Source organism: Photorhabdus sp. RM323S (genome assembly GCF_042879375.1).
Classification (GTDB): Bacteria; Pseudomonadota; Gammaproteobacteria; order Enterobacterales; family Enterobacteriaceae; genus Photorhabdus; species Photorhabdus tasmaniensis.
In genome coordinates this window covers 1-57,671 of sequence record NZ_JBHFKZ010000030.1, presented here as the reverse complement: position 1 = coordinate 57,671, position 57,671 = coordinate 1, and the positions used below count along the sequence as shown (strand labels likewise).

Annotated in this window: 56 protein-coding genes, 1 tRNA gene and 2 pseudogenes (1 of these 59 running past the window's edge); 34 read left to right on the top strand and 25 right to left on the bottom strand. The window is 44.6% G+C overall.

The window, feature by feature from the left end; genetic code table 11:
• The 3 genes from glnG to glnA form a co-directional block, all read right to left on the bottom strand.
• On the bottom strand, positions 1–957 hold the 5' portion of the coding sequence (glnG, locus tag ACGF7G_RS13545; protein WP_133814477.1) for a nitrogen regulation protein NR(I). 468 nt of this gene lie to the left of the window's left edge; the window shows 957 of its 1,425 coding nt (coding positions 1–957); it begins with the start codon at positions 955–957; its stop codon lies beyond the left edge, outside the window.
• Positions 958–966: 9 nt separating this feature from the next.
• Positions 967–2,016, bottom strand: coding sequence for a nitrogen regulation protein NR(II) (gene glnL / locus ACGF7G_RS13540; RefSeq protein ID WP_387466140.1), 1,050 nt, complete (start codon positions 2,014–2,016; stop codon positions 967–969).
• A 163-nt stretch (positions 2,017–2,179) separates the two neighbouring features.
• Positions 2,180–3,589, bottom strand: a complete 1,410-nt coding sequence (glnA, locus tag ACGF7G_RS13535) for a glutamate--ammonia ligase (protein WP_387466138.1) — start codon at positions 3,587–3,589, stop codon at positions 2,180–2,182.
• 426 nt (positions 3,590–4,015) lie between these two features.
• Here glnA and typA point away from each other — a divergent pair, with 426 nt between their 5' ends.
• Positions 4,016–5,854, top strand: coding sequence for a ribosome-dependent GTPase TypA (typA, locus tag ACGF7G_RS13530; protein WP_387466136.1), 1,839 nt, complete (start codon positions 4,016–4,018; stop codon positions 5,852–5,854).
• A gap of 84 nt (positions 5,855–5,938) precedes the next feature.
• Here typA and ACGF7G_RS13525 read toward each other — a convergent pair whose 3' ends face one another.
• The 5 genes from ACGF7G_RS13525 to ACGF7G_RS13505 form a co-directional block, all read right to left on the bottom strand.
• Entirely contained in the window at positions 5,939–6,508 is a 570-nt protein-coding gene (locus ACGF7G_RS13525) for a disulfide bond formation protein B (protein ID WP_387466134.1), read from the bottom strand.
• 14 nt (positions 6,509–6,522) lie between these two features.
• The gene (locus tag ACGF7G_RS13520) at positions 6,523–6,675 is read right to left on the bottom strand and encodes a DUF5993 family protein (protein ID WP_036833676.1); all 153 of its coding nucleotides are present in this window, start codon (positions 6,673–6,675) and stop codon (positions 6,523–6,525) included.
• Positions 6,676–7,090: 415 nt separating this feature from the next.
• Complete coding sequence (gene vapC, locus ACGF7G_RS13515; RefSeq protein WP_387466132.1) at positions 7,091–7,492, bottom strand: tRNA(fMet)-specific endonuclease VapC; 402 nt, start codon at positions 7,490–7,492, stop codon at positions 7,091–7,093.
• The gene (vapB, locus tag ACGF7G_RS13510) at positions 7,492–7,725 is read right to left on the bottom strand and encodes a type II toxin-antitoxin system VapB family antitoxin (RefSeq protein WP_387466130.1); all 234 of its coding nucleotides are present in this window, start codon (positions 7,723–7,725) and stop codon (positions 7,492–7,494) included. Before vapB ends, vapC begins: the two co-directional genes overlap by 1 nt.
• Before the next feature lie 311 nt (positions 7,726–8,036).
• The gene (locus tag ACGF7G_RS13505; RefSeq protein ID WP_387466128.1) at positions 8,037–9,491 is read right to left on the bottom strand and encodes a carbon starvation protein A; all 1,455 of its coding nucleotides are present in this window, start codon (positions 9,489–9,491) and stop codon (positions 8,037–8,039) included.
• A gap of 155 nt (positions 9,492–9,646) precedes the next feature.
• On the opposite strand from ACGF7G_RS13505, the gene yihX reads away from it, so the two are divergent.
• The 4 genes from yihX (at position 9,647) to ACGF7G_RS13485 (ending at position 11,980) form a co-directional block, all read left to right on the top strand.
• Positions 9,647–10,252, top strand: a complete 606-nt coding sequence (yihX, locus tag ACGF7G_RS13500) for a glucose-1-phosphatase (RefSeq protein ID WP_387466127.1) — start codon at positions 9,647–9,649, stop codon at positions 10,250–10,252.
• Between the two features lie 63 nt (positions 10,253–10,315).
• Positions 10,316–10,753 (top strand): D-aminoacyl-tRNA deacylase, encoded by a 438-nt coding sequence (gene dtd, locus ACGF7G_RS13495; RefSeq protein WP_133814468.1) that lies wholly within the window; start codon positions 10,316–10,318, stop codon positions 10,751–10,753.
• A gap of 73 nt (positions 10,754–10,826) precedes the next feature.
• Positions 10,827–11,744: a fatty acid biosynthesis protein FabY gene (fabY, locus tag ACGF7G_RS13490; RefSeq protein ID WP_133814467.1), complete on the top strand. Its 918-nt coding sequence runs from the start codon at positions 10,827–10,829 to the stop codon at positions 11,742–11,744.
• Positions 11,741–11,980, top strand: a complete 240-nt coding sequence (locus ACGF7G_RS13485; protein WP_387466125.1) for a hypothetical protein — start codon at positions 11,741–11,743, stop codon at positions 11,978–11,980. Before fabY ends, ACGF7G_RS13485 begins: the two co-directional genes overlap by 4 nt.
• A gap of 85 nt (positions 11,981–12,065) precedes the next feature.
• Here ACGF7G_RS13485 and ACGF7G_RS13480 read toward each other — a convergent pair whose 3' ends face one another.
• Complete coding sequence (locus ACGF7G_RS13480) at positions 12,066–13,775, bottom strand: AsmA family protein (protein WP_387466123.1); 1,710 nt, start codon at positions 13,773–13,775, stop codon at positions 12,066–12,068.
• A gap of 545 nt (positions 13,776–14,320) precedes the next feature.
• On the opposite strand from ACGF7G_RS13480, the gene ACGF7G_RS13475 reads away from it, so the two are divergent.
• The 4 genes from ACGF7G_RS13475 (at position 14,321) to ACGF7G_RS13460 (ending at position 17,834) form a co-directional block, all read left to right on the top strand.
• Positions 14,321–15,826, top strand: coding sequence for a 4-hydroxyphenylacetate 3-hydroxylase family protein (locus ACGF7G_RS13475; protein ID WP_387466146.1), 1,506 nt, complete (start codon positions 14,321–14,323; stop codon positions 15,824–15,826).
• Positions 15,827–16,056: 230 nt separating this feature from the next.
• Positions 16,057–17,271: a sodium/glutamate symporter gene (gltS, locus tag ACGF7G_RS13470; RefSeq protein ID WP_387466121.1), complete on the top strand. Its 1,215-nt coding sequence runs from the start codon at positions 16,057–16,059 to the stop codon at positions 17,269–17,271.
• Positions 17,272–17,280: 9 nt separating this feature from the next.
• On the top strand, positions 17,281–17,535 hold the full coding sequence (locus ACGF7G_RS13465; RefSeq protein WP_387466144.1) for a type II toxin-antitoxin system RelE/ParE family toxin: 255 nt from the start codon (positions 17,281–17,283) through the stop codon (positions 17,533–17,535).
• Positions 17,535–17,834: a HigA family addiction module antitoxin gene (locus ACGF7G_RS13460; RefSeq protein ID WP_133814462.1), complete on the top strand. Its 300-nt coding sequence runs from the start codon at positions 17,535–17,537 to the stop codon at positions 17,832–17,834. Before ACGF7G_RS13465 ends, ACGF7G_RS13460 begins: the two co-directional genes overlap by 1 nt.
• 240 nt (positions 17,835–18,074) lie before the next feature.
• Here ACGF7G_RS13460 and ACGF7G_RS13455 read toward each other — a convergent pair.
• Positions 18,075–18,242: pseudogene (locus ACGF7G_RS13455) on the bottom strand (DUF4277 domain-containing protein); the annotation flags it as partial.
• A 202-nt stretch (positions 18,243–18,444) separates the two neighbouring features.
• Between ACGF7G_RS13455 and ACGF7G_RS13450 the strand changes: the two are divergent.
• The 5 genes from ACGF7G_RS13450 to ACGF7G_RS13430 all read left to right on the top strand — a co-directional run bounded on the left by ACGF7G_RS13450 (position 18,445) and on the right by ACGF7G_RS13430 (position 21,374).
• Entirely contained in the window at positions 18,445–19,182 is a 738-nt protein-coding gene (locus ACGF7G_RS13450) for a class I SAM-dependent DNA methyltransferase (protein WP_387466120.1), read from the top strand.
• A 191-nt stretch (positions 19,183–19,373) separates the two neighbouring features.
• Positions 19,374–20,147 (top strand): Fic family protein, encoded by a 774-nt coding sequence (locus ACGF7G_RS13445; RefSeq protein ID WP_387466118.1) that lies wholly within the window; start codon positions 19,374–19,376, stop codon positions 20,145–20,147.
• A 342-nt stretch (positions 20,148–20,489) separates the two neighbouring features.
• Positions 20,490–20,744, top strand: coding sequence for a type II toxin-antitoxin system RelB/DinJ family antitoxin (locus tag ACGF7G_RS13440; protein ID WP_133814459.1), 255 nt, complete (start codon positions 20,490–20,492; stop codon positions 20,742–20,744).
• A complete protein-coding gene (locus ACGF7G_RS13435; RefSeq protein WP_133814458.1) occupies positions 20,734–21,024 on the top strand; it encodes a type II toxin-antitoxin system RelE/ParE family toxin in 291 nt (96 codons plus the stop codon). Before ACGF7G_RS13440 ends, ACGF7G_RS13435 begins: the two co-directional genes overlap by 11 nt.
• A gap of 80 nt (positions 21,025–21,104) precedes the next feature.
• Positions 21,105–21,374, top strand: coding sequence for a hypothetical protein (locus tag ACGF7G_RS13430; protein WP_387466115.1), 270 nt, complete (start codon positions 21,105–21,107; stop codon positions 21,372–21,374).
• On the opposite strand, the gene ACGF7G_RS13425 is transcribed toward ACGF7G_RS13430, so the two are convergent.
• The 5 genes from ACGF7G_RS13425 to recG form a co-directional block, all read right to left on the bottom strand.
• Positions 21,371–21,661, bottom strand: coding sequence for a CcdB family protein (locus tag ACGF7G_RS13425; protein WP_387466142.1), 291 nt, complete (start codon positions 21,659–21,661; stop codon positions 21,371–21,373). The genes ACGF7G_RS13430 and ACGF7G_RS13425 overlap by 4 nt on opposite strands.
• Positions 21,662–21,689: 28 nt before the next feature.
• Positions 21,690–21,878 carry a type II toxin-antitoxin system CcdA family antitoxin gene (locus tag ACGF7G_RS13420; RefSeq protein ID WP_133814456.1) on the bottom strand — a complete coding sequence of 63 codons (189 nt, stop codon included), beginning with the start codon at positions 21,876–21,878 and terminating at the stop codon, positions 21,690–21,692.
• Between the two features lie 552 nt (positions 21,879–22,430).
• On the bottom strand, positions 22,431–22,691 hold the full coding sequence (locus ACGF7G_RS13415) for a hypothetical protein (RefSeq protein WP_387466113.1): 261 nt from the start codon (positions 22,689–22,691) through the stop codon (positions 22,431–22,433).
• A 232-nt stretch (positions 22,692–22,923) separates the two neighbouring features.
• Positions 22,924–23,184, bottom strand: a complete 261-nt coding sequence (locus tag ACGF7G_RS13410) for a hypothetical protein (RefSeq protein ID WP_172908782.1) — start codon at positions 23,182–23,184, stop codon at positions 22,924–22,926.
• Between the two features lie 641 nt (positions 23,185–23,825).
• Positions 23,826–25,907, bottom strand: coding sequence for an ATP-dependent DNA helicase RecG (recG, locus tag ACGF7G_RS13405; RefSeq protein WP_387466111.1), 2,082 nt, complete (start codon positions 25,905–25,907; stop codon positions 23,826–23,828).
• 441 nt (positions 25,908–26,348) lie between these two features.
• Here recG and ACGF7G_RS13400 point away from each other — a divergent pair, with 441 nt between their 5' ends.
• From ACGF7G_RS13400 to ACGF7G_RS13360, 9 genes are all read left to right on the top strand, one after another.
• The gene (locus ACGF7G_RS13400; RefSeq protein WP_133814453.1) at positions 26,349–26,915 is read left to right on the top strand and encodes a tyrosine-type DNA invertase; all 567 of its coding nucleotides are present in this window, start codon (positions 26,349–26,351) and stop codon (positions 26,913–26,915) included.
• Between the two features lie 427 nt (positions 26,916–27,342).
• Positions 27,343–27,936 (top strand): fimbrial protein, encoded by a 594-nt coding sequence (locus ACGF7G_RS13395; RefSeq protein ID WP_133814452.1) that lies wholly within the window; start codon positions 27,343–27,345, stop codon positions 27,934–27,936.
• Between the two features lie 121 nt (positions 27,937–28,057).
• Complete coding sequence (locus ACGF7G_RS13390) at positions 28,058–28,798, top strand: molecular chaperone (RefSeq protein WP_133814451.1); 741 nt, start codon at positions 28,058–28,060, stop codon at positions 28,796–28,798.
• Positions 28,782–29,396, top strand: a complete 615-nt coding sequence (locus ACGF7G_RS13385) for a fimbrial protein (RefSeq protein WP_254361185.1) — start codon at positions 28,782–28,784, stop codon at positions 29,394–29,396. The genes ACGF7G_RS13390 and ACGF7G_RS13385 overlap by 17 nt, the downstream gene beginning before the upstream one ends.
• 239 nt (positions 29,397–29,635) lie before the next feature.
• Positions 29,636–30,145 (top strand): fimbrial protein, encoded by a 510-nt coding sequence (locus ACGF7G_RS13380; protein ID WP_387466107.1) that lies wholly within the window; start codon positions 29,636–29,638, stop codon positions 30,143–30,145.
• 54 nt (positions 30,146–30,199) lie between these two features.
• Positions 30,200–30,880, top strand: coding sequence for a hypothetical protein (locus tag ACGF7G_RS13375; protein WP_387466105.1), 681 nt, complete (start codon positions 30,200–30,202; stop codon positions 30,878–30,880).
• Between the two features lie 52 nt (positions 30,881–30,932).
• Positions 30,933–31,676, top strand: a complete 744-nt coding sequence (locus tag ACGF7G_RS13370; protein ID WP_387466103.1) for a molecular chaperone — start codon at positions 30,933–30,935, stop codon at positions 31,674–31,676.
• A gap of 68 nt (positions 31,677–31,744) precedes the next feature.
• Entirely contained in the window at positions 31,745–32,506 is a 762-nt protein-coding gene (locus ACGF7G_RS13365) for a molecular chaperone (protein ID WP_387466101.1), read from the top strand.
• Between the two features lie 84 nt (positions 32,507–32,590).
• Complete coding sequence (locus ACGF7G_RS13360) at positions 32,591–35,326, top strand: fimbria/pilus outer membrane usher protein (RefSeq protein WP_387466099.1); 2,736 nt, start codon at positions 32,591–32,593, stop codon at positions 35,324–35,326.
• Positions 35,327–35,555: 229 nt separating this feature from the next.
• Here ACGF7G_RS13360 and ACGF7G_RS13355 read toward each other — a convergent pair whose 3' ends face one another.
• A complete protein-coding gene (locus tag ACGF7G_RS13355; protein ID WP_387466097.1) occupies positions 35,556–35,717 on the bottom strand; it encodes a hypothetical protein in 162 nt (53 codons plus the stop codon).
• Between the two features lie 88 nt (positions 35,718–35,805).
• Here ACGF7G_RS13355 and ACGF7G_RS13350 point away from each other — a divergent pair, with 88 nt between their 5' ends.
• The 3 genes from ACGF7G_RS13350 (at position 35,806) to ACGF7G_RS13340 (ending at position 37,951) form a co-directional block, all read left to right on the top strand.
• Entirely contained in the window at positions 35,806–36,912 is a 1,107-nt protein-coding gene (locus tag ACGF7G_RS13350; RefSeq protein ID WP_387466095.1) for a hypothetical protein, read from the top strand.
• Positions 36,913–37,055: 143 nt separating this feature from the next.
• Complete coding sequence (locus tag ACGF7G_RS13345; protein WP_387466094.1) at positions 37,056–37,541, top strand: CaiF/GrlA family transcriptional regulator; 486 nt, start codon at positions 37,056–37,058, stop codon at positions 37,539–37,541.
• A 35-nt stretch (positions 37,542–37,576) separates the two neighbouring features.
• The gene (locus ACGF7G_RS13340; RefSeq protein WP_387466093.1) at positions 37,577–37,951 is read left to right on the top strand and encodes a hypothetical protein; all 375 of its coding nucleotides are present in this window, start codon (positions 37,577–37,579) and stop codon (positions 37,949–37,951) included.
• A 19-nt stretch (positions 37,952–37,970) separates the two neighbouring features.
• Here the strand turns inward: ACGF7G_RS13340 and spoT are convergent, their stop codons facing one another.
• From spoT to ACGF7G_RS13315, 5 genes are all read right to left on the bottom strand, one after another.
• A complete protein-coding gene (gene spoT / locus ACGF7G_RS13335; protein ID WP_133814444.1) occupies positions 37,971–40,094 on the bottom strand; it encodes a bifunctional GTP diphosphokinase/guanosine-3',5'-bis pyrophosphate 3'-pyrophosphohydrolase in 2,124 nt (707 codons plus the stop codon).
• Positions 40,095–40,111: 17 nt separating this feature from the next.
• Positions 40,112–40,387: a DNA-directed RNA polymerase subunit omega gene (gene rpoZ / locus ACGF7G_RS13330; RefSeq protein WP_133814443.1), complete on the bottom strand. Its 276-nt coding sequence runs from the start codon at positions 40,385–40,387 to the stop codon at positions 40,112–40,114.
• Positions 40,388–40,441: 54 nt separating this feature from the next.
• The gene (gmk, locus tag ACGF7G_RS13325; RefSeq protein ID WP_133814442.1) at positions 40,442–41,065 is read right to left on the bottom strand and encodes a guanylate kinase; all 624 of its coding nucleotides are present in this window, start codon (positions 41,063–41,065) and stop codon (positions 40,442–40,444) included.
• A gap of 362 nt (positions 41,066–41,427) precedes the next feature.
• Positions 41,428–42,222 (bottom strand): hypothetical protein, encoded by a 795-nt coding sequence (locus ACGF7G_RS13320; protein ID WP_387466090.1) that lies wholly within the window; start codon positions 42,220–42,222, stop codon positions 41,428–41,430.
• 1,575 nt (positions 42,223–43,797) lie between these two features.
• On the bottom strand, positions 43,798–44,595 hold the full coding sequence (locus tag ACGF7G_RS13315; protein ID WP_387466088.1) for a hypothetical protein: 798 nt from the start codon (positions 44,593–44,595) through the stop codon (positions 43,798–43,800).
• A gap of 1,168 nt (positions 44,596–45,763) precedes the next feature.
• Here ACGF7G_RS13315 and ligB point away from each other — a divergent pair.
• Positions 45,764–47,500, top strand: a complete 1,737-nt coding sequence (gene ligB / locus ACGF7G_RS13310) for an NAD-dependent DNA ligase LigB (protein WP_387466086.1) — start codon at positions 45,764–45,766, stop codon at positions 47,498–47,500.
• Here ligB and ACGF7G_RS13305 read toward each other — a convergent pair.
• Positions 47,494–48,111, bottom strand: coding sequence for a trimeric intracellular cation channel family protein (locus tag ACGF7G_RS13305; protein ID WP_133814438.1), 618 nt, complete (start codon positions 48,109–48,111; stop codon positions 47,494–47,496). The two genes, ligB and ACGF7G_RS13305, sit on opposite strands and share 7 nt — an antisense overlap.
• A gap of 134 nt (positions 48,112–48,245) precedes the next feature.
• Between ACGF7G_RS13305 and ACGF7G_RS13300 the strand changes: the two genes are divergently transcribed.
• Positions 48,246–49,535 (top strand): DUF3748 domain-containing protein, encoded by a 1,290-nt coding sequence (locus tag ACGF7G_RS13300; protein ID WP_387466083.1) that lies wholly within the window; start codon positions 48,246–48,248, stop codon positions 49,533–49,535.
• A 58-nt stretch (positions 49,536–49,593) separates the two neighbouring features.
• Here ACGF7G_RS13300 and ACGF7G_RS13295 read toward each other — a convergent pair whose 3' ends face one another.
• The 3 genes from ACGF7G_RS13295 to ACGF7G_RS13285 form a co-directional block, all read right to left on the bottom strand.
• Positions 49,594–49,914, bottom strand: a complete 321-nt coding sequence (locus ACGF7G_RS13295) for a YceK/YidQ family lipoprotein (RefSeq protein ID WP_133814436.1) — start codon at positions 49,912–49,914, stop codon at positions 49,594–49,596.
• A gap of 671 nt (positions 49,915–50,585) precedes the next feature.
• Positions 50,586–51,839 (bottom strand): valine--pyruvate transaminase, encoded by a 1,254-nt coding sequence (locus ACGF7G_RS13290; protein ID WP_387466081.1) that lies wholly within the window; start codon positions 51,837–51,839, stop codon positions 50,586–50,588.
• Positions 51,840–52,044: 205 nt separating this feature from the next.
• The gene (locus ACGF7G_RS13285) at positions 52,045–52,602 is read right to left on the bottom strand and encodes a DNA-3-methyladenine glycosylase I (protein WP_387466079.1); all 558 of its coding nucleotides are present in this window, start codon (positions 52,600–52,602) and stop codon (positions 52,045–52,047) included.
• A gap of 195 nt (positions 52,603–52,797) precedes the next feature.
• Here ACGF7G_RS13285 and glyQ point away from each other — a divergent pair, with 195 nt between their 5' ends.
• The 6 genes and pseudogenes from glyQ (at position 52,798) to ACGF7G_RS13255 (ending at position 57,655) form a co-directional block, all read left to right on the top strand.
• Positions 52,798–53,712: a glycine--tRNA ligase subunit alpha gene (glyQ, locus tag ACGF7G_RS13280; protein ID WP_133814433.1), complete on the top strand. Its 915-nt coding sequence runs from the start codon at positions 52,798–52,800 to the stop codon at positions 53,710–53,712.
• A gap of 9 nt (positions 53,713–53,721) precedes the next feature.
• Complete coding sequence (glyS, locus tag ACGF7G_RS13275; RefSeq protein ID WP_387466076.1) at positions 53,722–55,791, top strand: glycine--tRNA ligase subunit beta; 2,070 nt, start codon at positions 53,722–53,724, stop codon at positions 55,789–55,791.
• Between the two features lie 199 nt (positions 55,792–55,990).
• Positions 55,991–56,067, top strand: a tRNA-Pro gene (locus ACGF7G_RS13270).
• Positions 56,068–56,187: 120 nt separating this feature from the next.
• Positions 56,188–56,671, top strand: a pseudogene (locus tag ACGF7G_RS13265) (transposase); the annotation flags it as partial.
• Positions 56,672–56,996: 325 nt separating this feature from the next.
• Positions 56,997–57,347 carry a type II toxin-antitoxin system RelE/ParE family toxin gene (locus tag ACGF7G_RS13260; protein ID WP_387466074.1) on the top strand — a complete coding sequence of 117 codons (351 nt, stop codon included), beginning with the start codon at positions 56,997–56,999 and terminating at the stop codon, positions 57,345–57,347.
• A 5-nt stretch (positions 57,348–57,352) separates the two neighbouring features.
• Complete coding sequence (locus ACGF7G_RS13255) at positions 57,353–57,655, top strand: helix-turn-helix domain-containing protein (protein WP_133814429.1); 303 nt, start codon at positions 57,353–57,355, stop codon at positions 57,653–57,655.
• The last annotated feature ends 16 nt before the right edge of the window (positions 57,656–57,671 follow it).

The following is a 57,671-nucleotide window of genomic DNA, read 5'->3' as shown; positions in this document are numbered from 1 at the left end:
GATATCCTCCACTCTGTCACGCAGGGGGGGTAATTGCATACGAATAACATTCAGGCGGTGATACAGATCTTCACGGAATTGGCCTTTTTCTACCAGGCGTTCTATATCCTGGTGGGTTGCAGCAATAATCCGTACATCCACTTTCACGGGGGCATAGCCACCAACCCGGTAAAACTGGCCTTCGGCCAATACCCGTAACAGGCGGGTCTGAATGTCTAATGGCATATCGCCAATTTCATCAAGAAATAGCGAACCGCGATTGGCCTGTTCAAATCGGCCATGACGTACTTGATTGGCACCGGTAAAAGCCCCTTTCTCATGACCAAACAGCTCTGATTCAATCAGATCTTTGGGAATCGCTGCCATATTAAGTGCAATAAATGGTTCATTGGCTCTTGGACTGTGGCGGTGTAGGGCATGGGCTACCAATTCTTTCCCTGTACCGGATTCGCCATTAATCAGCACACTGATCGAGGAACGGGAAAGGCGGCCAATAATGCGGTAAACATCTTGCATAGCAGGCGCTTCACCTATCATGTCGGAAACCGGTGTAACGACCTGTGGATTTTTAGCGGGTTGATTCTGTTCGCGGGAGTGGCTAAGTGCCCGTTCCAGCAGTGCGACGGCTTCATCAATATCAAAGGGTTTTGGTAAGTAATCAAAAGCACCTTGTTGATAGGCACTGACTGCGGCATCCAGATCAGAATGGGCTGTCATAATAATGACCGGCAGCAACGGGTGACTTTGTTTGATATTGTTCAGCAGGTGCAAGCCGTTCATTCCCGGCATACGGATGTCAGAAATCAGGACATCCGGTGTGTTTTGGGCCAACGCGGTCAGTACACTGTCAGCGTCTGCGAAACTGATGCATTCCATCCCCGCGCTACTTAGCGCCCGTTCAAGTACCCAGCGGATTGAGTTGTCATCATCCACGATCCAGATTTTTCCTCGTTGCATAGTTATCCTCTATTTCTTGATCGGTAAGTAGATAGAAAATTCTGTGTGCCCCGGCCAGCTGGTAAATTCTATTTTACCGGAGTGCTGATCTATTAAATTGCGGGCAATGGATAGACCAAGACCGGTTCCGCCTTCATGAGCACTGACCATCGGGTAGAACAGTGTGTCCTGAATCTGTGGCGGGATACCTGGCCCGTTGTCTTCCACATCTATTCTGGCAGCCAGACGATAGCGCTTACCATGCAGGGTGATTTGGAAAGCGGTCCGGGTGCGCAGGGTAATGGTGCCACCCTGTGTGCCCAGAGCTTGCAAGGCGTTACGGGTGATGTTCAGCAGCACCTGCTCAATCTGATCCGGGTAGTGAGCCAGTTCTGGCAGACTCGGATCGTAATCTTTTATCAGTGTGACGTTATCCGGCATCTCCAGCGAGACTAATTGATAGACTCGTTCAGCAACATAATGAATGCTTTGTTTAATTTGTTCGCCCGGATGTTGTGGGCCAAGTAATCTGTCTACCAGATGACGTAACCGGTCCGCCTGTTCAATAATCACCTGGGTGTATTCCTGCAAAGCAGGATCAGGCAGTGCTCTTGAAAGTAATTGTGCGGCTCCCCTTAGCCCGCCGAGGGGATTTTTGATTTCATGTGCCAGCCCCCGAACCAATTCCCGTGCCGCTATCTGCTGGGCTTGTTGTACCTGCTCTTGGCTTAACCGGCGTTGACTATCCATAGGTGCCAGTTCCAGCAAAATAAACTGCCCGGAAATGGGTTGGGCACTGAGCGACATAATATGAGAGCGGTTATTAACCACTAACGTCACTTCGTTGTCAGTAAAACTCTGACCACTGACTAAACTGGATCGCATTAGTTCTGTATCCAGTGAAAAGTAACTGAACAGCACCGGAAGAGGTGTACCTAATAGTTTACGGGCACTCTGAGCTAATAGTTGCAGCGCTGCATGGTTGGCATAGCGGATCACGAGATCGGTATCCAGCACCAGTACGCTGTTAATCAGTGAGTTTAATATTTGCCCGGTATCGGGTAGATTTTCCGTTTTCATTTACACTCCCGCCACATCCCCGCACCTTTTTGGTGCACTGTATCATATTCGAACGTAAAACCCAGTCAAAGTCTGAGCTCAGGGAGCAGGAAAAAGGCCCATCCGAAGGTGGGCTAAAGGTTTCACGGCAACAAAAAATGATCAGCAGGAACGGCGCTGGTAATTACACACTGTAATACAGTTCAAACTCCAGTGGATGTGGTGTCAGGCGGACACGTTCCATTTCACTGTTTTTCAATTCAATATAAGCATCAATGGCGTCATCAGTGAAGACACTACCACGGGTCAGGAACTCACGGTCGGTATCTAATGCTGCCAGTGCTTCATCCAGAGAAGAAGCGACGGTTGGGATCTCTTTGGCTTCTTCCGGTGGCAGGTCATACAGGTTTTTATCCATCGCATCACCCGGATGGATTTTATTGATGATACCGTCAAGGCCAGCCATCAACTGAGCGGCAAAGGCCAAATAAGGGTTAGCTGCCGGGTCAGGGAAACGTACTTCAATACGGCGGGCCTTGGTGCTGGCGACAACCGGAATACGGATGGATGCAGAACGGTTACGGGCAGAGTAGGCCAGCATAACCGGTGCTTCATAGCCGGGAACCAGACGTTTATAGGAGTTGGTTGTCGGGTTGGTAAATGCGTTCAATGCACGGGCATGTTTGATAATACCGCCGATGTAGAACAACGCCAGTTCGGACAGACCACCGTATTTGTCACCGGCAAACAGGTTGGTGCCGTTTTTGGACAGGGACATATGACAGTGCATGCCGGAGCCGTTATCACCAACCAGTGGTTTTGGCATGAAGGTGGCGGTTTTGCCAAAATTGTGCGCCACATTATGTACGACGTATTTGTAAATCTGGGTTTCGTCAGCCTTTTTGGTCATGGTGTTGAAGCGAGTAGCAATTTCATTTTGACCAGCAGTGCCAACTTCATGATGGTGAGCTTCCACAACCAGTCCCATCGCTTCCATCGTCAGGCACATGGCTGAACGTAAATCCTGAGAAGAATCAACCGGAGGCAGCGGGGCGTAACCGCCTTTTACCGCAGGTCGGTGGCCTTTGTTACCGCCTTCGTATCGAGTTCCAGAGTTCCATGCTGCTTCAATATCATCAATATGGTAGTAGGAACCGGACATAGAACTGCCGAAGCGTATGTCGTCAAACAGGAAAAATTCAGGTTCGGGCCCACACAGGACGGTATCTGCAATGCCGCTTGAGCGCAAAAAATCTTCAGCGCGTTTGCAGATGGAGCGTGGATCGCGTTCATAGCCTTGCATGGTGCCGGGTTCCAGAATGTCACAACGGAGGATCAGAGTGGCATCATCAAAGAACGGATCAAGCATCGCTGTACTTGAGTCTGGCATCAGCACCATGTCGGATTCGTTAATACCTTTCCAACCGTGAATTGAAGAGCCATCGAACATTTTGCCATCTTCAAAGAAGTCCGCATTAACCTGATGAGCCGGAATGGTCATATGTTGTTCTTTGCCTTTGGTATCAGTGAAACGCAAATCGATAAACTTCACCTGATGCTCTTCAATCATGGTTAAAACATGTTCAGCGGACATACTCGGTTTCTCCTGGTTTGTGTCGGTCTTGGTAAAATGGTTTTAGATTAAGACTTAAAGAAAACACAATTACATTGTTTTACCTTAACAAGGCTATTTACGCGTTTGCAAACTTATAGTTGTGAAAAACAATCTTATTAGATGAGAAAAACAATTGCGAAAAGCGTGCCAACTTTCTGACACCTTGCAATATACTGTGTTATGGGTATCCCTATGATGAGATGCCTTAATATTCAGGAAGATTGCACTATATTGGTGCGATTATGTTACTATCCTGCACCCTGTCGGTGCATTTTTATCAATAGTGCATCTTTTATAGGCGTGAAAGGGATCACAATTCCATTGGTATCAAGTTGTTAAGAACAGATTCTTGTGATCCTGTTTAGTCCCTCGACCAATGTGTGTACAATAGCGCGCTATTTCTAAATGCCTGAGGCAAAGTTTGTGATCGAAAAATTGCGTAATATCGCCATTATCGCGCATGTTGACCATGGTAAAACTACCTTGGTTGACAAGCTGCTGCAACAATCCGGTACTTTCGGTGACCGTGCGACAGCAACAGAACGTGTGATGGACTCCAATGATCTGGAGAAAGAGCGTGGAATTACTATCCTCGCAAAAAATACCGCCATTAAATGGAATGACTACCGTATTAATATCGTAGACACTCCGGGACATGCTGATTTCGGCGGTGAAGTAGAACGTGTTATGTCTATGGTTGACAGCGTACTGTTGCTAGTCGATGCCATGGATGGGCCTATGCCTCAGACCCGTTTTGTAACGCAGAAAGCGTTTGCTCATGGTTTAAAACCTATTGTCGTTATCAACAAAGTTGACCGTCCTGGCGCACGTCCTGATTGGGTTGTCGATCAGGTGTTTGACCTGTTTGTAAACCTGGGTGCGACTGACGAGCAACTGGACTTCCCAATTATCTATGCATCTGCACTGATGGGCATTGCCGGTACTGAGCATACTGATATGGCTGAAGATATGACTCCGTTATATCAGGCGATTGTCGATCATGTAGAGCCACCGAAAGTTGACCTTAATGGTTCATTCCAGATGCAGATTTCTCAGCTGGATTACAACAACTATGTTGGTGTTATCGGTATTGGTCGTATCAAGCGTGGTACGGTTAAACCAAACCAGAACGTCACGATTATTGATAGTGAAGGTAAAACCCGGAACGGCAAAATTGGTAAAGTTCTGGGCCATTTGGGCCTGGAGCGTATTGAGAGTGAGCAAGCGGAAGCGGGTGACATCGTTGCGATTACCGGTTTGGGCGAGCTGAATATCTCCGATACCCTGTGTGACATCAATGCAGTTGAAGCACTGCCGCCACTGGCTGTTGATGAGCCGACGGTAAGCATGTTCTTCTGTGTTAACACCTCTCCTTTCTGTGGTCGTGAAGGTAAATATGTCACTTCACGTCAGATCCTTGAGCGCCTGAAGAAAGAGCTGGTTCACAACGTCGCACTGCGTGTCGAAGAAACCGAAGATCCAGATGCGTTCCGTGTTTCTGGCCGTGGTGAACTGCATTTATCTGTGCTGATTGAGAACATGCGTCGTGAAGGTTTTGAACTGGCGGTATCCCGTCCGAAAGTTATCTTCCGTGAGATCGATGGCCGCAAACAAGAGCCATTCGAGCAGGTGACTCTGGATATTGAAGAGCAGCATCAGGGTAATGTGATGCAGGCGCTAGGTGAGCGTAAAGCTGATCTGCGTGATATGTTGCCAGACGGTAAAGGCCGTGTGCGCCTTGATTACATCATTCCAAGCCGTGGTTTGATTGGCTTTCGGACTGAGTTCCTGACCATGACCTCGGGTACTGGCCTGTTGTATGCAACATTCAGCCACTATGATGATATTCGTGTGGGTGAAATTGGTCGCCGTCAGAACGGTGTCATGATTTCCAATGGTCAGGGTAAAGCGGTTGCTTATGCGCTTTACAGCTTGCAGGATCGTGGTAAGTTGTTCCTCGGTCATGGGGCGGAAGTGTATGAAGGCCAGGTGATCGGCATTCACTCCCGTTCCAATGACCTGACAGTTAACTGCCTGACAGGTAAGAAACTGACAAACGTCCGTGCATCTGGTACTGACGAAGCGACAACCTTGTCTCCACATATTAAGAAAACCCTGGAACAGGCTCTGGAGTTTATTGATGATGACGAGCTGGTAGAAGTGACTCCTGTGTCGATTCGCCTGCGTAAACGCCATCTGACAGAAAACGACCGTCGTCGTGCGCATCGCAGTAAAGAGGCGTAATCTTTCCTGCCATGCAAATGCTTAGGGCGCCAATGGCGCCCTGAGTTTTTTGGGATTTATTTATTCAGTTAAATATATCTGAGATTATTTACCCAGCAATTGATAATACGTTGGGTTGTCATCACATTGCCCGCCGCCACACTCCAAAATGGTAGAGATCAAATTTGCTGTAATTAATACGACAAATATGCCAATAATAATCTGACCGAAAACAGACTTGTTTTCCTTTTCTTCGGTCTTTTTTTCCAGGCTTTTCAATATCAGCATGACTGATATGGCAATAATGACCATAATGGAGCAAAGGAGGGCCCAAGTATAGAAATGGAGACCAAAAAGGGCAGAACCATAACCGATATCGCCAGGTGTGATATGTAAAAACACTTGTCGGATTGCAATAATTCCGGTCACGAGACTGCCGAGAAGCGCGATGCCGTAGTGCGCGCTTTTTATACCAAAACGGAGATTAAACAGGAAACCAAATCCTATCATGATCATGCCTGTCCGCTGTAGCAGACATAATGGGCAAGGGAGTTCGGAAAGGACTAGTTGATAATAGAAAGCAACGGTAAGCGCGGCACTGATGCCAAATAACCCAATGATGTTGAATATCATGCCGTAGTTGATCGTCTGTTTTGCTGTTAATACCTGATTCATCAAATTGTCTCCTGTTAAAAAGATAGATTTAGCGAATCAGTCGCATGATGAATAAACCAGGCTATGGTTGTCACCAAGAGAAGACCCCATAGAGCATAGCTAGTTTTATTCTTTCCAACCAAGGTGGTTATGACCGCAAATAATGCGATCAAAAACGGTAAAAACATGTACATGGTTCACTCTCCTATGATGTTAAAAACATTCAAAACCTTCACCTGAGTAGATAGTCTTCTTCAGGGGAGGAATTCATAATACCAAGCTTGATATTGCTTGCTTCGATATAAGCGATCAATCATCCAAAGACCGGTTGACCATAAAGAAACATTTTGGTGCCATTAATCAGGTCAACTATCTGTTGGTCTATTCGTACCGTGCTGCGAATAATAATTGTAGTCAATTTTTATTGTATTTGCCATAACTTGGGATAATGAGTGTAATTCCATTTGAAGGGGTTGTTTATGCTTTAATGAGCTGTTTTTTATTTAATAGTTAAGCAGGCAATGATTATGGGAGGTGAATTACATCCCTGCTTTAAGGTTTTCCCATTTATTATCATTATTGATGATGTTGTATTTAAACGGCTCAATCTATCCAATTTTCTACAATTAACCCATCTACGTGGTTGAATTCCTTTTCATTGTTAGTGACTACAATGAGTCCTGAACTTCTGGCGTGGCTTGCAATATGTAAGTCATTAATACCTATTGGATTGCCTTTCTTCTCAAGGCTTGCACGAATAGCGCCGTAGTGATAAGCCGCCTTTTCATCGTAAGTGACTACTGTGAGGCGGGATATAAAATCTTCAACAGTTTTTAAATTTTTTTCAGGAAAAACGCTTTTTTCTGCTCCGTGGATCAGTTCGGCTAGTGTAATACTTGACACAACCATACGTCCTGCATTGATATTAAATTTTTCTAATACCTCAACAGGGCGACGTTTAATTACATAGATAGCGATATTAGTGTCTAACATATACTTAAACATTAAAACGCCTCACGTTCTGACTGGTGTTGAGATGCCCTTTCAGGTAGGAAATCATCGGTTGGGCATTCATCACTCATGAAGAAGCTATCCCAGACATTTTCTATCGGGGAAATGATTCTTTCTTTACCGATTGCTCTGACCGTAACGTTTTTAACATTATCAGGGAATCTAACATCAGCGGGTATCCTGACATTTTGTGTGCGGTTGCTTATGAAAACTTTACTTGAGTGCATATTTATTACCTCAGTCATATTGAATTAAAATAATTATAATCTGATTTATGTATATAGCAATGCTATATTGCATAAAATGGTGGTAAATTCTTCTTGGTAAAAAATTCCTTTAGCATCAATTCTCTGCGAGAGCTATGAGTAGCTGATAGATAGTATTTTTCTCTTGAGAAGGCTGAAATACGAGTGGTGGTTGGCTTTTAATAGACTTGGGCCATTTATACCTTGTGGCGAATACTTGATAACGGGAATAAAAACCCCTCGATGTTTTACCGTGAGGGGCTGTTATTGATATTTAATGTTTTCTTTAGTTTTTACTCATTTAATGCTTCGGCTTCTGTATTATCAGAAGCTGATTGAGAGCGGACTTTCGCAAAGAAGACAATCGTTACAATCACCATTGCCGCCAGGCCGATAATGACAGAGATATTCCAATCCAGGGCAAAACCTTCTGGCGCGAATGCCAGATAGGTGAAGCATACTGCGGTCATAAACATGGCCGGCAGGGTGGTGATCCAGTGGAATTTATCGCGGCGCAGCAGCCATGCTGATGCAGCCCACAACATAACCATTGCTGTAGTTTGGTTCGCCCAACCGAAGTAGCGCCAGATGATATTAAAATCGGTTTTGGTAATCAGATAACCGACAATAAACATGGGCACACTTAATAGCAGACGCTTGGTCATTTCTTGCTGAGAAATATTCAGGAATTCAGCAATAATAAGGCGGGCAGAACGGAATGCCGTATCGCCGGAAGTAATTGGTAGGATCACTACACCCAGGATAGCCAGAATACCGCCGACCGTACCCAGCAGCGAAGTGGAAACTTCATGAACCACCAGAGAGGCAGTACCCTGATCAATCACCGCCTGTAGTGCGTTAGTGTCTTCATAGAAGCTCAGACCCAGCGTACACCAGATCAGCGCGATAATACCTTCACCAATCATTGCACCATAGAACACAAAGCGGCCATTTTTCTCATTCTGCATACAACGTGCCATCAGCGGGGACTGAGTCGCGTGGAAACCAGAAATCGCGCCACAGGCAATCGTGACGAACAACAGCGGCCAAACAGGCAGGTCTTTCGGGTGAAAATTAGTGGTGAAATCCAATCCTTGTGAGTAGAAAGGTTTATCGCTCATAGCCAAACCAACCATTAGCGCAACAGACATAAACAGCAACAACGCACCAAATAGTGGATAGAGACGACCGATGATTTTATCAATCGGAACCAGTGTCGCGAGAATATAGTAAGCAAAGATAACGCCAACCCAGATAGCAATGTTATCCCAGCCTATAGCCTCTTTTAGTAAGTTGTTCAGTAAGCCTGCCGGACTCAGCACAAATACCACACCAACCAGCATCAGCAGAATGACAGCAAAGATATTCATGAAATGTTTCATGGCCTTGCCCAGCTCATTACCGACGATGACGGGTACTGACGCTCCCCGTGCACGAACACTGAGCATACCCGAGAAATAATCGTGTACTGCGCCGGCAAAAATACAGCCGAATACGATCCACAGCATGGCAAGTGGACCATAGAGGGCACCAAGAATCGGGCCAAAAATAGGGCCAACACCGGCAATATTAAGTAACTGAATTAACCAAACTTTTGGTGTGGACATCGCAACATAGTCAACACCATCTGCCATCGAAATCGCGGGGGTTTTTCTTTCCGGTCGAATGGTGAATATCTTTTCGACAATTTTGCCGTATATGAAATATCCAGCCAGAAGAAGCCCAATACAAAGGAGAAACCACAACATAAAATAACACCTTACTCTATTTTTTTGATCTGGAGGCTACTTTATCGTTTCATAAGAAAAATACCGTGAAGTAATTCGCTTTTTACTTTTTCGTACTGTTTTCTAATTAAAAATACGATTAAAGTAAAAAGTTATTAATTAACCAGGAGGTGGTCATGCTATATATCTTCGATATGGGTAATGTGATTATTGATATTGATTTTAAAAGAGTTTTAGCTGTCTGGAGTAATTTGAGCGGCACACCTCTTGCGACATTGACTAAAAGTTTCTCGATGGGAGAAACGTTTGAAAAACATGAGCGTGGTCAAATTACTGATCTGGAATTCGCTGATACTTTATGCCAGGAAATGAATATTTCACTCAGTTTTGAGCAGTTTGCTGTCGGATGGCACGCTATTTTTATTGATATTCGGCCTGAAATCATTCAGATAATGAATAAATTACGTGAAGCAGGGCATCGGGTTGTGGTGCTATCCAACACAAACCGTCTGCACCTGGATTACTGGCCGCATCATTACCCAGAAATTGCGGCATCGGCTGATTACCTCTATCTGTCCCAGGATTTGGCAATGCGTAAGCCTGAACCTGATATTTTCAAATATGTTCTTGAGGCAGAAGGTTTTTCACCGGATCAGGCGGTATTTTTTGATGATGTGCTGGAAAATGTGGAGGCGGCCAGTGCGTCAGGAATCAATAGTATTCATGTCATTGACCGGCAGACAGTGCCGGATTATTTCAAAACAATCGGTTTTTCTGAATAGAATTAGTCATTGAATGGAGAATCGGAGATAGTGCGTTGATGCTCATCTCCGGTAAGGAAAAATATGATTGCGTTAATCCAGCGGGTAACACAGGCAAATGTTGTTGTTGAGAACGAAATGGTCGGGGCAATTGGTCTTGGTCTGCTGGTATTGTTGGGCGTTGAAAAAGAAGATGATCAACAAAAGGCAAAACGGTTATGTGAGAAAGTGATAGGGTATCGGATATTCAGTGATGAGCAGGATAAAATGAATCTGAATGTCCAACAGGTTGGTGGCAGTTTATTGGTTGTTTCCCAGTTTACGTTGGCTGCTGATACTCAAAAGGGAATGCGCCCTGGTTTTTCTGGTGGCGCAAGTCCGGATAAGGCTGATGAGTTATATCGCTATTTTGTTGAACGATGTCGCCAAAGTGGTGTAAAAACAGAAATCGGGCGGTTTGCTGCCGATATGAAAGTCAGTCTGACAAACGATGGGCCAGTCACTTTCTGGTTGCAGGTATAGCCACGAAAAGCAGCCAGTTAAAGCACAATTACCCCCGATTACACATCATTATCAAAAGAAAGGGGCAGTTTCTATGTATCATCTGCGAGTACCTGAAACAGAACAAGAACTGGAAGCATATTATCGATTTCGTTGGGAGATGTTGCGTAAGCCACTGCATCAGCCTGTAGGCTCTGAGAAAGATGGTTATGACACCATGGCTCATCACCAGATGGTGGTGGATGAGAAAGGTAACCCGGTGGCGGTAGGGCGTTTGTATATCAACGCAGATAGCGAAGGGGCCATCCGCTTTCTGGCAGTACATCCTCATGTGCAAGGCAAAGGGCTGGGAAAACTGATCGCAATGGCTCTGGAGTCCGTTGCTCGTCAGGAAGGGGTTAAACGGGTAGTATGCAGTGCCCGTGAATACGCGGTAGATTTTTTCAGTAAACTGGGGTTCGAAAATCGCGGGCCAATTACCAGCCCGCAGACAACCCCGATTCGCCATTTTTTGATGATCAAACCTGTTGCGACACTTGATGATATTCTTCACCGGCCGGATTGGTGCAATGAACTGCAAAAAGCCTGGTACAGACATATTCCCCTCAGTGAAAAAATGGGGGTACGGATCTCTCAATATACCGGCCAGAGTTTTATTACCACGATGCCGGAAGCAGGGAATCAAAATCCTCACCAAACTCTCTTTGCGGGTAGCCTGTTCTCACTGGCAACGCTGACCGGTTGGGGGTTGATTTGGTTGTTGTTACAAGAACGCCAATTGGGGGGTGATATTATTCTGGCTGATGCTGATATCCGTTACAAAAAGCCTGTTATTGGCAGGCCAAAATCTGTTGCGGATCTTAAAAATATGAGCGGCGATTTGGCTCGCCTTGCTCAGGGCAGTAAAGCGAGAGTGAAGTTGGAAGTGACTGTTAGCGGTGATCATGGGCTAGGTGCCGTGTTTACCGGCACCTATATGGTACTGCCAAATGCTTACACGGCTATAGCTTGATAAGAAGCACGTTGCAGGAACAGGATATTTTCGTTTTGGTCTTAAATGCGGTAGCGAGAGCTGTTCAGGATAACAATTTGGATATGTTTAGTTTTGTCCGCTTGGTATTAACCAGAGTAACAAAGGAACGCCACATTCCTAATGCCACAACGCAGGCGGCGATCCGTGAGCTGGAAAGTGGTGGTGGTACAAGTGTAGGTACTGTAGATGAATTTTGGGATGAAATTTTTAAATAAAATATGCTCAAAACTATTTAAACTGTGATCTCATCCCAAATAGCCCAATTTTTGGGCTATTTGGTGTTACTAGATGTTTACACGGCTATAGCTTAATAATTGAGCATATTTCACAGTTTATGGTAGATATCTGCCCTTTATCGATAGTTTGAATTTCTTTGCCTGATTGTTTATCAGTAGCTTCAAGTGTGCCACTGATGGAACTTCTCACGTCGTCAGCAGAAAGATCTCCTTGTACCCGCAGAGTGAAATTGCCTTTGCCCTGTAATTTCAACGGAACCCAGCCCCATTGATGCAAAATAGCTAAATCCGCATCCATGCCCTGAAAACTTAAAGAGAATGGTTTCTGTATCTGTTGATCTACTGTGCCTTTAATTTTCAGTAACCCATCATCAACAGAGGCATCTAATTGGTCGAGGACGAGTTTATTTCCCTCTGTGTGTAATTTAAGGTAAGGGCGGTTTAATTCAACTTTGTTGAATGTTGCGCTGGTGGCACTCAGATTTGAAGAACCGCTCCAAATCCCCCATCTTCCATCTTTCAGTAATTCCACATTATGGACATAACCATTAAGAGCGGTAAGCTGGAATGGAAAATCGGGATTGATATCAATCAACATGCTGTTATTGATTGTTAGCCCGTTAATGGAAAAGCCGGATATCCACTCAGGCAATGATTGTTTCAGTAACTGATGCCAGTTTTGTGGCAAGGTATAAGTTAAACCAGCAACCGTTGCATTTGCGATTTTGAACTGTTTTGTTTGGTGGTTCCATTGCGCTTTAATGTGGAATAATCCCTTTTCCCAGCGGGCAGTAAGATTGGAAATATTGAGTTCATTTCCGGCAAGAAGAAGGTGACCAATAGCGTCGGTGACATGAAGATCATTTAGCGTCGTATCCATGACGTTGAAATCAATAATTCCTTCTTTCTCTTGCCAGTTCCCGTTAACCAAACCGACATTCTTTACTGAGGCATCCAGATAGTTAGCAGACCAGCTTTTACCTTCTAGTTTGGCATTAGTGAGGCTCAGATCTTTAATGTTCACTGCGGGTAGTTTACTGGCTTTCAGCCATAATTCTTCAAGTGTCATTGGAGTTTGCCAACGAATATCACTGATAAGTAAGTTATCCCACTGCCAGCGCCCATCGGGTAGACGTTGCCCATTCCCGGATACCGAACCGTGTGCCAATGTTGCACCAAATGAATTGATAATCAGTGTATTCTGTTGGCTATTCCCTTGCATAATCACCTTTTCAAGAGAAATATCATTTAAGTTCAGCTTATCGGCACTGAACTGAAATTTCCCACTCCCTGCCAATCCATCTGATTGAGGGTTCCAGGGAGTGATCCCGCCGGTAATATTTTGCCCTTGGATCTGCCAGTCTGCATTTTCTGACTGAATAGACATTTGATTGAGTTGCAGGATATTGGCGCTAAAAGGTAAAGATTTTTGCTGACCTTTTATCGCTAATTGGCCCTGTTGCAATAACAGACGGTGGAAATGACGCGGGGAAGTGAGTTGCTGCCAACTGAAATCGAATGCCACAACCTGAGCTTCTAAGGTAAAAGAGAGTTGTTTATGACTAAGGGCGATATTGGTGAATGTCAGGGTACGGGGTTGTGACCAGCGATGTTCGATATTGCCAATCTGAACTTGATAATCACTGTTATTACTGAGCCATTGACTCAATTCGCGAGCGCCCCAACTTGTCTGAATAACGACATAAAGAGTGACTCCTGTCAGTATTAGCAGTAATGACAGAGTAACCAGCAATTTCCCTAACCATCTCATCATCAGACTCCAGTTTAATCAGCTTATTACCTCCTTTTATGCCGTAATTTTTGCGTTCACTCAAGAGATGGTGAATAAAAATTATGAGCGAGGAGAAATTATTATTTGTAACACTTGCATAATTGAACGATAAAACCACAATACCAATAAATAACTATATTAGTTGTGAATTTTAATAATTTTCAGATATTAATTTTTACTTAATTGTATCTTTCGGCTCTCATGCTAAGTTGTTTTTTATTAAGGTGTTATTGGGTTTGTATGAATTGTTAATAATTATATTGTGTGATTAATATAATTATTAAATCTCTATTTTATTGTGTGGAAATATGGCTAATAACATCTGGATGAATTAATGTGTTAATGGATGGTTATAAGTGGAATAATGATATTTTCGTAATTCACTCTATTCCTTTCTCCGTTTGGCTGATTCTTGAAATAAGACTTCATAGTTCACTTTCACCCATCTTCCAGCAAATAAACAACGTAAGGAATCTATTATGTCAGAAAGCATGAAACAAAAGTTGTCGAATGAAAGCAGTATCCGTATGACCAGTCCACTTACTGGAAAGGAGTTCTTGGATGGACTAAACGATGGCCGGGAAGTCTGGGCTTATGGTGAACGTATCCACGATATCGCCCGCCATCCTGCCTTTCAAAATCCAGCCCGCGCTGTTGCGAAACTCTACGACGCTTTGCATGATCCCGTTCATCGTGACGTACTGACTACGGCTACAGATACCGGTAGTTGTGGTGTAACCCATCCTTTTTTCCGTATACCGCGCTCACAGCAGGATTTAATTGCTGATCGTGATGCTATCGCCGCGTGGGCTCGGATGAATTATGGTTGGTTGGGTAGAAGCCCTGACTATAAGGCCGCATTTCTTACCTCACTAGGCGTAAACCCGGAGTTTTATGGTGAGTTTGCTGATAATGCAAAGAACTGGTATGCCCGCTCACAGGAAAACGTGTTTTACTGGAATCATTCGATTATTAACCCGCCGGTAGATCGTCATTTACCCCCTGATGAAATTGGTGATGTTTGTATTCATGTTGAAAAAGAGTGTGATGATGGATTAATTGTCAGTGGCGCGAAAGTTGTTGCTACGGGGTCGGCGATCAGTCACTACAACTTTATTGGTCATTACGGCTTACCGATAAAGAAACGGGAATTTGCGTTGGTTTGTACCTTACCGATGAATGCGCCAGGTCTGAAATTAATTTGTCGTCCCTCTTACGCACTGGCGGCTGATAAAATAGGCAGTCCTTTTGATTATCCACTCTCTTCCCGATTTGATGAGAACGATACCATTATTATTATGGATAAAGTGAAGGTTCCTTGGGAGAACGTATTTATCTATGGAGATGTCAATAAAGTCTCGTTATTTTTTTCTGAATCGGGTTATTTTCATCGGGCTATGCTGCATGGTGTGACCCGGCTGGCGGTTAAACTTGATTTTCTTTGTGGATTAATTATTAAGGGTGTTGAAGTCACGGGTACGAAGGATTTTCGGGGCGTACAGACACGGGTTGGTGAAGTATTGGCATGGCGTAATATGTTTTGGGCTCTCAGTGATGCGATGATTAAATCTCCAGAGCCTTGGGGTAAGGATGCTCTATTACCTCGATACGAGTATGGAATGGCTTATCGTTGGTTTATGACGCTGGGTTACCCGCGGGTAAAAGAAATTATCGAACAGGATTTAGGGAGTGCCTTGATTTATGTTAACTCTCATGCCAGCGATTTTTCCAACCCGGAACTGTCTCCCTATTTGGATAAATACGTGCGTGGCTCCAATGGTTACAGCGCTGTTGAGCGAGTCAAGCTCATGAAACTGATTTGGGACTCGATCGGTACGGAATTCGCGGGCAGGCATGAATTATACGAGCGCAATTATTCCGGCAACCATGAAACTGTCAGAATAGATGTGTTACTGGCTGCCCAAGCCTCTGGCTTGGCGGATAGATGTAAGGGTTTTGCTGAACAGTGTATGAGTGAATACGATCTTGATGGTTGGATCGGTGACGATTTTATTTGGCCTTCCAGCCGCTAGAATATAAATCATCATCACGCACGATGATGAAATAAACGTGCGTGATGAGCTTGCTCACAAATTCTGTTATCTTGCATGATTCACTCTGGTCACATTTTTATATGTTTTAACTTGTGTTTGTTGCCGATTTTTTTTCTAATCCAGCGTTGCCTGCTTTTGGCGTTTTCTAAAGGATGAGTTTAACGTCGTAATAACTTACATAACTTTAACAATATAGCTGGGGTACATAGATGTATCATCTTGATGTTTATGGCACGCTCGTTGCGTCCGCATTAGTACTATTACTTGGGCGTAAACTTGTACAATCAGTCCCATTCCTTGAAAAATACACCATTCCTGAACCTGTTGCGGGTGGCCTGTTAATTGCTCTTATACTTTTAATACTTAAGCAAACGACCGGTTGGGAAATCAGCTTTGATTTGTCTCTTAAAGATCCTTTGATGTTAACTTTCTTTGCCACTATTGGCCTGAATGCGAATCTTTCCAGCTTGCGAGCGGGTGGTAAGGTACTTTTCACTTTTGTCTTTATCGTTGTTGGCTTGTTGTTGGTTCAAAACACCGTGGGTATTGTGCTGGCTGGACTGCTGGGGCTGGATCCATTAATGGGCTTGCTGGCGGGTTCTATTACGCTGTCGGGTGGTCATGGTACTGGCGTGGCTTGGGGTAAACTGTTCGTTGAGCGTTATGGTTTTGAAAATGCGTCAGAAGTGGCTATGGCCTGTGCGACGTTTGGTTTGGTGCTGGGTGGTCTGATTGGTGGCCCGGTCGCGCGTTTCCTGGTGAGAAATACAAAAACCCCAGGATTGAAGGCAGATGATACCGAAGTGCCGACGGCGTTTGAAAAACCTTATACCGGCCGGATGATTACACCGCTGGTTATGCTGGAAACTATCGCATTGATCTCTATCTGTCTGATGGCAGGTAATTTTGTGTCTGAGCTTATGCAAGGTACATGGTTTGAATTACCGACATTCGTCTGTGTATTATTTATCGGGGTTATCCTCAGTAACAGCTTGTCAGCGTTAGGTTTTTACCGGGTATTTGACCGGGCGGTTTCTGTGTTGGGTAACGTCAGTCTTTCGTTGTTCCTGGCAATGGCGTTGATGAGCCTGAAATTGTGGCAGATGGCATCTCTGGCATTGCCAATGTTAACCATTCTTGCGATACAGGCAGTTGTCATGGCGTTGTATGCAATTTTTGTTACCTATCGTGTGATGGGGAAAAACTATGATGCAGCGGTTCTGGCTGCGGGTCATTGTGGTTTTGGCCTGGGGGCGACACCGACTGCTATTGCAAATATGCAGGCGATTACCGACCGTTTCGGTCCATCTCATGTGGCGTTTCTGGTAGTGCCAATGGTAGGGGCGTTCTTTATCGATATCGTTAATGCGATTGTGATTAAACTCTATCTCTTGTTGCCAGTATTCCCGGCTGTGGCGGGGTAAGTTAGAAAGATACTGCGCCAGTTTTTTGAAAAAGGTGTTTCTGTTGGAATTAACCCCCAGCATGTAAACAAACTCCGCCAACGACTTGCTGTTATTAACGATGCAGAGGATGTAGGGGAAATCAATTTTCCTGGATACAACTTACATCCTTTGACGGGAGATAGGAGAGGGCAGTGGGCAATTACTGTTTCAGGAAACTGGCGTATTACATTCGAATTTATCGACGGTGATGCGTATATCGTTAGCTATGAGGATTATCACTAATGAAAATGTTCAATCCCCCTCATCCAGGCGAAATTATTGCTGATTCTTTGGAAGAGCTAGGCTTGGGAATTCGTGATCTTGCGCGGGCATTAAATGTTGCTCCGTCTACGGCTCAACGTTTAGTGTCGTGTAAAGCGGCAGTCACGCCAGAAATGGCGGTAAAGTTATCTAAAGTACTTGGTAGTTCTCCACGGTTGTGGTTGAAATTGCAAGAATCTTATAGCCTTGATAAAGCAGAAAAGACGGTTGATATTTCTAAATTGACTCCGTTATTTAAACCCCATTTGTCTCATGTCTAATATTTAGACATATATATGCAGGGGTTATTACTTAATACATATACGTATTAATATTGGAGTCGTTCACTGATAAAGTGAACTTCTCTAATAATCCGACATTCCGCACCCCATTCAGGAATAAAAAGACTCATATAATTGACCCAATATTTTCAACAATGCATTCTGGTATGGCTGCATTCCCGTCACCATCCGGTGTTAGTTCCTTCGAAGGTTAAAACCATTAAACTGCACATCATCATCCAGTCCGTTGAGGATCATCGCGAGGAAGGCATCCCCATGAGAGACGGTATGCTCTGAGTGTTTTGGGATAATGGAATCAATGATGCGAGGCAACCGAACTTCATGACAAAAAGCAGCGATAATACCCAAATGATCAAGACGTTTAATGACAGGCGCTGGCGTGGACATATTGACTTTCCGGCAAATAAAAGTAACAGATTAAAACTGGAGACTGCCGTCAATCTCATCAACCCAATAAATCCACAAAATATGCGAAAGATCACACTATTTTTAAATCAGGAATGAGGTGCAGAATGGCGGTTATATTTATACTAAATAATCTATCTCTTCGATAAATAAAGTACTTTGGCCTTTAGCTAAGGATAAAAAAATGAAAGATGACACTTTATATGACCCTATTGCACATCTTTACGAGAGCTTTTCAGATGCTGCTGACCATATCCAAGTAGAAATCAGAACTATCTTCAATTTGGCAGGAGATATACACGGAAAATCAGTGTTAGATTTAGCCTGTGGATATGGTCTCTTTAGTCGAGAATACAAAAATCGTGGTGCGTCACAAGTCATTGGAGTCGATATATCAGATAACATGATAGCAATTGCGAAAAGCAAATCACAACAATACGGTGACGATATCGAATTTCACGTAAGAGATGTCTGCAAGATGGAGTCATTTGGCGAATTTGACATAGTGAATGCAGCCTGGTTATTCTGCCATGCAGAATCTATTGAAGACCTTGAAACTATGTTCCGTGTCATTGCCGCTCATCTCAAGCCTTCCGGCAAACTAATTGCGTATACCTTTGAACCTGATTATCGATTAGAGAAAGGGAATTATGAAAATTATTGTATAAAAATTCTGAGTGAAGAGCCCGTGAAAGACACAACTCTCCTGAGAGCTGAATTTCTTACCACACCACCCAGCCCTTTCACTATGTATCGTTGGAGTCGTGAACAATATCAAACAGCGATCCAAAAGGCGGGGTTCAAACAATTTAGCTGGCAAAAACCAATGCTGTTAAAAAGCGATATTGAGGATTATCCCCTAGGTTTTTGGGATGATTATCAACGAAATTGCCTTGATACTGCTCTTGTTTGTCAGCTTTAACAAGATAATCCCCGAGATCCTCTGTTTTTCCTACACAAATCCCCCGATGAAAATCGAGGGATTTTTTTGAATTTCCCTCGTCCCGCTAAAATTTTTAGCCTGTTCTTATTCTCTCTAGAGGGTATATTTTTTCGTATGGTTTCTGTTTTATCATTCCGTGTATTCAAAATCGTAAAATAAGGTAGACAACGATGAAGCTTTTCAACGCCTTGGGATTTCACTGGGATCGGTCTGCTGTTCCTCTTATTGTTCCGATTCATTCCATTGAACGGGTATGTTTCCGTTTTCACCGGATGTTGCCAGAATTCGTTTGGGATGCCAGCGTGCTTGAAGGCAATCCTTTTACTTTCCCAGAAGTGAAGACATTATTGGACGGTGTAACCGTCGGTGGCAGGAAAGTTTCTGATCAGGAGCAAGTACTGAATCTCGCAGAAAGTTCCAAGCAACTGTTATTTATGGTGAAAAAAGGTCAATTTGAGTTGACCAAAGCTACATTTACTGAACTTCATAGTATAGTTGCCCGCAATGAAGCTTTGGAATGGGGGCGGTTCCGTGGAGAAGGGCAAGAGCAGAATTACACTCCCGATGTCAGTTTGGGTGAGTATGGTCGGCATACTCCGTTACCTACTGTACTTGGTGTGTCAGAATTGAACCGTGTTTTTCAAGAAGGTGTTGCCTTGCTGGGTGAGTGCCAGCCTTTTGAAAAAGGGGCCGCATTCTTCCTTTTCGGTGCGCTACAGCAATTCTTCTTTGACGGTAATAAACGTACTTCCCGTTTCATGATGAACGGTATTTTGATGTCGAATGGCATTGATGCAATCAGTGTACCTGCGGCAAAACTACATGAGTTCAACGAAAAGATGGTGCGCTTCTACCTGAGTAAAGATGCTACTGAAATGATGATGTTCCTTGTGGATTGTCACCCGGAAGCAGAGCAAATTCGTGCGGTGAATACACGAAATTAGCGATCACTGCGCCTAGCCTGTTTGGGATTCGTCCCGATATGTTTTCAATCATGTATTACCATAATGTGTACTTCGGTAACTAGCGTTCAATCCATGTTCTTTCCCCAAGGGGAGGGTGCAGTCAGGCCGCCCGTCGAAGCAGGAACCAGACACTGAGCAATCAGTCGTCACCCACTAACGGGGATCCCCCTCCTGAGTCACGAAGTGCGAAGGTGGGGGAGGATGTCAAGTGTAATTCATTTACCAGCGATTCTATACTCCACTTATAGCAAAAAATTTTTATTGCATTACAAATGTCATGCAATAGAATGCAATACAAATGTCATTACAGGAGATAACGTTATGAGTACTATTCAGATCAGAGTTGATGAAGAACTTAAAAAAAGTGCGTATCAGACATTTGAGAAACTGAACTTATCGCCATCCGATGCGCTGCGTCTCTTTCTGCGCTATGTTGTAGAGCATGAAAAGCTGCCGTTCGCTGAAGTTTCCGTTATGGTGGCAGATCATGATGAAGATGCAGACATCTTAGCAGTGGTGCGTGACCGTCTTAAAAATCCCGCTAGACGTATCAGGGTAAACCTTGATGATATTTAATATCGACTTCGACGAACGAGCCCTGAAAGAGTGGTACAAACTGGATCAAAGCATACGCGACCAGTTTAAAAAGAAGCTACGGAAGTTACAGAACAATCCCTATATTGAGTCAGCTAGATTACACGGTGATCTGGCTGGCTGCTTTAAAATTAAGCTCCGTTCTTCAGGCTTTCGTCTAGTTTACCAAGTGATAGAAGAAGAGATCGTAATATGGGTGATTGCTGTTGGTAAACGGGAAGATGCGAAAACTTATGAGATAGCTTGTAAACGAATTGTATAATAAATATACCACAATGAAATTGTCCCGATGCTGGGTGATAAGATTGAGGGCTTCGGTCTGACAATGCAGAGCATCCTAGCGTGATGATATTCCAATTACCGACACTGGCAGGCAAAAAACTCAGGGATATCAGCCGCAAAAACAACCACGATGAGGTGCTGGATTTCACCTGTCGGCGTGGCCGATTCGAATTTCGGGTTATCCGGCGCAGCCTGGCGAGACGGTTTTTGCCTTCAATCTCCTTTCTCAAGGCAGCCAAAAATGTTGATGTCTGGTTGTTGCCGATATTGGGCGCGATTATTCATCATGCCGGGTCGGAAATTGATCTAAAGTTTAAATCAACCAATTAAATCCCTGAAACGATAGTATCTAAAGCTGCCATGATATCGGAGTGAATACCCGGCATAACACAGACGATATCCGCAGCTTTTAACTTGCTCTTTGCTACCGTTGTCACTGACTTTGTAATAATGACATATTGATCACCTTTAATCTTAATCACTGGCGTTAACGTTTTGACGCGTAAATTTTTATCTGACAGCAGAGCAATCGGCATTATTACCCGTGAATCATAATCGTCTAATAGGTCACTCTGAATGTCGATAATGAAAGGGTATTGCGCCCTCGATTTAGGGATTTATTGCGGTAAACGGCGTACTGAGCTATCAAATAACCCCGTATTCATCATCATCGGTAAATAGCCCTGCACTACGCTCAAATTCATTGAAAGCGTCGATACCGGCTTTGTTTTCAGCTTTCCATTGCTGTCTTCTTTTCTCACGAACAACATCGGACAACATTTTATCTAGTGTTGCTGATAAGTTGATCCCTAAATCACGGGCTTCATCTACCACCTCATTCTATTTGGAATATTAGCTCTCCCGTCTTGTTATTACCAAAATTACTTTTTAAATAAAAATTAAAAGACAATAACTTCATGAAATAATTTGCAATGTAAATCCTAAAAAAACCAAAACAACTCACTTTTTTATAAACAGAAAAGATATTACGCCCTCATGGTAATTTTTATTCTTTGCTTTACAGCCAATCATTACAAAATCATGTTATATATTTAAGTTACATGTTTACGTATTAATAAAATTAGCCATAAAGATATATATCCCCGCTAAATTCTGTCGCTCAAGTCTCATAATTTTAATTTTTACTCTTTATCGATAGAAATAATCTGAGAATAACTGCCTAAAAATCAATTTAGCATTAACCTATAGTTATCAGCCAATAAAATTTTTCTATTATATTATTAATCAAATGTTGGGACTAAACACCTAGTCTGGAAATATCTTTATCAGTCAAGCAGAAAAACAAGTATTAGGGGCGAAAGTAAATAGCTCAGGAATGGAATCTCCATTCCTGATTATGGCGATTTAATTGGGTCCAGCTCTCATTTATTTTTCTTGATGAGATATATTAGTGCCGCTATCTTGTACATGATCATTAAAAACAATAATAAAACTGTTGTGAGAAGCAGAATATGATTTTTCAGTATCTCGCTGTATTACTGACAATATAAAACCATGCGTATCGGATAGATCCCACACCTTTACATCTTCACAATCAATATCTAAATATTTTTCTTTACCCTCTTCCCCATATTTACTAACCGAAACTTTAATTGGTTCACTTGAGAGATTTTTAACGTAAATCATAAATCCTCCACTATATCAATAATTAAATTGAGAAAACTAGTGCAATAATAGACGTTTTTTAGGCAGATGGTATCGAATAAATAAGATTTCATAATACCGATACAGTAGGTCTATTCGATTGATTATCTCAAAAGGGCCTCTCTGATGTCTGATGAACCGCTTTGTGCTATGCATACCGCAACCCTTACTGTGTAAGGTGTTGGCAAGGTGTATCACTATTTTGAAAAGTTATTTATAAAGGAGATATCCGTTCGCCGTTATTTTTAATATTGTTATAATCAATAGTCATGTAGCTATTTAATCTTATTGAATACAACATTGGAGCCTCGCCCTCGAATACTACTGACATTAAAAAACCGCGCCTATCTACTCTATCCCATTGAACTACCTCTCCTGTATTAATATCAACATATTCGTCATCATCTTCTTCACCACTCCAATTACTAATTGCAACTTTGACCACCTTATCTGAAATATTTTTGGCGTAAATCATGTGAAACTCTCCATTACATCAACGTAGATTTATTTGGCGATAATTCAAAAATACCCTAATATGTACCATAATGAAATTATGGTTAAGTTAAGTATAGATAAAAAACCAACAAACAAAACGACTATTTGCGTGACTTCTATCAAAGTTTTATACTTCGAAAGGGAAATATCTAAAATATGAAATTACATTCATTGGGTTAATGGCGATATTTGTTATCTAAACTTAGCAACTCAATATTACATTGTTGTAAATATAATAATTGTCATTAATATAGAGGAATGACAATTCCCTATCATAGATTTATATCTATTCCCGTTTTAACCTTCTAGCATAACGTTGCGCTAATACCGCACACACCACTAACTGAATTTTAGCAAAATCCACCTTATATCCCCGCCCGCACTGGATGAGGGTTTACGGCGGATTTTGCTAAATTCTTCTGCCTAAATCTGGTAGATTCACCTGATTTTATTTATTCTTATAATTCGGCTTTTCATTCCTCAATAAATAATACATTACCAATTAAACGGAATAATTCAAAAAAAGCTCTGTAGCAGAGCATCTTAATAATTGGATAAAACCAGATATCCCTATTTTTGGCGGTGTTGAGAAACGAAAAACCCGCTCTGATATATTCTCAATCACGCATTACCATAATGTGTGCGTTCCGGTAACCAGCGTTCAATTAGGGCGATGGCATGTTCCGGGTAATGCTGGTGAATATGTCGGGCAATACGCTGTACTTCCGGCAACATACTCTGATCTCTTAGTAAATCAGCAACCTTAAATTCGGCATTCCCTGTCTGACGTGTTCCCAATAATTCACCGGGACCACGAATTTCTAGATCTTTCTGTGCGATAACAAACCCATCATTACTGTCTCTAAGCACTTGCAGGCGTATTCTTGCGGTACTGCTTAAGGGAGTTTTGTAAAGTAAAACACAATGAGAAGCGATAGCCCCACGGCCAACTCGTCCGCGTAATTGATGCAATTGCGCCAGTCCAAGCCGTTCCGGGTTATCAATAATCATCAAACTGGCATTCGGCACATCCACACCCACTTCAATAACCGTTGTTGCGACCAGAAGCTGTAGTTCTCCACGTTTGAAAGCTTCCATTATTTCCTGCTTTTCTGCGGCCTTCATTCGGCCATGTACCAATCCGACTTTCAGTGCCGGTAAAGCAAGAGTGAGCTCTTCACTGGTGGCTTGTGCCGCTTGAGCTTCCAGCACCTCAGAATCTTCAATCAGCGTACAGACCCAATAGACTTGTCTATTTTCATCAAGACAGGCGTTTTTGATCCGTTTGATCACCTCTTCACGACGTGTATCCGGGATTGCAACCGTTGTGACCGGCGTTCTCCCCGGTGGCAGTTCATCAATAACAGAAGTATCAAGATCCGCGTAAGCGGTCATTGCCAGAGTACGGGGAATCGGGGTTGCCGTCATAATCAGTTGGTGGGGATGAAAGCCTTGCTCACGCCCTTTTTCCCACAAAGCCAGACGTTGATGAACACCAAACCGATGTTGCTCATCAATAATCACCAGCGCCAGACCGGAAAATTTAACCTGTTCTTGAAACATAGCATGTGTACCAACAATCATAGCGACTTGCCCATTGGCAATGGCTTCTTGTTGTTTCTGACGTGCTTTCCCTTTTTGTTTACCCACCAGCCAGCCGATCTGAATCCCCAAAGGTTCCAGCCATTGCCGGAATGTATTTGCATGCTGTTCTGCCAGCAATTCAGTCGGTGCCATCAGGGCAACTTGTTTGCCATGTGCAATGGCCCGCAACGCAGCCAACGCGGCAACCAGCGTTTTTCCTGAACCAACATCTCCCTGAATCAATCGCATCATCGGAACATCTTTTGCCAGATCTTGCTCAATTTCCGCTACAACCCGTTGTTGCGCGTGAGTTGGCGTAAATGGCAGACGGTTGAGGAATTGCTGTTTTAACTCGTTTTCAGCCGGTAGCGATTGAGCGTGATGGCGTTGTGCGCCAGCTCTGACTGCCAACATACTCAGATGATGAGCGAGAAGTTCTTCCAGAATGAGGCGGTGATGAGCCGGGTGTTTGCCTGTTTCCAGCTCCGCCAGCGCAATATCTGGTGGTGGGCGGTGCAGAGTATGCAATGCTTGTGACAGGCTGATCATGGAACGGCTTAACGCTCTCGGCAGGAGTTCGTTGATCGCACAGGTATCAAGCAATTTCAGAGCCTGATCAATCAGCTTGCGAAGAGCTGCCTGACGAACACCTTCCGTCGTGGGATAAATAGGCGTTAATGTTTCCTGAAGCTGTACGTTTCCAGCATGATTTTGGATTTTATACTCAGGATGGATAATTTCCGCGCCATGAATACCTTTTTTGATTTCACCGTAGGCAACAACCTGTTTCCCTTTTGCCAGATTGTTTTTTATTGCTGCGGTGAAGTTAAAAAAACGCAGTGTAAGCACACCGGTACCATCACTGATTTGGCAAGTCATCATTCGGCGGCGGCCAAAAACAACATTGGTATGGAGGATTTCACCTGTGACTGTGGCATGGATACCCGGTAAAAGATCATTAATCGTATAAAGGCGTGTTTGGTCTTCATAACGAAGCGGGAAGTGCAGCAGCAGATCCTGCAAATTAATCAGTCCCATTTTTGCCAGTTTAGCTGCCTGACTTGCCCCGACGCCATGCAGGGATGTTAAAGGGATAGCATCAAGCAGTTGGCCTTTCATACGATTTTTTTCTCCATTGATTGTGTGGCAGTCCATCCTGTTTTACCGGGCACGTTTGGGCCCGGTTCATTATCCATAATAATACAGACGGGTTTAACGTAATCAACGGAATATTCCCCCCAATAACGGGGTGAAAATCATACTGATATGCCGTGGTAAGCTCCTGTAACAGTCAAGGTCATATATTCTTGTATATCAATTAAATTCAACAGCGTGATCTCATAGTGATAAAAAAATAATCAAAAAAAGGTGTTTAAATTCTACCTCTCATCTGTATAACCCTCTGTAGCCCCAGTGAACAACATGCCATTTGGGCAAATTAATGGTGTGCATTTTATCCCCGGGTTTTGTCTGTTCTTGGTTTGTGTCTCGGAATTGAGGGCGGGTCTGTCAGGGGATAATAGCTGGGTTGTGCTATCAATATATTTGGGAGAAATAATCATGGGCCAAAGAAAATATCTGACTCAGTCAGAAGTGGAAAGCCTGTTGGAAATGGCGAAAGTCGGCGCTAATCCAGAGCGGAACTACTGTTTGGTGTACATGAGTTTTATCCACGGCTTTCGCGTCAGCGAAGCCAGACATTTACGGTTATCTGATATGGAGTTGAAAGAACGATGCCTGTATATCCGGCGGCTAAAAGGCGGATTTTGTACTAACCATCCTCTGTTGCTCCGTGAGGTCCGGGCGATTAAGGCGTGGCTCAAAGTGCGCAAAACTTTCTTGGGGGCAGATAGTGATTGGTTGTTCTTGTCACGTTCTGGGAAGCCGCTTACGCGTCAGCGGATTTACCAGATTATTAGTCGATTAGGGCAATTGGCGAATATTGCCGTTGTTTCGCATCCGCATATGTTGCGCCATGCCTGTGGTTTTGCCCTTGCGGACCGGGGAGTGGATACCCGGCTGATACAAGATTACCTTGGACATAAAAACATTCGTCACACTGTACGTTATACAGCGAGTAATGTTGAACGTTTTCAAGGAGTTTGGGGTGTGAAAGGTAAGCGTTGATCGTTACATTTAGGACCATTTTGACAATCAAGATAGACTTGTCATGAAACTATACTGAAAGTTTTCTAATAAAAAAAGATACAGAATTGTATATCTTTGTAAAGCATTATGTATCTACCCTGACCGAACAAAAATAACTCAATTCGTCTGCTTTTAACACATGCAAATCCCAATCTCTTAGGTCCCTTGCTTGAAATTGTTGCTCTTATTTTTCGGAGACAACAACAAAATATCCTTAAATTTTGATGATTACCGTTAAGTTGTTTCGGTAATGCTGTATTTTCATACTAAAATACCAAAGTTTATCTCAATTGTCAAAATGGTCCTAAGTGACAAATTTATGTACAGCTAAGTGTTGCTGTTTATCAGCAAATGGTATGTAAAGTTAAGTCTGATTTTTGATCTATAGTTAAGCGAGATTAATGAAATGAAAAAGATATTAAAGATAAGCGTCGTGGCGGCGTTGGTTTTGGGTGCAGTTTCGACTGCTAATGCGGCGAAGAATGCTGTGGTAACAATTTCTGGCATGGTTTTGGCTGCGACGTGTGATGTCACTACCCCTGGTTCAGGCGGTAGGGTGGATACAGGGAACTATCAGAAAACAGCATTTAAACCTTCGAAAGATCATTTTCCAGAAGCAGGTATTGGGGTTTATGTACCTGAGAGTGAAAGACATTTTTCTATTGCTCTTGCTAATTGTGATGAGGAAAACAAGGAGGCAGATAAGGTTAAGTTGTACGTGACAGGCAATACGCTTAGTAATTCGGGTGGTTATATCTTTAATGCTGAGAAAGATAAAGAGGCAGGTATAGCACTAACTTATAAAGAGGGTGGGGCCGTAAAGACTGTTAAAGCCGAAAGTACAATCCCTGTGCACGTTGCTGCTGTGGCAAAACCGACTGATAAACTCAAGGTCAATGATAGTGCAGTGGATTTCACTGCGTATATGGTAGCAAAGGCCGAACCTACAGCAAGTCAGACGATTGACGTGCCCATTACCTTCTCCTATGCATATAACTAGTTGTTTGTAGTCTTGGCCTGAGGAGCACCTCCTTGGGCTTCCTTTAATGAAAAATCACAGTTAGTTGAATGGTGTCTTTTATAGGCAACGACTGGTTGAGTTCAGGCATGAGAAAAAAGTAATGATCAATAAACTCCGGCTTCCTAACATCGTAGTAAAAAGCCTTGTCTTGGGCATATTTTTGTTTGCGTCACAGAGCTGGGCTGAAGGCGGATTTGGCATCAACGCGACACGCATTATTTTTTTACAGGATAAAGCTGAAGCAACAGTCTCGGTGCGTAATACGACAACTAATATCCCTTACTTGGTGACGGCTAAAGTCAGCACCACCGTTGATGGCAAGGGTAAAACACCATTTTATGTCTCACCACCTTTGTTCCGTTTGGACCCTCAAGGGACCAATACGTTGCGCATCTTGGGTGATACCAGCCAGTTACCGACCGACCGGGAGAGTGTCTTTTATTTTAATGCTACTGCCATTCCCGGTAGTAATGCTCCGGGCCGGCGCTTTGAAAGCGCTCAGGTTAACGGTAGGCTGGCCTATGCCATCGGCAATACCATCAAACTATTTTATCGGCCAACGGGATTAGTGGGAACGCCAGAGCAGGCATACAAAGCACTGCGCTTCACTCATGCTCCTGGTGGCGTTCAAGTCAGTAATAATTTTCCTTATCACATCAGCTTTACGCAGATCAAAGTTGCTGGTGTACCTGTGAAGTTTTCTGATAGTCATCCGCAAATGCTGGCACCTTTTAGTACCCATGTTTACCCCGCTCAAAATAATCAGAACAAAAAGAAAGTGGAATGGGCGGTGATTAACGATCTCGGTGGAGGAGATAATTTCAATGGCACAATCCAATAAAACCGGTATCTCAATGGTTCTGTATGTACGCAGGTACCTGAGTTACATCGGTATGGCGGGGGTTTTGTGGCTTTTTGCTACTCCTTTGTGGGCGAAGAATTCTGCCAATGCCAAGTTTAAGGCCACAATCACCCAAGGGACGTGTGATGTCTCTGCGAGCGACAGCAATATCGAACTCGGTACTGTGCAATTTAAAGACGTAGAATCAGGCAAAATCAACAAGGAAGCCTATCTGACGCTGAAAAATTGCACTGCTGTGGTCAATAAAGACAGTATTACTCCCACGATCACCGTTACCGGCGATCACGTTGATACGGATGAAACGCTGTTTCGTAATCGTGATAAACAAAGCCCGGCAATGGGCGTTACTGTGCAATTGAAGACACTCAATGGCGGGGAGTGGTCCTCGGATTTGAAGAACGGTGTCCCGTTTCACTTGGCTAACAAAGGCACAATCGTAAATGACCGCGCTCCTTCTGTTTCTGTGCCAGTCAAGTTTTCACTGATGTGTGCTCAAGTCGCCGGTAAACAGGCAGCTGACTGCAAAAAGACAGGCAAAATCAGCGCAACGATGACATTCACGTTTGATTATCGCTGATGTTATCGGCATTGCAGTGCGATATCTGTTAACAGAAAGAATCATAGAATTAATTTGAGGCAAGTACGATGTTTGGGACAGGACAAGAAAAAAATAGGCTAAATGACCCGTTAGTCTGTCTGATCAAGGGCAGATATGCGGTAATGCGCTGCTTCTGCTGTTCTATCTTGGTTCTATTGTTTCTGGTGGGCAGTGGGGCGGCTGAGGGGCATTTAGTTACAAACACGAGTGGAGTGGATGTGCAGATTAGGGCTTCGATTATTCCAGATCCTTGTGATATAGAGATAAGTGGCCTAAGTGGCGGAGGTACCTTGGATTTTGGTTCGTTGTCGGCAGCGAGCTTTGCAAAGCCAGGGGATATATTAAGCCCTCATAAGCTTCAATTGAAGTTGACTAATTGTGGCTATCCGAATGCCAATACTGACAGTATTCCCGAGATATTTGTGGAAGGTACTACCATCAACAACACAGTAAACATGTTCCGTGATTCTGATGGCCCTGATAGTTCTGAGGGATTTGGATTTGTTCTCATGTATTCAGCCATGTCGGATGATGGGGGGGACGAGATTAATTGGGATAACTTAATACCCGCTGTAGTTCCTACATCGCTAGACGCTCTTGGTATTGAAATTGATGACCAGCAGGCGGAAGTTCCTCTAGTGGTAGCGATTGCCAGGGAGCGGCAGGGTGATGTTATTCGACCTGGTCAATTACATGCGAGTGTCACTTTTACATTTCTCTATCGGTGAGGGTGATTTATCACGGAGGATACCAAGTGGGAAATGAGAGATAAGGGGCGTTGGATGAAAATGAATAATAAAAAATTTATGAGCAGTTGTTTCATAGGGTATCGCAATCGGACGAAGTATTTGTTGCTCGTCATGATGATGGTCGGGTTGAGTGTCAATCTGGTTCTGCCGGTGCAAGCTGCCACTGACCCGAGTGACCGGCAAGTCGACACAGCTCATTACGTATTGGACGGTTTTCTGTTGCCTCCGACTTGTGTGCTGTCAGTGAATGGCGTGTCCGATGGTATCTATCCTATGAACTACGAAAAACCTTACAGGGCCAGTCAGTTCAAGGATGGTGCATCTCTGGAAGAAACGAGAAGAACGTTAACATTCACTCTGTCGGGTTGTAATCCGGCACCTCTCAAAGGGGACGGTTCTCAAATTAGAAAGCAACCGACTCTGCTCGTATCGGGTCCTAAGGACCCTGATAGTAACAATCCTTACCTTTTCTGGGCGCCAGTTTCTAGCGCTAAGTGGGTGGGGTTTTTGCTGACAAAAGAAGGGGGCGTTAACCCGGTATCAGTCGCGGTGAAGTCTAACGTGGACCCGGCACGCTTCGACTTTGAACCGAACCGTGATAAGAACGATGGTCAAACCATGACATTTTCCGTGGTTATCGCTGGTGATAAAGGACATCGAGTGGTCGGAGGAGACCTATTGACTAAGATACATTTTGAGTTTGAGTATTCGTGATAACTAAATTCAGGTATGCCTGATAACTGTTGCCAGAAGTGAAGTGGAAGGTATGAATATAAAAGCGTGGATAATGGGATTATTGGGGCTATGGGCAATGATGGCGTTACCAGCTCATGCGGGTCTGATGCTAGGACAGACGCGGCTGGTTTATCATCAAAGTGACAAAGTACAAAGTATCTCGTTGCAGAATTCGGGTGATGGCGCGTATCTGATACAAGCGGCAGTGACCTCATGGGATGATACCAAGACTCGGTCATCGGCGTTTACTGTGCTGCCCCCCTTATTTCGTCTAGAGGGTAACAGCACGAATGTGATGCGCGTTATCCGTACCGGTGGTGATTTCCCGGCTGATCGTGAGTCACTGTTTCGTCTTCGCATCAATGCGATTCCTGCGGGGGTAGCTCCCCGTGAGTCTGATGGGCAACAGGATAAGGTTGATGCATCTTTGTCTATCTCGCTAGGTATGAACATTAAATTTATTTACCGGCCAGATAATCTACCGATGACACCGAGACAGGCGTATTCCCGGCTGACATTTACGCGAACCAGCAATACCGTCGTGGTGGTTAATCCGACGCCGTATTACCAAACGTTTTCCTGGCTGAACCTGGCGGGTGAAAGCATAAACCTGAATAAAGCGCCATCCATGTTAGCGCCTTTTGGTCAGGTGACTTATTCCCTGACAGGCTTGGCAGGGAAGGCAGGTAAAGCGGCTGATAAGGTGACGTGGGCGATGATGACCGATTTCGGGGGAGAAAGTCAGCCGCAGAACGGTATATTGCAGAGCCACTAAGTCATGTTTTGGACTGAGTCATATTTTTGGGATGAAGAAACACTACATGGCATGAATGGGATGCTTCAATGAAACAGATATATACAGCGGTGTTGTGTACTTTGTTAATGATCTTGCCTGTATCGCGACTGAAGGCAGAGCTACAGGGGATGTTTATAGATGAGCCGCGTGTGATCTACCTTGAGTCATCCAGCAACGGTGCCATGTCGACTTTCAGTAATAACAGTGACGATAACTACCTTATTCAGTCAATGGTACGGGAAATGGATCCAAAGAGCGGTTTACCGACAGCGGTTAATGCACCGTTTATCGTTATTCCTCCTCTGGGCAAGGTGAATGCGCACAGTAGCCAAGTACTGAAAATCCTTCGCACTGGTGGGGATTTTCCAAAAGATCGGGAATCGGTGTTCTTTCTGAATGTGCGTCTGTTGCCTGCCGAGAAGGAACATTTTACGCCAAATAACCTTATCCAGATGAAAATGGTCATGGTTTTGGCGGTGAAGTTGTTCTATCGCCCGAAAGGATTACCAAAAGAGGGGGTTACTGGAGCAGTCAAGCAGTTACAGGCATCGGTCAAGGGAAATACTGTGACTCTAACGAATCCGTCTCCGTTCTGGATAACGTTGCAGACTTTGAAGGTGAATTCGTTTGCTGTGCCTGTTGGGAGTTTGTTCAGTATGGTGCCGCCATTGAGTCAGCAGAGCTGGTCACTGCCATCGGGTAAAACACTACCGGGCAGTCATGTCACCGTATTGTGGCGAGCTATCGATGAATTTGGTTTAAATACCGGTGAAGAGAGCAGGTCCGTTGTTGTCTCTGGCAGCAATTAGCCAATAGTGAGTGGCGTTGCAGATATCAACAGAAGATAGGTGAGCAACGGACCTATTATTAAATAATAGAGATGGCAATTAAGAATGAAAGTAATAATTCCGGCAATAAGCCGTCGTTCAGAACGTCGGTCTATTTGTCGTATAAATCCAGGTATTTCCACCGCGATGGCCTTGTCAAAATGTGGAATAAGATTGTGCCTTTCTCCGGTTTTTTACCGGATGATGCTGGTATTACTGGCGGGTTGGCATACTCAGGTAACAGCGCGTGACTATTTTGATCCTGCTTTATTGGAGTTTGGTCAAAGTTCAGGGCAAAAGGTGGATTTATCACAGTTTGAAACTGCGGGTGGTCAGGCACCGGGAACTTACCGAGTTGACATCTACATTAATGGTACTTTCTTTGATTCACGCGATGTTACGTTCCAGCATAATGGTACTGCTGGTAGTAACGCGCTGGTTCCCGTACTTACCCCGAATTTATTGGAGGCGGCGGGTGTCAATGTGAATAGTATTCCGGCATTAAAAGCATTGCCGGCGGATAAGCCAATGGGGAGTCCATTAAGCAAATTCATTCCTCAGGCCACGGCTCATCTGGATTTCTCTCAGATGAAGTTGAGCTTGAGTGTTCCCCAGATAGCGATGAAACCTTTGGAGAATGGTCTGGTTGATCCAAAGTTATGGCAAGAGGGGATCCCGGCTTTTTTATTGAATTACAATATTAATGGCAATCAGAACCGACGCTCACAATTTGGCAATAAACAGACGAGTCAGAGTCTGTTCGGTAGCTTTAATTCCGGGTTGAATTTGGGGGCTTGGCGTCTTCGTAATACTGCCACCTATTCTTATAATTCTCAGACTTATAATTGGTATGACTCATTTAATGATGCAGCGAAGAAAACGACACAATCCCAGCAAAGGTGGAACTTCTTACAAACCTATTTGCAGCGTGATGTAGTCGCGTTACGCAGTGATCTGACGATAGGGGATACCTCGACTGGCTACGTGGCGAGTCAGGTATTTGATGGTTTTCCTTATCGGGGTATTGGACTTGCCACCAGTGATTCCATGACACCCGGTAGTCAGAGTGGTTTTGCACCGATTATTAGCGGGATAGCTAAATCCAATGCACAGATTACGGTGACACAAAATGGCAGCGTGATTTACCAAACCAACGTCGCGCCAGGCCCATTTCGTATCACCGATCTGGTGGGGAGCAGTACCGGCGGTGACTTACAGGTCACGATAACCGAGGCGGATGGTACTCATCATGGGTTCAGTCAAGCCTATTCTAGTTTGCCCATGATGCTGCGGCAGGGGCAATTTAAGTACGAAGTGGCAGCCGGGCGCTATCGTGCGGGGGGATACAACAATCGTAAACCGGTGTTTGGCATGGCCTCGATGATTTACGGTCTGCCTGGCAACGTCACACTATACGGTGGGGGTTTGGTGGCGCAATCGTACCAGTCTGCGGCGCTGGGGACTGGGCTTTCCCTTGGTATGATGGGGGCGCTATCTGCGGATGTCACGACGGCTCGAACCCGGTTGCAAAATGCGACTAACTTCCTGCGCGGGGAGTCTTACCGTGCTAAATATTCGAAAAGTATGTTGACTACCGGCACGACAGTGGATTTAACCGCGTACCGCTATTCCACCCGTAATTATCTGAGTTTTTCGGATGCGAATACCCAAGGCTACAGTGTTTGGGGAGAAGTTCCCTCTTGGATGTCTGAACGGCGGCGTAGCAGTTGGCAAACGAGACTCAGCCAGTCATTGCCCGGTAATTATTCCCTGTGGCTCAGTGGTCGGCGGGATAACTACTGGGGCAGCTCTAAAACCAATACCACGCTGTCGATGGGATTGAATGGTTCTTTCTACCGTGTGGGCTGGGGGCTTAATTACAGCATTGATCGCATGAGAGGTAATGGTGATTGGCCTGAGAACCGGCAAATTTCGTTGAACGTGAATGTTCCTCTGAGCTTGTTTGGCTCCTATGCGGCCCTGAATAATGCGTATGCTAATTATAATTTCTTCCGTGATAGTTCTGGGCGTAGTAATAGCCAGCTAGGGTTGAGTGGCTCAGTACTGGATGACAATAGTCTGTCCTGGGGCGTATCACAAAGCCAGGCTAATCAAGGACAAGGAAACAGTGGATCCGTGTCGATGGGATACAATGGCTCTGTCGGGCAAGCGAGCTTGGGATACAACTACGATTCACAAGGGGGACGTAGTGTGAACTATGGGTTTAGCGGAGGACTGATTGCTCATCAGTATGGTGTCACCTTGGCATCGCGTATTGGCGATGCTGCTGTGTTAGTGCGAACAGCGGGGGTTGGAGGTGTGCGTGTGATGAACTCCAACTTGGCTACGACTAATCGCTGGGGGTATGCGGTTATGCCATATGCCAGGACGTACAGCCGTAACAGTATCAGCTTAGACCCGTCATCGCTGCCTGAAGGGGCGAATATGGAGCAAGGCAGCAAGAACGTATTCCCGACTAAGGGGGCTGTTGTGGTCGTGGATTACCCCGTACGTGTTGGGCAGCAATTGCTGATGAATCTAACCTATCACGGTAAACCTGTACCGTTTGGAGCAATGGCGGGGCTGAAAGGGGAGGCAGATACAAATCTGGCGGCGATAGTGGGAGATGGTGGGCAAGTGTACCTGAGTGGTATGCCGTCTAAGGGGGTACTGAAAGTGAAGTGGAGTAATGCACCGGATAGCCAGTGTGAGGTGACATTTAACCTGGGAGCACCTCCGGTAAAGAAGAAAGGCGATAAGAGTTGGAGTCCAATGAGGCAACTGAACGAAACCTGTCGTTAAAAAGGGATGCTGTATGGTGACAATCTGCACGAGCAATCCAGTGCAGAACATAATAACCAAAAGAAGAGGGATCCCTGAGAGGTGGATGTATTCCGGCTGAGACGGGGTGATGGCAACGAATGAGAAGTTTTAACAGGACAATTGGGGAGTAATCCTTGGTTGGGTATCGCATGAATATGAATGAAATGTTTATTAACAGGATAGTGCAGGCGGTTGGTCGGATGGTAGCTTATTGTTGCCAGTGGCCGACATGGGCAGGCGTGATATGCCTATCTGTGGGTATCTTTTCTTCCTCCTCGGTACTTGCTACACAAGTAGAATACTGGAACGCAGCGGCAGTCAGTGATGCGCTTGGGCCTCGGCAAGCAGTGCCGTGGAATCGCTCTGTCATCACCTATCCAGCATCGGGGAAAGCAAACTTGGGCGCAAATATTGTGTTTCCCAATGTATCATCAATGTTGTGGCAGGGAGACCCCAAAATGACGATGGAGAACGCTAAGTTTCGGCTCGTATCTAAGGGGAAAATCTTTGACGATTTGCAAATTAGCTCGGGTACATACAACTGTAAAATTAAAGCCAGCTTTAAGGATAATCGTCCAGGAACAGCGGAAAAGCGCTTTTTGCTGGATATGATGAATAATGCGGGCCTTAATCAAACTGAATACGCATCTCTTGAGGTAAACAATGGCGATACTAAGGTTGATGAAGATGTAAAAAATGCGGCCCTGCAAGATTTCAAATTCGATGTTTCTTGTAGTGGGGACAACTTTTCATGGCAGCGACATCCCGATCAGAAGATCAAATTCGACACGAGTCCTAATGGTGATCTTATAGGATTTCAGGTTAAGACCTCAAGTGAGAACGATTTTGTGGTTTGGCAACGACCACCAGGTAGTCTCCCTGAGATCAAAGACCCTACAGTAATATTGCAGCCACCAAATTGTTATATTCCGTCTGCTTATGGCAGGATATTTGGCTTTGGTGAGGTTTTGCAAATAAACGAATACCCAGGCGGTCAGCGCAAACTCAAGGACACGAACTTTACTATACCAATTTTCTGCCGTGTCAACGAAGGAGAAAATACAGGTGGCACTGTAATTGCGGTGGCATCTTCCCACTATATAATGCCAGGTACTCAGAATCAAATGTTGCGGGTGATGCATAATACACAGTTTGAGGATAAAGATATTTATAATGAAGCGTTGGGGGTAAAGCTTAAGCTATCTAGCGTGGGCGTCGAAAAACCTCTTGAGAGTAATCCGGTTAGTTTCAGTGCTGATCTTGACCCTAAATTTAGTTGTATGGGGAATGTTGTTGTGGGTAAAGGTAATACAACTCAGCCAATGGATAAGCAAATCACATTTGCCAATAGTAGTACCGATGTAGACACGGGGGGTTTTGTGTGCCTTCAAGTGGAGAACCCTTCTTTTTCACCTACACCACCTAAACCACCTAAACCACCTAAACAAGAACTTACGCGGTTTAACCTCCATTTCACTGGAAGCCTCTGGCAACTCCGGGGATTGGAGCCTGCGGATTATGGTGCTTTCCAGACGAGTTTTGACTTGACGTTGGTAAGGCCATAGCGCCTGCGGTGAGCGTTGTTTTTACACAAATCATTAAATATGGTGGGCGGATTAGCCTATAGGTATTTCATTTCAGATAAATCACAGTATTTCATTTCTCATGTGATAACTGGTAGACCAGTTAGTCACCGGGGGAGAGTAAAATGACAATCAATGTTAATGATTCAATGCTGCTTCAGATAAGCGGCAGTCAGACCGATTTGCTTGGAAGTCAGACTATTACGGGTAAACAAAGTAATCATGGGGATTTTCGTCTACCTGCCTGCTTGTCTCATTTGAATGATACACCGTTGTACATGGCGGTCGCGTATTGGGGATTATTGAAGGGACGCGGGTTTACCAAAAGTGAAATCAGCCAGGTGTTCCGAGTGACAGAACGCCGGGCAACAGATGTGATGAATTATATCTACAATGAGCGACGTGATGTGATTGCTTGTGAAAAAATCTTCTTTCGTGAGAAGCGGAGATATCGCCGGCTGATGCTGATTGTTACGGCAGTCGTTGAACCTATGCCCCAGAAGGGTCAGGTAACGAAAACGGTGAAGTCGACGCGCTCCCGGACATCATCACAAGTTAATCACATGCGCATTTGGTTTTTACAGCGGGCTTGTGTTCCGTTTATCTCCTGAGTCGTATCACACATGTGGCTGTCTGGTGGGTCATGATGGAAGATGAGTTTTTATCGATTCTGTATGTGATGCCTTATGGGATGCTGATAAGCCGGGTGGTACTGGTTATCGGTATTGTATTGCTGGCTGGCTGTGGATTTTTATTGGGCAACAAAATTCGTTGCTCGCTGTATCCCCGTATGCTGTTAGCGTATTGGTGCCGGACATGGATCTTGCCACTGTTGTTTATCGCTATCGGGTTGGTATTGATGTTTGGTGTGGGTGGCGGAGGTTGGTTAGACCGCATACTGAATGAGGTTGATTCAGTATTGATTGATCTGTTCTTTGATAACCGGGATGACGTGCCGCTGGTGCCGTCATTGCCGGTTGTAGGTCAGTGGTGGATAGCGCTTTGGCTGTTCACCTACTGATTTACACGGGCTATCCGGTTTAGTTTCTGTTACGGCTGACTCGCATCACATCCGGCATAATTCGGATTTTGCGCATAATATTCGCTAACTGAATACGGTCTTTGGTGGTCAGCCGGATAAAAGCGCAGTAAACACGACCATCTTTCTCTTCTGTATTCATACCTTGAATACTGGAATTGGCTGCGTTAATGGCGGCAGTCAGATTCGCCAACGCCCCTTGGTGGTTAAACATATCCACTTTTATTTCGGCGGTGAAATCGTTATTGATCTCTTTATCCCATTCAACGGCCATAAATTTTTCGGGTTCTTTCTGATAGCCTCGAATATTACGGCAGGATTCATGGTGGATAACCAACCCTTTGCCGGGGCTAATATGAGCGATAATGGGGTCTCCGGGGATGGGGCGGCAGCATTTGGCAAACGTAATCAGCACACCGTCAGCGCCTTTGATGGGCAATTTACGCGCTCCGCTGTTATGACTACGGGTGCTTGCGGTATTTTCCTGTGCGCCTGACAGATTGCGGGCGACGACGATACTCATGGTATTGCCAAGCCCGATTTCAGCCAGCAGATCATCGATTGTTGAGAGTTTCATTCTCGTCAACTCTTTATTGATATTTTCCTGTGGAATATCAACCAGCTTTTTCCCATTACCTAACGCGTGATTTAACAAACGGCGGCCTAACCCAATGGAGTCTTCCCGCTTAAGGTTTTTCAACAACTGACGAATTTTTGCGCGGGCTTTTGAACTGACGACAAAATTCAGCCAGGCAGCATTTGGACGAGCGCCCGGTGCGGTGATAATTTCAACGGTTTGGCCGCTGGTTAGCGATTGGGACAAGGGGTATGGTTGGCGATCCACTCGTGAACCTACGCAGGCGTGACCAATATCGGTGTGTACGGCGTAGGCAAAGTCAACTGGGGTGGCACCGGCGGGTAATTCCACAATGCGCCCTTTCGGGGTAAAAACGTAAATCTCATCAGGAAACAGATCAGATTTAACGCTTTCGATAAATTCAAAAGAGCTGCCAGCACTTTGCTGTAGTTCCAGCAGGCTTTGCATCCAGCGGTGAGCACGAACTTGCGCGGCTGTGCCGGATTCCCCCTGTTCTTTTTCTTTGTAAGCCCAGTGTGCGGCAACCCCCATTTCAGCCATTTGATCCATATCTTCGGTGCGGATCTGGACTTCAACGGGCACGCCGTGCGGGCCAATCAGGGATGTGTGCAAAGATTGATAACCGTTGGCCTTGGGGATGGCAATGTAATCTTTTACTCTGCCCGGGCGGGGTTTATACAGGCTGTGCATTTGCCCCAAAACCCGATAGCAGATATCAACATTATTAACGATGACCCGAAATGCATAGATATCCATAATAGAATGGAAACGTTGCTCTTTGAGGTGCATTTTCCGGTAGATAGAATAGAGATGTTTTTCCCTGCCACTGACTTTGCACTCAATACTGGCTTCGGCCAGCCGGCCTGCAATTTCAGACAGAATTTTCTGGATCATCTCCTTACGGTTACCACGGGCTGCTTTTACCACCTCTTTGATAACCCGGTAGCGGTTAGGGTGAAGGGCCTCAAACCCTAATTCTTCTAACTCCGTTTTCAGATGATGGATCCCCAGACGGTGGGCTAAGGGGCTGTAGATCTCTAACGTTTCTCGGGCGATACGACGGCGTTTATCTGGACGTAACGCCCCGAGAGTACGCATATTATGGGTACGGTCTGCTAGTTTGATCAAAATGACGCGGATATCTTGCACCATCGCCATGATCATTTTGCGGAAATTTTCTGCTTGTGCCTCTTTTTTATCGCGGAAATTCAGCTTATCAAGCTTGGAAACCCCCTCAACTAACCCAGCGACCACAGGGCCAAAAGGTTGTGCGATATCCTGAAAGGTGGCGGGTGTGTCTTCAATAACATCATGCAACAACGCGGCCATCAGTGTCTCATGGTCGAGACGCATCTCGGCCAGAATACAGGCAACCGCGACAGGGTGCGTAATGTAGGGTTCACCACTGGTACGGGTTTGCCCTTCATGGGCATCCCGTGCAACAGAATAAGCCTGCTTGAGGAGTTCAATTTGACTCCCAGGCAGGTATTTTTGGATAAGCAGATTCAGGCTTTCGAACAGATACAAGGCAGACCTACCGTAGATTAACGACGACTTTCCGCGATCGCGGAAACCGCCTGCATTTCTGCTGCTTCCTGCTCTTGTTGTTCCTGGCGCTCACGTACATCCAGGATTTTACCGTTAATCAGCCCCTCTTCCACTTCACGCAGAGCGAGAACGGTCACTTTATCGTTCTCTTCTGCAACCAGCGGATCTTTACCGCCTGTTTGCAGTTGACGTGCTCGACGAGCAGCGACCAACACCAGGTCAAAACGGTTACCAATTTTTTCTACAGCGTCTTGAACAGTTACGCGTGCCATATGTGTGCGACTCCACAGGTAAAGAAATGACTGGGCATAATACTGAAATTGGGTTCAGTCTGCCAATAATTTGCTGATTAAAGCCTCATGCCGTTGCGCCTGGCGCTCCCGATGCAGGCGTTCTGAACGGATAATGGTGTGCAGATCGGCCAGTGCAGTATCGAAAGCATCATTAACGATTAAATAATCATACTCGTTATAGTGAACCATTTCTGCAACAGCCTGCTCCATGCGTTTTTCAATAATGTCTTCACTGTCCTGACCCCGACCGCGCAGACGGCGGCAAAGTTCTTCTTTTGACGGTGGCAGGATAAAAATACTGCGGGCAGAGGGCATTTGTTTGCGGATCTGCTGCGCCCCTTGCCAATCGATATCAAGAAAGACATCAACGCCACTGGCAAGGGTTTCTTCAATCACTTTCTGGGATGTACCGTAATAATTACCGAAAACACGGGCGTGTTCCAGAAATTCGTGATTATCGATCATTTGGCAAAAGGCTGCTTCAGTGATAAAGAAATAGTGTTCACCATGATTTTCACCGGGACGCATTGCGCGCGTGGTATGGGAAACAGAAACCTGAGTATCGTACAAAGGTTGTGTTTTTAATAAAGCCTGAATCAGACTTGATTTACCCGCCCCGCTTGGCGCAGAGACAATATATAATGTGCCTTGGATCATGATGATATCTTGGTTGGTTGGATAACAATGTATACTTTTATCTTTCAGGTTGCTGCTTTCACTTACCGCTACGCTGCAACTTGAAATCTATTGGGTATAAATATAAAGCAGAATAAAATTCTTATAACAGTATACACGTACCGGCTCATACGTGTCGCGTTACCGATGTATTTCCGTAGAAATTTTCTTGGGGAAAGGCGGCTAATGGATATTTTGTATCGCCGCTTGTTTGGTTTTACCTGTCGGAATTTATCGGCTGAATTTCTAACACGCCCTATTCAACCGGGGATTGTTCCCCGGCTGCCTTGTTAAAGATGACCATTTGTTGCCATCACTTCCTTCCGGGTAAATTACCTTTACGCTTAGGGGGCCACTTGCTGCTGGTTATCACTGTTTTTTGCGTGAGGTTGCACTACGGCTGGATCTTTAAAATTGGGATTTAAACCATCTGGTGGGCTCCAGAAAACAACGTTATAGATCAAATATTTGGGATCTTTGGCACCTTGCATTTCAATTGATGGCACCCCATTCGCCCAGTCACTTTCGAATTTGACTTTCTCTTCAGGTTTCCGCTGCCATGAAAAACCGGTTCCCTTACAGGATACAGAGTAATATAGATCTACGAGTTTGGACTCCATCACGTTACTATCCCCTTTGAACCAGTGGATATCCTTATTTACAACGACTGCATCTGTAAAAAGTGTTGACTTGGCTTTTCCTGCTGCCCCGTCTCTGCGGTAGGCCGTCATCTCACAGGTGTACTTTCCTGTGACGACGTGCGGAACAACGAAGAGATGGTTTTGCGCTCTAACCCACAGCATAAGATCTTTTAACACGGTGGGATACTCTGTTTTTGGAAACTTAATATCGAACTGTGGTGGAAAAACACCTATTAAGTTTCTTGTCCCTGCTGGTGGATAACGCACTGGCTTACCGTTATTGTTTTCCCCATCCAATACCGGCATCCCGAGGGCAATAATGGCTCGATAGGGAACCCAGTCTATGACTTCAGCTTGATATGCAAGAACCGGGGTAGAGAAAAGCACACTGACAGAGAGACCCACTCCCCCCACCCATATCGGCCACCGGCGACAATGTGCCGTTATCCGGCCAATATTCGGTTTCACTCCGCTGATGAATATGTTGCCAGCATTCATTAAATATTCAGATGGGGATGATCCCCCGATTGTGAGATTAAAAATTTTCATTGATTGCTATAATCCCGTCCCGGTCAGATTACATCTACCTTTCAGAGATTCTCCTTATTTCCAGTTATTATTTTCTGCATCGGTTATCCCGCGCAGATCTTCACTACACAGTTTCTTTCATCCAAGATTGCCTCTGGAACCATTGGCTCGCGCTTGTGTTTGGTTATTGCTACATCCGGTGTAATGGCTGGGCATCGTTCAGACATGTGCTGTTGTGCCCGCTTTAATCGCGACTCTTGGCAAAAGACTGTACTTACATGGGTGAACTGATCGTATTTGACATACGTTTTAGTCTTCCCAGAATTCCTGCCGCCTCAAGGCGGCTATTTGGGTCTTCGATTACACGGCCATGCTGCAATAATAGGGCGGTTGTTCCACCGTATAGAAACAGTAGCAGTATTCTTAATCGGGTTATTTCCTCCAGCTAGTCTATGCCATAAAACTTATCCCCTGCGGGTTAAGATGATTTTTTATTGCTATGAAGACATAAATAAGAATAGCCATCTTTTTAAAAAAAGCTAATAGAAAAAAGTTATCAGTTGATAACTTTAGGTTAACACTAAATCTGATTATTAGTCGTGGTTCTTAGATTATTTTCCACAAACAGATTAAAAGAGTGATAATAATGAGGTTTGAATGGAGGAGTTTAGCGCGAATATACATCTTTATGGCTATTGTTACGTGAATGAGTTACTTAATTTACTAACAATTAATTGTAAGGTGGGAAATAAAAAATTGTTAAATTTTTATCGTAATGCCAATTCTATGTGATTTATAAAAATTCAGTTATTTTTTAGGTTTTAATATTTATATTTAAAACTATTTCGTAAAGTTATTTGCTTTTGATTTCTATTTGAAAGTCGGGTTTGGTAATAATAGAGGACGGATGCGATGAGATTTCAAGTGAATACGCTATAAGCTGAGTGATTATATTTGGCTCAGCCATTGGTTAATGGTTCACAATAACAAAATAATACTTAATAGATTAACTAATCGTATCGCCATGCAACTTGATTTTGCGTTAAACCAGCAACATACCGTATGCATAATAGAGTATTAACTAGCTTGAATTCTGGTTCTGGTACTACCGCCGTACTTATCCTGTGGGAGGGCTTCCTCCTTTGCGACGGTAATGACACTACTGAGGCAGAAATTAAAAAAATCATAATTGATGAATCACAGAAGTTAATGTTGTTTTCCGAACTGCTTCGCAAAGTTATTATCTTTTCCTTGGACGGAATCTTTTTATCCCCTATTTTGCTGTTATGCATGGATAGCCAGGGAGCAACGGATACTTAATTTATTGATATTGATTCTGTTTATTGCTTTCAATTTCCGTAGAAATTTTCTTGGGGAAAGGTGGCTAATGGATATTTTGTATCGCCGCTTGTTTGGTTTTACCCGTCGGAATTTATCGGCTGAATTTCTAACACGCTCTATTCAACCGGGGATTGTTCCCCGGCTGCCTGATTAAAGATGACCATTTGTTGCCATCACCCCCTCCCGGGTAAATTACCTTTACGCTTAGGGGGTCACTTTCTGCTGGTTATCACGGTTTTCTGCATGAGGTCGCACTATGGCTGGATCTTTAAAATTGGGATCTAAACCATCTGGTGGACTCCAGAAAACAACGTCATAGATAAAATTGTTGGGATCTTTGCAGTCTCGCATTCTAATTGATGGCACCCCATTCTTCCAGTTACTTTCGAATTTGACTTTCTCTTCAGGTTTCCGCTGCCATGAAAAACCCGTTCCCTTACAGGATACAGAGTAATACAGTTTATCTAGTCTGGACTCCATCACGATACTATCTCCTTCGAACCAGTGGATATCCTTATTTACAACGACTGCATCTGTAAAAAGTGTTGCCTTGGCTTCTCCTGCTGCCCTGTTTCCTTTGTGGTAGGCTGTCATCTCACAGGTGTACTTTCCTGTAACGACGTGCGGAACAATGAAGAGATGGTTTGGCGCTCTAACCCACAGCAGAAGATCTTTTAATACGGTGGGATACTCTGTTTCTGGAAACTCAAGATTGGAACTTGGTGGAAAAACACCTATTAGGCTTTTTGTTCCTTTTGGCGGATAACGAATTGGCTTACCGTTATTGTTTTCCCCATCCAATACCGGCAGCCCGAGGGCATTAATGGCTCGTGGGGGAACCCAGTCTATGACTTCAACTGTATATGCAAGAACCGGGGTAGAGAAAAGCACACTGACAGAGAGACCCACTCCCCCCACCCATATCGGCCACCGGCGACAATGTGCCGTTATCCGGCCAATATTCTGTTTCACTCCGCTGATGAACATGTTGCCAACGTTCATTAAATATTCAGATGGGGATGATCCCCCGATTGTGAGATTGAAAATTTTCATTGATTGCTGTAATCCCGTCCCGGTCAGATTACATCTACCTTTCAGAGATTCTCCTTATTTCCAGTTATTATTTTCTGCATCGGTTATCCCGTGCAGATCTTCACTACACAGTTTCTTTCATCCAAGATTTCCTCTGGAACCATTGGCTCGCGCTTGTGTTTGGTTATTGCTACATCCGGTGTAATGGCTGGGCATCGTTCAGACATGTGCTGTTGTGCCCGCTTTAATCGCGACTCTTGCAAAAGACTGTACTTACATGGGTGAACTGATCGTATTTGACATACGTTTTAGTCTTCCCAGAATTCCTGCCACCTCAAGGCGGCTATTTGGGTCTTCGATTATACGGCCATGCTGCAATAATAAGGTGGTTGTTCTACCGTATAGAAACAGTAGCAGTATTCTTAATCAGGTTATTTCCTCCGACTAGCCTATGCCATAAAACTTATCCCCTGCGGGTTAAGCTGACTTTTTATTGCTATGAAGACAGAAATAAGAATAGCTATCTTTTTTAAAAAAGCTAATAGAAAAAAGTTATCAGTTGATAACTTTAGGTTAACACTAAATCTGATTGTTAGTCGTGGTTCTTAGATTATTTTCCACAAACAGATTAAAAGAGTGATAATAATGAGGTTTGAACGGAAGAGTTTAGCGCGAATATACATCTTTATGGCTATTGTTACGTGAATGAGTAACTTAATTTACTAACAATTAATTGTAAGGTGGGAAATAAGTAATTGTTAAATTTTTATCGTAATGTCAATTCTATGTGATTTATAAAAATTCAGTTATTTTTTGGGTTTTAATATTTATATTTCAAACTATTTCGTGAAGTTATTTGCTTTTAATTTTTATTTGAAAATCGGGTTTGGGCATAATAGAGTATTAATTAGCTTGAATTCTGGTTCTAGTACTACCGCCGTACTTATCCTGTGGGAGGGCTTCCTCCTCTGCGACGGTAATGACACTACTGAGGCAGAAATTAAAAAAATCATAATTGATGAATCACAGAAGTTAACGTTGTTTTCCGAACTGCTTCGCAAAGTTATTATCTTTTCCTTGGACGGAATCTTTTTATCCCCTATTTTGCTGTTATGCATGGATAGCCAGGGAGCAACGGATGCTTAATTTATTGATATTGATTCTGTTCATTGTTTTCAATTCACCGACAGTTGCGGCTGAAACACCGAATATAGCGAAAAATTGTCCTGCATGGTCGCAAGACACATTACAACGTGAAACAAAAAGTCTGATGCAGCAAATAGCCCAATGGGATCAACTCTATCATCAGAAAGGGATCAGCGAAATCGATGATGAAGTTTATGATCAATTAATAATGGAGTTAACGCATTGGCAGCTCTGCCTGAAACAAGCGCCTCATCCACATTTTCCTCTAGCAGTCACCATTGATAATAAACTTGTTCATCCCGTTGCTCATACCGGGTTAAGCAAACTGAAAGGTGAACAGGAACTGAACCGGTGGTTGCGGGGCAGATTACCCGTCTGGCTACAGCCAAAAGTTGATGGTGTAGCGGTAACACTGGTTTACCAGAAGGGGAAACTTGTTTCATTAATCAGCCGGGGGAATGGTTCCGCAGGCGTAGACTGGACAGCGAAAAGCCAATATATTCCCGATATTCCGCAAAATATAGAAAATGCTCCATCTGATATGGTGTTGCAAGGAGAACTTTTTCTGCATAAAGAGGCGCATAGACAGCGGTTATCTGGCAGTGATGGCGCTCGTAGTCGGGTTGCTGGTCTGATGATGCGCAAAGAGCACGTGCCAGAATTAAAGCAAGTTGGTGTGTTTATCTGGAGCTGGCCGGATGGCCCGACTGAGATGGAAAGTAAATTGCGGAAACTGGCGAATATGGGTTTCCCATTAGCGCTTCGCTATAGCCATAAAATAGAGATACCAGAGCAGATACAGAAATTGCGGATGCACTATTTTGCACAACCTATACCTTTTGCTACAGATGGTATCGTGCTGAAACAGGAAATTGAACCCAGAGGAAGTCAATGGCAGCCCGGATCTAACAGTTGGGCGGTGGCATGGAAGCATCCCTTACGCTATCAGGTCACCCAAGTCAGGGAAGTTAATTTTACCATTGGCAGAACGGGCAAAATCTCAGTTGTGCTTGGGCTGGATAAGGTAAAACTGGATGACCGGCAAATAAGCAGAGTCAATATTGGTTCTGTTCGTCGTTGGCAACAGCTGGATGTGTTACCGGGGGATCGGGTAGCTCTCACGTTGGCAGGTCATGGTATCCCGAAATTAGATCAAGTGGTGTGGCGAATAAAAGAGCGTCAATATATTCAGCCACCCGATAAGCAGCGTTATCATGCCCTGAGTTGCTTGAAGTTAACGGAGGGTTGTGGACAACAGTTTAATGCTCGGCTGAAATGGCTTGGTGAAAATCTGCAAATGACAGGTGTCAGTAGCGGTAGTTGGGCAATGCTGACCGAGCAGGAGTTAGTTACTGATTTAACCGGTTGGTTAACACTTTCAGTTCAAGATATTGCAGCTTTACCAGGAATAGGCGATAAACGGGCACAGGCTATTTATTCACAATTCAGCAAGGCAAAAAATCAGCCTTTTTCCTATTGGATGAAAGGCATTGGGGTGCCTTATATGGATAAGCTATCTGACGATGTTGATCACTGGCAGCAACTGGAGCAGAAATTAGCCGAAGCACAGTTAAAGCAACAGTTTACTTCCGGGCAATTGAAAAAGTTATCTGATTTTATCAATGATGCGCAGATTAAAATGATTGCAGAAAAACTGTCAGTGGCAGGGATAAAGGGGTTTGACCGGGAAAACGGGGTCGTAGTTAACCCCGTGGGTATAGTTCAGTGATCGGAGTGTTCATAATTAAAGACAGGTAATCCAAGGCGGTAGCGAATAGCAACCAATCTTGCTGTCAAACCTGCGATCAGGGTAATCAGAACAATGCCGTCTTGTGGCAACGGTGTGTGCTGTAAGCCAATGTATAACCAAGCGGCGGTAAAAGAGACACCGGCATAAATCTCTTTCTGGAAAACCAACGGAATGGTATTACACAGCATATCGCGTAACACGCCACCGAAAACCCCGGTGATAACCGCAGCAATGGAGGCGATTATCGGGCCATAGTTCATGTCCAGCGCAATCTGCGCACCAATAATGGAGAAGACAATCAGACCAATGGCATCCAGGATAAGAAATAGACGGCGTAAATGCTTCATCATGGGGGCAGCCCAGGTGGTTATCACGGCGGCACAGGCGACAGTCACGATATATTCAGGGTGTTTGACCCAACCAAGAGGGTAATGTCCCAGAAGTATGTCCCGAACGGAACCCCCGCCAATGGCAGTGACGGAAGCAATAATGATCACGCCAAACATATCCATCTTACGGCGGCCTGCGGCTAAAGCTCCTGTCATCGCTTCAGCGGTAATCCCAATAATATAAAGAACACTCAGTAACATAGATTATTCGATGTGTGCAGTATAAAAAGGTAAGGGTAATGTCGAAATGGTAAAGTCTCGACTGAAATTTTTTCTCTTTATCCATTTTGGATTAGTAATAGTTATTCGAATAAAACTGACATAAGGATAATAAAGTGTTCTTTCAGGAACGACAAATCACGTTTGGCAATCGCAACCACCAGCTTACCAATACCCATATTTGGACACCAGACAGCCAATGGTTAGCTTATGATGTTCGTCCTCATGGCGCTTCGTTTACTGGTTTAACGATAGAAAAAATTCATGTTAAAAGTGGTAAAACAGACATTATTTATCAGGCGAAGAAGGGCGCTCATGTTGGTGTAGTGACCGTCAGTCCAACAGAACCTGTCCGGTATGCTTTTATTCACGGGCCAGAATGCCCGGATGAGCAATGGCATTATGACTTTCATCACCGGCGAGGGGTGATTGTCAGTGAGGATTTACCCGGAAAAGCGGTCACTCTGGATGCTATGGATATTACCGCTCCTTATACAGTTGGAGCGTTGCGTGGAGGCAGTCATGTTCATGTGTTCAGCCCGGGGGGTAGCCGTCTGAGTTTTACTTATAATGACCATGTTATGCATGAGCTTGATCCGGCACTTGATTTGCGGAATATCGCCGTGGCTGTGCCCCTCAAATCAGTGAAGCCGCCTAAACACCATCCTCGTGAACATGATGGTAGCTATTTCTCCGTTGTGGTCAGTAGTACCACTTTTCAGCCGGAGCCGGGCAGTGATGATATTAACCGCGCCTATGAAGAGGGTTGGGTAGGTCAGGTAGGATATCGTAAAGCGGATGGCAATTGGCAGCGTTGGGCACTGGCATTTATTGGCGATACCATTTCTGCAACAGGAGAAAAAGTACCGGAAGTCTATGTTGTTGATCTGCCTGAACAGGATGTTGATTATGCAATAGCAGGGGAAAAACCGCTGCAAGGCACGGAAACAACGTTACCGGCGCCACCTGCCGGTGTAATACAGCGTCGTCTGACATTTACCGGCCACAAACGCTGGCCGGGGGTGGTTAATAACCCACGTCACTGGCTACGTGCTTCACCGGATGGTGAGCAGATTGGTTTTCTGATGAAAGATGATGATGGTATTGTGCAATTGTGGACAATATCGCCAAATGGTGGAGAACCTCGTCAAATAACTAGGGGAAATTGTGGTATTCAATCCGTTTTTAGTTGGGAGGGTAGCGGTCGGTTTGTCGCTTTTATTTGTGATAACAGCGTGATGCTGTGTGATGTGCAAAATGGGCAGATGCAGCGACTGACTGAACGTACTGAACAGGCACCTTCTGCGGATACAGTTGTGATTTCACCAGATAGCCATCATATTGCATTTATGCGTGAAGTTGATGGTTATATGCAAATTTTCCTGGTGGAAACCGGCATCAAATAAATATATTTGCCGCCAGTTTGCGATTTACTGGTGGCAATAAATAAACCGGAACGAATTATTAGTTGGCTTTGATCTGGTGTTGTGTGTTTTCTATTTTTTCAATTCGCTCTTTTGGTGAATTTGCTGATTGATCCTCATCAGATTTTATATAGTCATAAGGTAATAAAATGGTATCCAGCAGGGCAGAAAAAGGCAGGTCAATCGCTAATAGTGGCTTCATTACCCAGCCAGTGTCGTTATCTTTCAGCATTTCAATATTCGCTTTTGCGCCGGAATAATAACCATAGCTAGGCCCTGAATGGGTCATAATGCTCGTGCACCCGCTGGTTAACAGCCATCCTAATGTGACGCAAAATAGAATTAATTTATTACTCTTCATTGGTTCTATTGATCTCGTATGGTCAAACAGCCGGAATATTTCACTCTTGCGTTGGTTTGTTGGGTAGTTTTTATTCCCCTAAGTTCCTTAGCTAAGAGCCTTTACGTCATCACTATAATCACGCCACGCAACATTGACCATAGCACTGATACCAAAAAGTAGTGAATTTTTTATGTAACACTATTTTTTTCTGTTCTTCTGATTAATAAGGAATGATACAAATCATCATAATGATTTGAATGGCCTATATCTTAAATGCTTATTAAGTATAAAACTGATTTGGTTTTTATATATCCGTAATGTTATTTCAAGAAGGACTATCTTGTTCCATATTACAATAATCCCTTACAATTTGTGGGTTAAACCACATAATGACAGTTCAGTTTCTGACAGAATTAGCAGTTCTTTTTTGGACTTTATAGAGTATGTATGCGTCATGTTGGATTTTTGTATTAGCCATCAGTAAACGCACAAAAACCGGCCTATTCGAGCTATTGGATGGAAAAGTTTCTGATTAAATAGATACAGCTTGAGGAGAGTGGGTAGACAAGGAATGTCTCTTTTCCTCCTTATGCACCAAACATTCTACGAATTCTGATAATAATCATGTAAAAGTCCTTGTTGTCATTTGGCTCCTGCATTTCTATGCAGGAGCTTTTTTATTGCTGGTTTCAGGCGACTTTCTGATGTGCCAGTTCAATCTCTTCCGCCAGAATCGCAATGCCTTTTTCGATACTTTCCGGATCAGGAACATAATTCATGCGCATACATTCGTGAGCATGTGACCAATTTTGTTCAAGCCCTGGGAAGAAATAGTGGCCTGGAACCATCAGCACACCGCGCTTTTTCAGCCTGTGATAAAGCGTTTCTGTTGTTATCGGCAGGTTTTTAAACCACAGCCACAGAAAAATAGCCCCCTCCGGTTTATGGATAAGGCAAATTTCTGTCGGCAGATAACGACGGATAATTTGAATAACGTCTTGAACCCGTTGTTGATAGAACGGGCGGATCACGTCCTGTGACAAACGAAGAAGGTCATTACGTCGGATCATTTCTAATGCGATTGCTGGACCAACACCACCTGGTGCAAGGCTGATGATCCCGTTCATATTACTGACCGCATTAATGATTTTCTCATTAGCGATAATAATCCCGCAGCGGGAGCCGGGCAGTCCTAATTTGGATAAGCTCATGCACAGAATAATATTGGGATTCCACAATGGTGTGGCTTTGCTGAAAATAATACCCGGGAAGGGTACGCCATAAGCATTATCAATCAACAGTGGGATTTGGTGTTGTTGAGCCAAATAATCCAGCCGTTGTAACTCTTCGTCAGTAATGACGTTACCGGTTGGGTTCGTTGGGCGAGAAACACAGATCAGGCCAATATCGTCAGTAATATTCAGGTGGTCAAAATCAACGTGGTACTTGAACTGACCTTCTGGTAATAATTCAATATTGGGTTTATTGGCAACAAATAAGCCTTCATCCAGTCCTGAGTCAGAATAACCAATATATTCTGGTGCCAGTGGGAAGAGTACCTTACGGCTAGAGCCATCTTCACTGCGTCCAGCCAGCAGGTTAAACAGATAGAAAAATGCACTTTGGCTGCCATTGGTCAGGGCAATATTTTGTGTACCAATTTCCCAGCCAAATTTTTCGTGCAGCATCTCTGCCAACGCTCGAATTAGCGTATCTTTCCCCTGAGGACCATCATAGTTGCATAGTGTGTCAGTGAGTTGACCATTTGTGGCCATCTCAATCAGTAATTGCTGAAAATAGTCATCCATTTCAGGGATATGTGCTGGATTACCCCCGCCCAGCATAATTGCACCGGGTGTCCTCAACCCTTGATTCAGGTCATTCATCAGGCGGGTTATACCTGAGTCTTGTGTAAACTTGTTACCGAATTGGGAAAAAATCATAGCCGTGTTCGTTGTCGGTGTGTTGTTTAAGTTAGAAGAAATAACACCATACCCCGCGCATTATCGGGGTGCAATCTGGAAAATTATGACTATTGATTATTTAATCTGGCATTTAATTTAACATTTAAAATAAAGAGCTAAATGTTTGGTTAATATCCAACTTTATTATTGGCATTAATCTTGGGGCTATTGTAATTCACTGAATTTATTTTCTACATAAACAGTCAGTTATATGGTCATTGACCAAACCTGTTGCTTGCATAAATGCATAGCAAGTGGTACTGCCGATAAATTTGAACCCTCTTTCTTTCAGTGCTTGTGATAACGCATCTGAAATATCTGTTTTTACCGGCACCTCTGTGATGGTTTTCCACTGATTAATAATCGGTTTGTTATCAACAAAACGCCAGATAAAGGCGCTGAATTCCTCACCCTGTTGTTGCATTTTAAGGTATGCCCGCGCATTGTTGATAATCGCGTTAATTTTGGCGCGATTGCGGACAATAGAGGGATTGAGCATCAGCCGTACCACATCACTTTCATCCATGACGGCAATCTTTACCGGGTCAAACTGATGAAAACATCGGCGATAGCCAGCGCGTTTTTTCAGGATCGTCAGCCATGACAGCCCGGATTGCTGGCCTTCCAGACAGATCATTTCAAACAGCTTCTGGCTATCTTTTTGTGGTTTTCCCCATTCATTATCATGGTAAGCCAGATATTCAGGATCAGAAGTCACCCAATTACAGCGTGTTAATTCCATGATGATTATTCTCGATGTTGATGGTTAATAATTGACTGTACTTTAACTGTATATACATACAAGTAAAATAGCCAGATTAAGATTTTTTTATTTCAGGGTGGAATTGAGAGCGAATTCAGGGCTGTATATCTTAAGGTCAAAGGGTATACTGACCGACTTCCTTTCAAATTCATATGTATCGCGTGCGGATCCAACATGCAAAAGTTTGATACCAAGACCTTTCAGGGGCTGATCCTGACATTACAGGATTATTGGGCGCGCCAGGGCTGCACCATTGTCCAACCACTGGACATGGAAGTCGGCGCGGGTACTTCTCATCCAATCACTTGCCTGCGTGCACTTGGCCCGGAGCCAGTTGCCGCTGCGTATGTGCAACCTTCCCGTCGTCCGACGGATGGCCGATACGGTGAAAACCCGAATCGTTTACAACATTATTATCAGTTTCAGGTCATGATTAAACCGTCACCAGACAATATTCAGGAATTATATCTGGGTTCTCTGAAAGAATTGGGGTTGGACCCGACGGTTCACGATATCCGTTTTGTTGAAGATAACTGGGAAAACCCGACATTGGGTGCCTGGGGCTTGGGTTGGGAAGTGTGGCTTAACGGCATGGAAGTGACTCAGTTCACTTACTTCCAGCAGGTAGGTGGTTTTGAGTGTAAGCCGGTAACCGGCGAGATTACTTACGGTCTTGAGCGCCTGGCGATGTATATCCAGGGCGTGGACAGTGTTTATGACCTGGTTTGGTGCGATGGCCCGCTAGGTAAAACCACTTATGGTGATATTTATCATCAGAATGAAGTAGAACAATCTACTTATAATTTTGAGTATGCCAATGTAGATTTCCTGTTTAGCTGCTTCGAGCAATATGAAAAAGAAGCTCAGGAGCTGCTGGCGCTGGAAACGCCGCTGCCACTGCCGGCTTATGAACGTATTCTTAAAGCGGGTCATACATTCAACTTATTGGATGCCCGTAAAGCTATCTCGGTGACTGAGCGTCAGCGCTATATCCTGCGTATCCGCACCCTGACTAAAGCTGTTGCCGAAGCTTATTATGCCTCCCGTGAGGCATTGGGCTTCCCTATGTGTAAAAAGAATCAGAACTAAGAGGCTGTCATGACTCAACAGACTTTCCTGGTGGAAATCGGCACAGAAGAGTTGCCGCCGAAGGCTCTTCGTTCACTGGCTGAAGCATTTGCAGCTCATTTTGCGGCAGAACTGGATAACGCTAATTTGGCTCATGGTGAAGTGAGCTGGTTTGCCTCTCCGCGCCGTCTGGCGCTGAAAGTAGCCAATCTGGATGAAGCGCAGGCTGACCGTGAAGTGGAAAAACGTGGCCCGGCGATTGCTCAGGCATTTGATGCGGAAGGTAAACCGACAAAAGCGGCTGAAGGTTGGGCTCGCGGTTGTGGTATTACAGCTTCTCAGGCTGAACGGTTGGTGACAGATAAAGGCGAATGGTTACTGTATCGTGCGTTGGTCAAGGGCCGCAGTGTAAAAGAGTTGCTGGCGGGTATGGTCAGCCATGCTCTGAGTAAGTTGCCGATACCTAAATTAATGCGTTGGAGCGATAAAGAGACTCAGTTTGTTCGTCCGGTGCATACCGTTACGATGTTGTTCGGTAATGAACTGATTGAAGGTGACATTCTGGGCATCAAATCCGCGCGCATCATTCGTGGTCATCGTTTTATGGGTGAGCCTGAATTTACGATTGACAATGCGGAACAGTATCCCGCGATTTTGCAGCAACGCGGTAAAGTGATCGCGGATTATGAAACCCGTAAGGCGCAGATCAAACAAGATGTGGAACAGGCGGCTGTTAAACTGGGTGGCATTGCAGATATTAGTGATAGCCTGTTGGAAGAAGTGACTTCACTGGTTGAATGGCCGGTTGTGTTGACGGCGAAATTTGAAGAAAAATTCCTCGAAGTACCAGCAGAAGCATTGGTTTATACCATGAAAGGCGACCAAAAATACTTCCCGGTTTATGACAATGCCGGCAAGTTGATGGCGAATTTTATCTTTGTCGCCAACATTGAATCCTCTGATCCACAACAAATCATTTCTGGTAACGAAAAAGTAGTTCGCCCGCGTCTGGCTGATGCGGAGTTCTTCTTTAAGACAGATCGTAAACAGCGTCTGGAACACAACCTGCCTCGCTTAGAAACAGTTCTGTTCCAGAAGCAGCTTGGTACTTTGCGTGATAAGACGGATCGTATTCAGGCCTTGGCAGGCTGGATTGCAGAGAAAATCGGTGCTGATGTTAATCACGCTACCCGTGCGGGTCTGTTGTCCAAATGTGACCTGATGACCAATATGGTGTTCGAGTTCACCGATACTCAGGGTGTGATGGGAATGCATTACGCCCGTCATGACGGTGAAGCGGAAGATGTCGCTCTGGCGTTGAATGAGCAGTATCAGCCGCGTTTTGCCGGTGATGAGCTGCCTTCTACGGGTGTTTCCTGTGCGTTAGCCATTGCTGACAAAATGGATACTCTGGCGGGTATTTTTGGCATTGGTCAGCATCCAAAAGGCGATAAAGATCCGTTTGCACTGCGTCGTGCTGCGCTGGGTGCTTTGCGTATTATCGTTGAGAAAAAACTGCCGCTGGATTTGCAGGCATTGACAGAAGAAGCGGTTCGTCTGTATGGCGACAAGCTGACCAATGCCAACGTCATTGATGACGTGGTTGAGTTTATGCTTGGTCGTTTCCGTGCCTGGTATCAGGAGCAGGGTTACAGCATTGATACCATTCAAGCTGTGCTGGCGCGTCGTCCAACCCAACCCGCTGATTTTGATGCCCGCGTTAAGGCGGTGACTCACTTCCGTACATTGGATGAAGCGACAGCGCTGGCAGCCGCGAATAAGCGCGTTTCTAACATTCTGGCGAAGTCAGAAGAGGCACTGAATGAAAAAGTCAGTGCTTCTGTGCTGAAAGCGCCTGAAGAGGTGAGGTTGGCAACACATCTGGTGGTTTTACAGGATAAGCTGGTGCCTTTGTTTGCTGAAGGCCGTTATCAAGAAGCACTGGTTGAATTAGCCTCTTTGCGTGAAGTTGTCGATGCTTTCTTTGACAATGTGATGGTGATGGATGAAGACCAGCAGGTGCGTGTGAATCGCTTAACTTTGTTAAGTGAATTGCGTGATTTGTTCCTGAAAGTTGCGGATATTTCGTTACTTCAATGATGACCTGAAATCGTCAATTCCGGCTGTTGTAAAATGCGATAGCCGGAATCTTAGTTCTACACGGATAAAGGGTTTTTTGTAAAAACGGTGAGCGAGTGCGACATCGCCGTGTTCACGTTGTTTTTATCAGCAACTAACCCATGATTATCAAAAAGGTATTGACGGCCTACAACGAGCGCAGTAAGATGCGCCTCGTTTTCGGCGAGTAGCGCAGCTTGGTAGCGCAACTGGTTTGGGACCAGTGGGTCGGAGGTTCGAATCCTCTCTCGCCGACCAGATAATAGTTTGGGGATGCTCAACAAGTAGTTCCGTGAACTTAAAGAAATCAAAAAAGCCCTAGCCAAAAGGTTAGGGCTTTGATCTAATAGGGTTAGTGCAAAAAATGGACTAACCGACATGCTTAAAGAACCTTCACCTCAGCAATATCAGTTTGAAACTATCACGCTTGATGAACTCGTTCCCGAAGACCATCTTGTTCGTAAAATCGATGCCGTTATGGATTTTGAGTTTGTTCGTGATGCCGTCGCACACCTTTACTGCCCTAATCATGGTCGCCCTGCCATTGACCCCCGTTCGCTTGATTAAAATGATGTTGCTTGGTCACCTCTTTGGTATTCCTTCTGAGCGTCGATTGGTCAAAGAAATCCAAGTCAATGTCGCCTACCACTGGTTTTTGTGCATGGGACTGACTGAGAAAGTGCCGGATGCTTTAACCTTAAGCCAAAACCGTATTCGTCGTTTCAATGACAGTGATATCTTCCAACAAATTTTTGACCATATTGTCGAGCAGGCTATCACTGGTGGTATGGCGAATGGACGTGTTCTTTATACCGACAGCACACACCTTAAAGCGGATGCGGATCCCCGCAAAGCCATTAATGAACCAGATCGCTTGGCTGGGTTGTAGCGTATTACTTATGAACGGGCGTCCTGGTATGCAGGAGATCCCTCTGCTCAAAAACGCAACCACATAGGCTTTCTCTGCATCGGTCATACCCGGATGCGGGTGGTAGTAGTCTATGGCTTCCTAATGCATCAATCAGGAGAGGAAGGTTGTTCATTCAGGACACCTTTTAGTCACATGACTACACACAAGAGTTCCTTTCACCCTGAAAGGCCCAGTGCTTTACCCAGGCCGTTGATTCTTTCTTGATTATAGGTTTGAATCTATATAGCATTGCACCTATATTAAGTAAGGAGAAATCATGTGGGCCATTGAGACAACCGACACCTTTGATGAGTGGTTCGATGCTCTGGATGACACTGACCGGGCTAACGTGCTGGCTTCTATGATGGTGCTTCGAGATCGAGGGCCTATGCTATCAAGGCCATACTCAGACACCGTGAACGGTTCATCCTACAGCAACATGAAAGAGCTGCGGGTTCAAAGCAAAGGAGACCCGATCAGAGCGTTCTTTGCGTTCGATCCAAAGCGGAAGGGGATTCTTCTCTGTGCCGGTAACAAGACTGGGGACGAGAAGAGGTTTTATGAAGTAATGATTCCGATTGCAGACCGAGAATTTGCGGCGCACTTGGACAAATTGAAGAAGGAGTAAACGTTATGGCAAGAACTCTTGACCAAATGCTGGCAGCAGAAAAGCCGGACGTTGTCGCCAAAGCACAGGAGGCGGCCACCGAAATGTTGCTGAACATCCACCTGGCCGAGCTTCGTGAACGCATGAACCTGACACAAGGGGATATTGCGGTTGCTCTAGGCATCAAACAGCCGACAGTCTCCGATATGGAGAAGCCGGGTCGGGACCTAAAGCTGTCATCTCTCAAGCGCTACGTTGAGGCCTCTGGTGGTAAGCTGCGTCTTGATGTCGAGCTCCCGGACGGAACTCACTACGGATTTGTTGTTTAACTCGATACGCCCCCTT

What these genes read in the sequence shown, in the direction of transcription:
- glnL (WP_387466140.1), bottom strand. Translation starts at nt 2,016, where the DNA reads ATGAAAACGGAAAATCTACCCGATACCGGGCAAATATTAAACTCACTG.
- glnA (WP_387466138.1), bottom strand. Translation starts at nt 3,589, where the DNA reads ATGTCCGCTGAACATGTTTTAACCATGATTGAAGAGCATCAGGTGAAG.
- typA (WP_387466136.1), top strand. Translation starts at nt 4,016, where the DNA reads ATGCCTGAGGCAAAGTTTGTGATCGAAAAATTGCGTAATATCGCCATT.
- ACGF7G_RS13525 (WP_387466134.1), bottom strand. Translation starts at nt 6,508, where the DNA reads ATGAATCAGGTATTAACAGCAAAACAGACGATCAACTACGGCATGATA.
- ACGF7G_RS13520 (WP_036833676.1), bottom strand. Translation starts at nt 6,675, where the DNA reads ATGTTTTTACCGTTTTTGATCGCATTATTTGCGGTCATAACCACCTTG.
- vapC (WP_387466132.1), bottom strand. Translation starts at nt 7,492, where the DNA reads ATGTTTAAGTATATGTTAGACACTAATATCGCTATCTATGTAATTAAA.
- vapB (WP_387466130.1), bottom strand. Translation starts at nt 7,725, where the DNA reads ATGCACTCAAGTAAAGTTTTCATAAGCAACCGCACACAAAATGTCAGG.
- ACGF7G_RS13505 (WP_387466128.1), bottom strand. Translation starts at nt 9,491, where the DNA reads ATGTTGTGGTTTCTCCTTTGTATTGGGCTTCTTCTGGCTGGATATTTC.
- yihX (WP_387466127.1), top strand. Translation starts at nt 9,647, where the DNA reads ATGCTATATATCTTCGATATGGGTAATGTGATTATTGATATTGATTTT.
- dtd (WP_133814468.1), top strand. Translation starts at nt 10,316, where the DNA reads ATGATTGCGTTAATCCAGCGGGTAACACAGGCAAATGTTGTTGTTGAG.
- fabY (WP_133814467.1), top strand. Translation starts at nt 10,827, where the DNA reads ATGTATCATCTGCGAGTACCTGAAACAGAACAAGAACTGGAAGCATAT.
- ACGF7G_RS13480 (WP_387466123.1), bottom strand. Translation starts at nt 13,775, where the DNA reads ATGATGAGATGGTTAGGGAAATTGCTGGTTACTCTGTCATTACTGCTA.
- ACGF7G_RS13475 (WP_387466146.1), top strand. Translation starts at nt 14,321, where the DNA reads ATGACCAGTCCACTTACTGGAAAGGAGTTCTTGGATGGACTAAACGAT.
- gltS (WP_387466121.1), top strand. Translation starts at nt 16,057, where the DNA reads ATGTATCATCTTGATGTTTATGGCACGCTCGTTGCGTCCGCATTAGTA.
- ACGF7G_RS13460 (WP_133814462.1), top strand. Translation starts at nt 17,535, where the DNA reads ATGAAAATGTTCAATCCCCCTCATCCAGGCGAAATTATTGCTGATTCT.
- ACGF7G_RS13450 (WP_387466120.1), top strand. Translation starts at nt 18,445, where the DNA reads ATGAAAGATGACACTTTATATGACCCTATTGCACATCTTTACGAGAGC.
- ACGF7G_RS13445 (WP_387466118.1), top strand. Translation starts at nt 19,374, where the DNA reads ATGAAGCTTTTCAACGCCTTGGGATTTCACTGGGATCGGTCTGCTGTT.
- ACGF7G_RS13440 (WP_133814459.1), top strand. Translation starts at nt 20,490, where the DNA reads ATGAGTACTATTCAGATCAGAGTTGATGAAGAACTTAAAAAAAGTGCG.
- ACGF7G_RS13435 (WP_133814458.1), top strand. Translation starts at nt 20,734, where the DNA reads ATGATATTTAATATCGACTTCGACGAACGAGCCCTGAAAGAGTGGTAC.
- ACGF7G_RS13415 (WP_387466113.1), bottom strand. Translation starts at nt 22,691, where the DNA reads ATGATTTACGTTAAAAATCTCTCAAGTGAACCAATTAAAGTTTCGGTT.
- ACGF7G_RS13410 (WP_172908782.1), bottom strand. Translation starts at nt 23,184, where the DNA reads ATGATTTACGCCAAAAATATTTCAGATAAGGTGGTCAAAGTTGCAATT.
- recG (WP_387466111.1), bottom strand. Translation starts at nt 25,907, where the DNA reads ATGAAAGGCCAACTGCTTGATGCTATCCCTTTAACATCCCTGCATGGC.
- ACGF7G_RS13400 (WP_133814453.1), top strand. Translation starts at nt 26,349, where the DNA reads ATGGGCCAAAGAAAATATCTGACTCAGTCAGAAGTGGAAAGCCTGTTG.
- ACGF7G_RS13395 (WP_133814452.1), top strand. Translation starts at nt 27,343, where the DNA reads ATGAAAAAGATATTAAAGATAAGCGTCGTGGCGGCGTTGGTTTTGGGT.
- ACGF7G_RS13390 (WP_133814451.1), top strand. Translation starts at nt 28,058, where the DNA reads ATGATCAATAAACTCCGGCTTCCTAACATCGTAGTAAAAAGCCTTGTC.
- ACGF7G_RS13385 (WP_254361185.1), top strand. Translation starts at nt 28,782, where the DNA reads ATGGCACAATCCAATAAAACCGGTATCTCAATGGTTCTGTATGTACGC.
- ACGF7G_RS13375 (WP_387466105.1), top strand. Translation starts at nt 30,200, where the DNA reads ATGAAAATGAATAATAAAAAATTTATGAGCAGTTGTTTCATAGGGTAT.
- ACGF7G_RS13370 (WP_387466103.1), top strand. Translation starts at nt 30,933, where the DNA reads ATGAATATAAAAGCGTGGATAATGGGATTATTGGGGCTATGGGCAATG.
- ACGF7G_RS13365 (WP_387466101.1), top strand. Translation starts at nt 31,745, where the DNA reads ATGAAACAGATATATACAGCGGTGTTGTGTACTTTGTTAATGATCTTG.
- ACGF7G_RS13360 (WP_387466099.1), top strand. Translation starts at nt 32,591, where the DNA reads ATGAAAGTAATAATTCCGGCAATAAGCCGTCGTTCAGAACGTCGGTCT.
- ACGF7G_RS13355 (WP_387466097.1), bottom strand. Translation starts at nt 35,717, where the DNA reads ATGACAGAGCGATTCCACGGCACTGCTTGCCGAGGCCCAAGCGCATCA.
- ACGF7G_RS13350 (WP_387466095.1), top strand. Translation starts at nt 35,806, where the DNA reads ATGACGATGGAGAACGCTAAGTTTCGGCTCGTATCTAAGGGGAAAATC.
- ACGF7G_RS13345 (WP_387466094.1), top strand. Translation starts at nt 37,056, where the DNA reads ATGACAATCAATGTTAATGATTCAATGCTGCTTCAGATAAGCGGCAGT.
- ACGF7G_RS13340 (WP_387466093.1), top strand. Translation starts at nt 37,577, where the DNA reads ATGGAAGATGAGTTTTTATCGATTCTGTATGTGATGCCTTATGGGATG.
- rpoZ (WP_133814443.1), bottom strand. Translation starts at nt 40,387, where the DNA reads ATGGCACGCGTAACTGTTCAAGACGCTGTAGAAAAAATTGGTAACCGT.
- gmk (WP_133814442.1), bottom strand. Translation starts at nt 41,065, where the DNA reads ATGATCCAAGGCACATTATATATTGTCTCTGCGCCAAGCGGGGCGGGT.
- ACGF7G_RS13320 (WP_387466090.1), bottom strand. Translation starts at nt 42,222, where the DNA reads ATGAATGCTGGCAACATATTCATCAGCGGAGTGAAACCGAATATTGGC.
- ACGF7G_RS13315 (WP_387466088.1), bottom strand. Translation starts at nt 44,595, where the DNA reads ATGAACGTTGGCAACATGTTCATCAGCGGAGTGAAACAGAATATTGGC.
- ligB (WP_387466086.1), top strand. Translation starts at nt 45,764, where the DNA reads ATGCTTAATTTATTGATATTGATTCTGTTCATTGTTTTCAATTCACCG.
- ACGF7G_RS13305 (WP_133814438.1), bottom strand. Translation starts at nt 48,111, where the DNA reads ATGTTACTGAGTGTTCTTTATATTATTGGGATTACCGCTGAAGCGATG.
- ACGF7G_RS13295 (WP_133814436.1), bottom strand. Translation starts at nt 49,914, where the DNA reads ATGAAGAGTAATAAATTAATTCTATTTTGCGTCACATTAGGATGGCTG.
- ACGF7G_RS13290 (WP_387466081.1), bottom strand. Translation starts at nt 51,839, where the DNA reads ATGATTTTTTCCCAATTCGGTAACAAGTTTACACAAGACTCAGGTATA.
- ACGF7G_RS13285 (WP_387466079.1), bottom strand. Translation starts at nt 52,602, where the DNA reads ATGGAATTAACACGCTGTAATTGGGTGACTTCTGATCCTGAATATCTG.
- glyQ (WP_133814433.1), top strand. Translation starts at nt 52,798, where the DNA reads ATGCAAAAGTTTGATACCAAGACCTTTCAGGGGCTGATCCTGACATTA.
- glyS (WP_387466076.1), top strand. Translation starts at nt 53,722, where the DNA reads ATGACTCAACAGACTTTCCTGGTGGAAATCGGCACAGAAGAGTTGCCG.
- ACGF7G_RS13260 (WP_387466074.1), top strand. Translation starts at nt 56,997, where the DNA reads ATGTGGGCCATTGAGACAACCGACACCTTTGATGAGTGGTTCGATGCT.
- ACGF7G_RS13255 (WP_133814429.1), top strand. Translation starts at nt 57,353, where the DNA reads ATGGCAAGAACTCTTGACCAAATGCTGGCAGCAGAAAAGCCGGACGTT.